This window comes from Paraburkholderia steynii (assembly GCF_900100565.1).
GTDB lineage: Bacteria > Pseudomonadota > Gammaproteobacteria > Burkholderiales > Burkholderiaceae > Paraburkholderia > Paraburkholderia terrae.
In genome coordinates this window covers 245751-302872 of sequence record NZ_FNDI01000003.1, presented here as the reverse complement: position 1 = coordinate 302872, position 57122 = coordinate 245751, and the positions used below count along the sequence as shown (strand labels likewise).

The window sequence follows — 57122 nt, the reverse complement described above, 5'->3', positions numbered from 1 at the left end:
ACGCTAAAGCGCGGCAATCCCTCTTGGGGATATACCACTCTGTAGGTAGTACACAATCGTCGCGACACCTCGCGCGGGGCATTGATCGTGCCGCGCCTCCCGGCGATCCTGTTGTCGGCCGCGACCTTCCCGGTAGCGCTGCGCCGCTCGACGTCGGCGCCGCACTATCAATCAACCTTCGTCAACAGAAAACATGGTAGGTCTCGCCATGACATCTACATCCGGTCTCAACAAGAAGTCGCCCGGAATATGTCCCGCCAGGATCGCGCGAATGCGCTTGCTTGCCCCCGTGATGACTCCCGATACCCACAAAGAGGGAGCCCCCTCTGGCAGATTGCAAGGCGCAGTTGACGGACCATACTAGAGACACGAATCGTCAAAACCTTGCAGCGGAGCCGCATCATGGAAAGCCGGAATTTCCTGACCCACCAGCAGATCTTCGACCGCGCTGTCGACCATCTTTTCGGCCAGGGCCGCGCAGCGCTGCTGCCACATGGAGGCGGTGCTTATCGCGGCTATTGCGGCGGGTGTCCCGTTGGCAGCTTCATCAAGCCACGCGATTACATGACCGCAATGGAAGGCGTGCCCGTCCGCTATATCGGCAAAGCGTCATCGGACGCGATACCCGCTTATATGGATGTCGGCATCGCGGCATTGAGAAGGGCGCTGCTTCGTGCCCATGTCAATGTCTACGATCCCGTGACGATCGAGTTGCTCAGCACCTTGCAGAACGTGCATGACGTGTTCGGCAAATGGGAATGGCGTGAGCGGCTTCAGTCGATCGCCCGACAGTTTGGTCTGTCGGCCGAACTGGTCAAGGCGGCGGCCTGATTGCCAGAGCTGGCGGAACACGGAAATCATGTACGGGCGAGTGAGGTGACGATCATGAACATGCAGCAACAGTCTTTACGCGAACTCGTCGAGAAATGGCTGGCGCCGACTTCGGCAACGCCCTTTCGAGTGACCCAGTTCAGCCGCACGCGCGATAGCAACAGGCGCTACGTCTGTGTCGAAGTGGCGCGGCCGGCGTGTTCCGTGGCCATCATGTTCTTTCGGCATGCCGATGGCGCGTGGCGCGTATTTCCGCCCCGCCGCGAGGGCCCGGCAATGGCCTGCCAGAAAGCCGCGTGACGCGCGCAGCGCTGCCGCGCTTGACCTATGATGAAACTGTCGGCCAGCCGTCTTCAGGCCGGTCCAGGTATGAGGAATAGGACGTGGAGCCTGTCAACACCGTATTGCTGATCGACGATCACGCGCTGTTCCGCAAGGGCGTCGCGCAACTGATCCAGATGAACCCGGCGTTTCGTGTTGTTGGCGAAGCGTCGTCAGGACGGGTGGGTGTTGACCTCGCGGTCCGGCTCAAGCCCGACGTCGTTCTGATCGACCTCAACATGCCGGAAATGAGCGGTATCGAGACGCTCGAGATGATGAAGCAGCACAACGTCGACGCACGCTTTCTGATGCTGACAGTGTCGGACAACGAACGCGACGTGGTGGCCGCACTACGCGCCGGCGCAAGCGGCTATCTGCTCAAGGACATGGAGCCGGAAGAACTGTGCATCAATTTGCAGAAGGCGCTGCAGGGAACGGCCGTGCTCAGCGAGGCGATCACGGGCAAGCTGTTTCATGCGCTGTCTGCCGGGCAGCCTCTCCCCGCTAACGAGTCGGGCCTTTCCGGGCGTGAGCAGGAGGTACTGGACTATCTGGTGGAAGGGCTATGCAACAAGGAGATTGCCCGAAAGCTCGATATCAGCGTCGGGACTGTCAAGGTTCACGTCAAACATCTGCTGCACAAACTCGATCTTCATTCCAGAGTCGAAGCCGTCGTGTGGCATCACGAGCGCCACGCGCGCCGCAATCCGCCGCGGGCGTGAGTCCTCTTCCTCGTCAGCCACTGATACTATTCGCACTGCGGAACCCCCGCGGCGCAGTCCTGCCGCGAATCCCGTTGCCGATAGCCGATAGTCAAGTGTAGAGCCGAGCGATGAAGAGCGAGATAAACGACGAACTGCCCAGCGGTCCCGTGGACGAGTTGGGCGATGGAAGGTCGATTGAGTCATTCCTGGGCAAGGTCGTCAAAGAGCACCGTACGAATCAGGGGCTGACGATTGCCGACCTGGCCGAGCAAAGCGGCCTGTCGCGAAGCATGGTGTCGAAGATCGAAAACGGGCAGGTGTCGACCAGCCTCGATTCGATCGTCAGCATTGCGCGCGCACTCGGCATTTCGATCTCCGCGATGTTCAAGAACTTCGAGCATCGCGAGGGCAATGCGCAGCATGTCAAATCCGGCAAGGGCATGGAGGTCGTGCGGCGCGGCACGACGAAGGGACATACCTATCATCTACTGGCCTATGACCAGGGGCCCGTCAAGCTGTTCGAGCCGTTTCTCATCACCATGGACGATGAAGCCGAGGTGTTCCCGACCTTCGAGCATCCCGGCACGGAGTTCATCTACATGCTGCAAGGCAAGATGGAATATCGCCATGGCAATCGCAGCTATCTGCTGCAGCCCGGCGACGCGCTGACCTTTCGCGGCTCCGTCGCGCATGGACCCGAGCGCTTGATCAAGCTGCCGATCCGTTTCATCACCGTGATCATGTACGGCCAGTCGCCCGACCTGGATACCTGAACGCCCGTCTGACCGGGCAAATCTCGCGATAGCTGCGCGCGCATCCATGCGCGCCGATTGCACTATCGATTCCCCGTCACTTCCATCGACATGCAGATACGTGCAGGGATAGTCGCGGCTATCGCCTGGGGACCAGGTGATACGCGCCTGGCGATACTCCTTGAGGTGTACGGGTGTTTCCTGACAGGAAAAAAAGTTTATTGTCATTGACACACAAGTTTCGGCTGGCTAATGTTGTCACCAATGGTTCCTCTTCGAATCAATGCACAACATGTCCTCCAATACACACCGCTTCACGCTGACTCTGTCCTGCCCCGATCGCATCGGGATTGTGTCTGCTGTAAGCACATTCCTTGCCGAGCATCGGGCGTGGATCATCGAGGCCACCCATCATGCCGACGAAATCGAGAAGCGCTTCTTCATGCGCCACGAGATCGTCGCGGAGTCGCTGCCCTTCGGCATCAACGGGTTCCGGGATCGCTTCGCCCACATCGCGAGAGAGTTTGCGATGGACTGGAAGATCTCTGACAACTCAGTCAAGAAGCGGGTCGTGATACTCGTGTCGAAGCTCGAGCACTGTCTCTACGACCTGCTCGCGCGCTGGAAAGCGGGCGAACTCGACATCGAGATTCCGTGCGTGATCTCGAACCACGACACATGGCGCAGCTTTGTCGAATGGCATGGCATTCCGTTCCATCACGTGCCCGTCACGCCTGACAACAAGGCGCAGGCTTATGACGAGGTGCAACGGCTGTTCGAGGATGCGCGCGCCGACACGATGGTGCTCGCGCGTTACATGCAGGTTCTTTCGCCGAAGCTTTGCGCGGCTTATCCGGGGCGAATCATCAACATCCACCATTCGTTCCTGCCGAGCTTCGTTGGCGCGAAGCCTTATCACCAGGCCTACGGGCGCGGCGTGAAGCTGACGGGCGCGACCTGCCACTACGTGACGGAAGAGCTCGACCAGGGGCCGATCATCGAGCAGGACGTGATTCGCATCCGCCACTCGGACCGGCCGGATGACCTCGTGCGCCTGGGCCGCGATATCGAGAAGGCCGTATTGGCGCGAGGCTTGCGTTATCACCTCGAGGATCGCGTGCTGATCCACGGTAACAAGACCATCGTGCTGCGGTAATCGCGTAGCCGTCTTCCATCGAACAGGTCGTTAAGCCGCCCCCAGCGGGGCTGGCCAAAGGAGCGTTTTATGCCATGGCGTCTCGTCCGCTTCGCTCTCTCAAAGAAACATCCCGAACCGAGGATGTTCACGAGACACGACACTTTGCGTCGTTCATATGACGTTGTGATCATCGGCGCAGGGGGCCACGGTCTCGCGTCGGCCTACTATCTCGCGAAAGAGCACGGCATCACGAATGTGGCCGTGCTGGAGAAGGGGTATATCGGAGGAGGTAATACCGGGCGTAACACCACGATCATCCGCTCGAACTATCTGACGCCCGAGGGCGTGCAGTTCTATGACGAGTCGGTGAAGCTGTGGCAGGACCTGTCGCAGGACTTCGATCTCAATCTGTTCTATTCGACGCGCGGTCACTACACGCTTGCCCATACCGATTCGGCGATGCGTACGATGCGCTGGCGCGCGGAAGTCAACAAGCACTACGGGGTGGACTCCGAGGTCGTGGGTCCGAACGAGGTGAAAAAGGCCGCGCCGATGATCGACATCTCGTGCGGCGGCGTCGCGCCCATCATGGGCGCGCTGTATCACGCGCCGGGCGCGGTCGCGCGGCACGATGCCGTTGCCTGGGGTTACGGGCGAGGCGCGGACCAGCGCGGCGTCGAAATCCATCAGCAGACGGAGGTGCTCGGCATCGACGTGGTGGGCGGCAAGGTCAAGGGCGTGAAGACCTCGCGCGGCTATATCTCGACGAACAAGGTGCTGTGCGCGGTGGCGGGCTCGACGCCCCGTGTCACAGACATGGTCGGCCTGCGCACGCCCATCTACATCCATCCGCTGCAAGCAATGGTGAGCGAGCCGCTCAAGCCCTGGCTCGATCCGATTCTCGTCTCGGGCAGTCTGCACGTCTACATCAGCCAGTCGGCGCGCGGCGAACTCGTGATGGGCGCTTCGCTCGATCCCTACGAACTGCATTCGACACGCTCGACGCTCGATTTCGTGGAAGGACTCACCTCGCACATGCTCGAGATGTTCCCGTTCCTGTCGCAAGCCAAGGTGATGCGCCAATGGGCGGGGATGGCCGACATGACACCCGACTTCGCGCCGATCATGGGCAAGACGCCTGTCGAAGGCTTCTACCTGGATTCGGGCTGGGGCACCTGGGGTTTCAAGGCCACGCCGGTGTGCGGCAAGACGATGTCCCACACGGTCGCGAACGACGCCACCCATCCGCTCATCGAGAGCTTCTCGCTCGACAGGTTCCGCCGCTTTTCGCTCACGGGCGAAAAGGGCGCGGCATCCGTTGGCCACTAAGCTGGAGAACGACGATGAAAATCATGACCTGTCCGGTAAATGGCGCGCGGCCGGTGTCGGAGTTCGCCTACTGGGGCGAGATTCGTCACGAGCCTGATCCGACCCAGGCGAGCGATGCTCAATGGGCTGACTATGTGTTTTGCCGCAACGGCGCACCGGGCGTGAAGCAGGAGTGGTGGTGCCATACGCCGAGCAATACATGGTTCATTGCCGAGCGCGACACCGCGAAAGATCTCGTGCTGCGCACGTGGCTTGCCGGCGAGGAGGCCTGAATGCGTCTGACTCCTCACCGCGGCGAATGGATCGAGCGCGATACACGCATCGATTTCTCGTATGAAGGCAAGCAGTACAGCGGCCTCATCGGCGACACGATCTCGAGCGCACTGTGGGACTCGGGCCTGCGCGTGCTCGGCCGCAGCTTCAAGTATCACCGCCCGCGTGGCGTCCTTTCGCTCGCCAATCACGATGTCAATGTGATGCTGCAGGACGGCGCGCGGCTGAACGTGCGCGCCGATGTGACGGCATTGACGCCGGGCGGCAACTGGTATTCGGTGAATACGTTCGGCGGCGTGGAAGGCGATCGTGCGCGCGTCGTCGGCAAGCTCGCGGCGTTTCTGCCTGTCGGCTTCTACTACAAGGCGTTTTATAGCAAGCGCTGGTTTCCGCGCTGGGAGCGCATGTTCCGCACGATGACGGGTCTCGGCAAGGTCGATTTCGACGCGCCGCATATCCGCACACCGAAGCGATATGGCTTTTGCGACGTGCTGGTGATCGGGGCGGGTCCATCCGGTTTGTCGGCGGCGCTCGCGGCGGCCGGGGAAGGCGCTGACGTCGTGATCGTCGATGAGAACGCGCGCATCGGCGGCAGCGGTGGCTATCAGCTGGGCGGCGACGAGAAGCGTTTCGACGAGATCCATGAACTGGCGAACGCCGTGCTCGGCCATCCGCGTATCCGCGTGATGACGGGTACGCTCGCGGCAGCCTACTACGCGGACCTGTGGGTGCCGCTCGTGAATGCGACGTGTATCACGAAGATGCGCGCGAAAGCCGTGATCGTCGCGAGTGGCGCGTTCGAGCAACCCGCCGTGTTTCGCAACAACGACCTGCCGGGCGTGATGCTGGCGTCGGCGGCGCAGCGCCTTGCCTATCGTTATGCCGTTGCGCCCGGCAAGCGGGCCGTCGTGCTCGCCGCCAATGCCGACGGCTACCGCGCGGCGCTCGACATGCTGGCGCGTGGCATCGAAGTCGTTGCCGTGGTGGATCTGCGCGCATCGCATGCAAGCGATGACCTCGAGCGCGATCTCAGGGCGAAGGGCGTCGATGTACTGACTTCGAGCTGTGTCGTCGAGGCCGTGCCGGATCGATCGGGCGAACGGCTGACGGGCGTGCGCGTCGGCGCGTTTTCGACGAACAACGGCCTGCGCTATTCGACGACAACGACCCGTCTGATCGAATGCGACACGCTGCTGATGAGCGTCGGCTGGTCGCCTGCCGCGAACCTGCTGTATCAGGCGGGCACGAAGATGCACTTCGATCACGATGTGCAGCAGTTCGTGCCGGAGCAATTGCCGCCCGGGGTGTTCGCATGCGGCCGCGTGAACGGCGTGTACACGCTCGATAGCAAGCTGCGTGACGGCGCGCGCGCAGGCGCGCAGGCGGCAGCGCATAGCGGCAACGGCGACGGCAAGGCAGGCGAAGCCGCGCAACTGCGTCTCCTGGAACGGGAATCGCCATCGCATCCCTGGCCGATCGTGGGCCACGCGTCCGGCAAGAACTTCGTCGACTTCGACGAAGACCTGCAACTGAAAGACTTCGAAAACGCGGTGCAGGAAGGCTTCGACAACATCGAACTGTTGAAGCGCTTCTCGACCAACGGCATGGGGCCGAGCCAGGGCAAGCATTCGAACATGAATGGCCTGCGCATCCTCGCGCGTCTGACGGGCAAGGAGCCCCAGGAGGTCGGCACGACGACGGCGCGGCCGTTCTTTCATCCCGTGCCGATGTCGCATCTCGCCGGGCGCGGCTTCAACCCGGAACGGCGCACGCCGCTGCACGCGCAGCACCAGTTGCTCGGCGCAGTGTGGATGCCGGCGGGCGTCTGGCAGCGCCCCGAGTACTACGCCGTCGCGGGCAAGGAGCGCGCGGTCTGCATCGAGGAAGAGGCGCTCGCCGTGCGCAACGGCGTGGGCATCATCGACGTGGGCACGCTCGGGAAGATCGAAGTGCGGGGGCCACAGGCCGCGGAGTTCCTCGAACGCGTGTACGTGTCGAAGTACGCGGGCCTGAAACCTGGCATGACCCGTTACGCCGTGATGTGCGATGAGTCCGGCGTGGTGATCGACGATGGCGTGATCGCGCGTCTCGCCGACGACCACTTCTACTTCACCACCACGACGTCGGGCGCGGCGGCCATCTATCGCGAGCTGTCGCGGCTCAACACGATCTGGCGGCTTGACTGCGGCATCGTCAACGTGACGGGCGCGTTCGCTGCGGTGAATCTCGCGGGGCCCGCATCGCGCGCCGTGCTCGGCAAGCTCGTCGATCTCGATCTGTCGCCGGCGGCCTTCCCGTACCTCGGCGTTCGCGCGACGGGCATTGCCCTCGATCAGAACCGCGTGCCTGCACGTCTGATGCGCGTGGGTTTCGTCGGCGAATGGGGATACGAAATCCATATTCCCGCCGAGTACGGCGCGGCGCTGTGGCGCACGCTGCTCGAAGCGGGACGTGAACACGGCATTCGTCCATTTGGCGTCGAAGCGCAGCGTCTGTTGCGGCTCGAGAAGGGGCACGTGATCGTGAGCCAGGACACCGATGGTCTGACGACACCGCGCGACGCCGGCATGGAATGGGCCGTGAAGATGGACAAGCCGTTCTTCGTCGGCAAACGCAGCCTGCAGATCATCGACAAGCTGCCTGCCAAACAGCGCCTTGTCGGCTTCGCGCTCGATGCAGGCGTGCGCGATGCCGGTCTGCGCGAGTGTCATCTCGTGATCGAACGCGGCGAGATAGCGGGCCGTGTCACGAGTGTCGCGTGGAGCGCGACGCTGCAAAAGACGATCGGCCTTGCGTTCGTGCGGCCCGACCAGGCCGAGCCCGGCACGCGCATCAGCTTCCGCGCGAGCGGCGGCCGGATGGTATCCGCGACGGTGGTGCCGACACCGTTCTATGACCCTGAGAGCGAGCGTCAAAAAGACGCCGTAACAACAAAGGCCGCCGCGCCGAAGAAGGAGACAGCATGAACGCACCACTTCGGATGAGCCCCGTATGCGACGCCTGGAAGACGGCAAGCGCGCAATGGAGCGTGCGGGAGAACATGCGCGTCGAGGAGCGAGTCGATGCCGCCGACAGCACGCGTGCCGCGACGCTCGGCATCGCCGATGTCTCCTTCCTGTTTCGCACCGGCTTCAAGGGGCAGGGCGTAGCGGCGTGGCTGCAGGCCCAGGACATCCCCGTGCCGGAGCAGCCCAACAGCTGGGCGCCCCTCGCGGGCGGCGGCGTCGTGTTGCGGCTCGGCGTCTCCGAATACCTGATCGAAGACGGACTGACGCAAGGTAGTTCGGCAAGGATGGCGCATCTCGATACGCCCATGCACGTGTACCCCGTGCTTCATCAGGATGCGGCGTTCGTGCTGTGCGGCAATGCCGTGAATGAACTGCTGCTGCAAACCTGCAATGTCAATTTTGGCGCGCTCGATCTGGCTGCCCGGCCAGTCGTGCTGACATCGATGGCGGGTGTCGCCGTCACCGTCATGCCAGGCGCCCGGGCAGGCAAGCCTTACTACCGGGTATGGGCCGACGGCACATACGGCCTGTATCTGTGGGAGACGCTGGCGGGTATCGCCGGCGAGCTGGGCGGCGGGCCAGTCGGGGTCGCCGCGATCACGGATATCGACCAGTCGGCAACCCCGTAGCGAGCAAGTAGTCGACGCGGGCGCGCATTCGGGCCGGCGTTTTCAGAAACCTGGATTTATCACGTTCAAGGACATTCAGATGACCCCCGAAGACGCCCGGAAATTTCTTGCAGCAAACGAGGTGAAATACATCCTCGCGCAGTTCGTCGACATCCACGGGGTCGCGAAGACCAAATCCGTGCCTGCGGCGCATCTCGACAGCATTCTCACGGCGGGTGCCGGTTTCGCGGGCTTCGCCGTGTGGGGGCTGGGTATCGATCCGCAAGGCCCCGACTTCATGGCCGTCGGCGACATCAATACCCTGCAACTCGTGCCCTGGCAACCGGGCTATGCGCGCGTCGTCTGCGACGGACATGTGAAGCGCGAGCCGTGGCCATTCGAAAGCCGTGTGACGCTGAAAAAGCAGATTCGCCGCCTCGAGGACCACGGCTGGATTCTGAACACCGGGCTCGAACCGGAGTTCTCGCTGCTGCGCAAGGGGGCAGACGGCACGATCGCGCCGTGCGACCACACCGATGCATTGCCGAAGCCGTGCTACGACTACAAGGGCCTTTCCCGCTCGCGCGAATTCCTGGAGCGTTTGACGGATGCGCTGATCAAGGCGGGTATCGACGTCTATCAGATCGATCACGAAGACGCGAACGGCCAGTTCGAGATCAACTACACGTACACCGAATGCCTGAAGTCCTGCGATCACTACGTCTTCTTCAAGATGGCGGCGGCGGAGATCGCGAATGAACTGGGCCTTGTCTGCTCGTTCATGCCGAAGCCTTTCGCGAACCGGCCCGGCAACGGCATGCACATGCACATGTCGATTTCCGACGGAAAGAAGAACCTGTTCGCCGACGATCACGACGAGCGCGGCCTCGGCCTCTCGAAGCTCGCCTACCACTGGACGGCGGGCATCCTGAAGCACGCCGCGGCGCTCACGGCGATCTGCGCGCCGACGGTGAATTCGTACAAGCGTCTCGTCGTAGGTCGATCGTTGACAGGCGCGACATGGGCACCCGCCTATGTGAGCTATGGCGACAACAACCGCTCGTCGATGGTGCGCATTCCGGGCGGACGGATCGAGCTGCGCCTGCCGGATGCCGCGTGCAACGCCTATCTCGCGACGGCTGCCGTGATCGCGGCGGGGCTCGATGGCGTCGAAAACCGTCTGGACCCGGGCGAACCCTGCAATGCCAACCTCTACGAGATGTCGCCGCGTGACCTCAAGGAAAACGGCATCAGCATCTTGCCGCAGAACCTCGAAGCCGCGTTGCATGCGCTGGAGCGCGACGAGGTGATGCTCGAAGCGCTGGGGCCGGCGGGCGGCGAGTTTCTCCGTCTCAAACACATGGAATGGATCGAGTACATGCGCCATGTGTCGGACTGGGAGCAGAAGACCTACCTGGAATTTTTCTGATCAAGAATCCTAAACAGCTTGTCGCTTGAATCTAAGCGCGAGGAGATAACGATGTGTGGAATTGTCGGACTACTCGTCAAGAAGCCCGAGTTGCGCGAGCGGCTCGGCGAATTGATGGTGCCCATGCTGCTGGGCATGACGGAGCGCGGGCCGGACTCGGCGGGCCTTGCGGTGTTCACGGAGCCTGTCGCCGACGGCGTGCGCAAGATCAGCCTTTACTCGGGCCTGACGGAAGAAGGCGCCGATTTCAACTGGCAGGGGCTGGTTCATGAACTGAACGCGCACCTCGGCGCCAAGGCATCCGTGCAGGTGAAGGACAATCACGCGGTGTTGAGCGTGGCCGTCGATCCCGAGACGGTCAAGCACTGGATCCGCGAAACGCACCCGGGGCTGCACGTGCTGTCGACGGGACGCATGATCGACCTGTACAAGGACACGGGCACGCCCGGCCAGGTCGCGGATCGTTACGCGTTTAGCGGGCTGACGGGCACGCACCTGGTGGGGCACACGCGGATGGCGACGGAATCCGCCGTGACCCCCGATCGCGCGCATCCCTTCACGGCGGGCGAGGACTTCTGTCTGGTACACAACGGCTCGCTGTCGAATCCGTTCGGCGTGAGACGCATGCTCGAACCGCACGGCATCCGCTTCGATACCGACAACGACACGGAAGCCGCCTGCCGTTTCCTCGAATACCGGTTGCGCGAAGGCGACGATCTCGAAGCGGCGTTGCAGAAGGGCTTCGAGCAACTCGACGGCTTCTTCACCTTTCTGATGGGCACGCCCGACAAGCTCGCTTTGATCCGCGATCCGTTCGCCTGCAAGCCGGCCGTGGTCGCCGAGACGGACGATTTCGTCGCGATTGCGTCCGAGTTCCGTTCGCTCGCGCATCTGCCCGACATCAAGCACGCCCGCGTTTTTGAACCGGCTCCCGAGGAGATGTACGTATGGACAGTGTGAACTTCGACCTGGCGTCCGCCTCGGTGACGGACGTGAATGGCTTCCTGCACCGCGAGGCCGCGAAAGCGGGCACGCGCCGAGTGCTGATCTCGAATCCCGATGGCGCGCACAACATCGCGGTGGGGCTCGATCTTCCCATCGAAATCGAGATCGACGGCCATGCAGGCTATTACGCCGCCGGCATGAACAAGGAAGCGAAAGTGACCATCTCGGGCAGCGCCAGCACGGGTGTGGCCGAGAACATGATGAGCGGCCGCGTACACGTGAAGGGCTTCGCTTCGAACGCGGCGGGCGCATCGGCGCACGGCGGGCTGCTCGTCATCGAGGGCGACGCGGGGCTGCGCTGCGGGATCTCGCTGAAGGGCGCGGACATCGTCGTGAAGGGATCGGTTGGCAGCTTTTCAGCGTTTATGGCCCAGGCGGGCCGGATCGTGATCTGCGGCGACGCCGGCGATGCGCTTGGCGACTCGCTGTACGAGGCGGTGATCTATGTGCGCGGCAAGGTCAAGTCGCTCGGTGCCGACGCGCGTGAAGAGCCGATGCAACCTGCCGATGTGGAAGCCGTCGCGCAACTGCTGCGCGCAGCGGGCCCCGCATTCGCGGAATTCGATCCCAAGGAATTCAGACGCGTCTCGTCGGCCCGCTCGTTGTATCACTGGAATGCCGACGCGAATCAGGAATATTGAACCGGGGACCCCGCCATGGAAATCAAGCCCGTACACATGAAACATATCGCCACCGAAGAGTCCTGGGGCTTCGACCGCAAGACGATCGACTATATCCAGAACGCCGCGGCACACGGACTGTATGAGATCCGTGGCCTTGGGGCGAAGCGGCGCGTGCCGCACTTCGACGATCTGCTGTTTCTCGGCGCATCGCTGTCGCGCTATCCGCTGGAAGGCTACCGCGAAAAGTGCGTGACCAAGACCGTGCTCGGCACGCGCTTCGCGAAGAAGCCGATCGAACTTGCCATCCCCATCACCGTCGCGGGCATGAGCTTCGGCGCGCTGTCGGCGAACGTGAAGGAATCGCTCGGCCGCGCCGCCACCGAACTCGGCACCTCGACGACGACAGGCGACGGCGGCATGACGCCAGAAGAACGGCAATCGTCGAAGACGCTCGTCTATCAGTGCCTGCCGTCGCGTTACGGCTTCAATCCCGACGACGTGCGCAAGGCTGATGCAATCGAGGTCGTGATCGGACAAGGCGCAAAACCGGGTGGCGGCGGCATGTTGCTCGGCCAGAAGATCTCGCCGCGCGTGGCCAAAATGCGCACGCTGCCGGAAGGGATCGACCAGCGTTCGGCATCGCGCCATCCGGACTGGACAGGCCCCGACGACCTGCAGATCAAGATTCTCGAATTGCGCGAGATGACAGACTGGCAAACCCCGATCTACGTCAAGGTCGGCGCGACCCGCACGTTCAATGACGTCAAGCTCGCGGTACATGCGGGCGCCGACGTGATCGTCGTCGATGGCATGCAGGGCGGCACGGCCGCGACGCAGACCTGCTTCATCGAGAACGTCGGCATCCCGACGCTCGCCGCGTTGCGCCAGGCCGTCGATGCGCTCGAAGACCTGAACATGAAGGGGCAGGTGCAGCTGATCATCTCGGGCGGCATCCGCAGCGGGGCCGACGTCGCGAAGGCGCTGGCGATGGGCGCCGATGCCGTGGCCATCGGCCAGGGCGTGCTGGTGTCGCTGGGCTGCAATAGCGGCTCGTATATCGAGAACGGCCAGCACGTGAGCGCGCTCGACGACTATGCGAGCCTGGGTACCGCGCCGGGCTTCTGTCACCATTGCCACACGGGCAAGTGCCCCGTCGGCATCACGACCCAGAACCCGGTGCTGCAGGAGCGTCTGAAGCCCGACGTCGGTGCGAAGCGTCTGAAGAACTATCTGAAGACGCTGAACATGGAGCTGACGACGATCGCGCGTGCTTGCGGCAAGCAGAACGTTCACCACCTGGAGCCGGAAGACCTCGTGGCGCTCACGGTCGAAGCCGCGGCGATGGCGCGTGTGCCGCTCGCCGGGACCAACTGGATTCCCGGCCTGAACGGCGCGCGATGACAGCGCAGATCATCGACGGTCGGCACCTTGCGCGACGGCTGCGCGCGCGCTTTCGCGAGCGCGTCGCGGCGCTGTCCGCGCGAGGTGTCGTGCCCGGTCTCGCCGTGGTGCTGGTCGGCGACAACCCCGCGTCGGAGCTGTACGTCGCGAACAAGGTGCGCGCCTGCGAGGATTGCGGCGTGCGCTCGTTCATGCACAGGTTTCACGCGGATTGCCGGGAAACGGAACTGCTCGATCGCATTGCCGCGCTCAACGTCGAGCGCAGCACGCACGGCATTCTGGTGCAGCTGCCATTGCCGCCGCAGATCAATGTGCGGCGCGTGCTGGAAAGCATCGTCGTCGACAAGGACGTCGATGGTTTTCATCTCTACAACGTGGGCGCGCTGGTGGTCGGCAATTCGATCTTTCCGCCATGTACGCCCTATGGCGTCCAGCTTTTGCTGGAGACGACGGGCATCGACGTGGCGGGGAAGAACGTCGTGGTGGTCGGCGCGAGCAATATCGTCGGCAAACCGATGGCGTTGATGCTGCTGCAGAAGGAAGCCACCGTCACCGTGTGTCACGTGAAAACGCGCGACCTGGCGCAACACACCATTCACGCCGACATTCTGGTTGTCGCCGCAGGCAAGCCGGGTCTCATCAAGGCGGAGATGGTGAAGGAAGGCGCGATCGTGATCGACGTCGGGATCAATCGCACGGCTGATGGGCGCATTGTCGGCGATGTCGATTTCGAGCCCGTGCGCGAGCGGGCATCATGGATTACGCCCGTGCCGGGCGGCGTGGGACCGATGACGGTCACGATGCTGATCGAGAACACGTTGCGATCCGCCGAGCGGTTTGCGGATGGGGAAGCGTTTCATCCGCCTCAGCCTTTCTGGCAGGTGCCGGCAGGGTAGGGCAAAAAAATTACGGCGTTGACGATTGCAGGAGACCTCTAATGGCTGACGATACACGCAACGCACTCGAGACGGCCGCGCGGCTCGCGCTCGCATTTCACGACTCGCGCGCGTCGCGCCCAACGGGTCCGACCGCGAGCTTCGGCGAGTTGAGCGCGGCGTTCGGCGGCCCGACGCCGGAACAAGGCGAGCCCGCCGATGCCGTGATCGCGCGGCTCTCGGCCATTGCCGAGCCGGGTTTGCTCGGCACGGCGGGGCCGCGCTTTTTCGGCTGGGTCGCGGGCGGCTCGCACCCCGCCGCCGTCGCGGCGGACTGGCTCACGAGCATCTGGGGACAAAATGCCGCGACTTGGCACGGTGCGCCTGCGGCTGCCGTCGCCGAACAGGTGGTGGCAGGCTGGTTCCTCGATTTGCTGGACCTGCCGCGCGACTGCTCAGTCGGCTTCACCACGGGCGCGACGATGAGCAATTTCGTTTGCCTCGCGGCGGCCCGCGACGCCGTGCTGCGGCAGGCGGGCTGGGACGTCGAGGCCGACGGTCTGTGCGGTGCGCCGCCTATCTCCGTGTACGTCGGCGAAGGCGTGCATGCGGGCGTGCTGGCCGCGCTGCGCTATCTGGGCATCGGCGAACGGCGCGTCATCCGGATCGCCGCCGACGAGTCGGGCCGCATGCAGGTCGCCGCGTTGCGGGAGGCGCTCGCGCAACATTCGGGACCGCTCATCGTGATCGCCCAGGCGGGACACATGATGACCGGCGCGTTCGATCCCGTCGGCGAGATCGCCGCGTGTACGCATGAGCATGGTGGCTGGGTTCACGTCGATGCAGCGTTCGGCCTGTGGGTCAGAGCAAGCGCACAGTACAGGGACCTTGCAGCCGGCATCGAAGACGCGGACTCATGGGCGGCCGACGCGCACAAGTGGCTGCAAGCGCCCTATGAAACCGGCTGCGCGTTCGTGCGCGATGCCGCCGCTCACCGTCGCGCGATGTCGATCCAGGCGAGCTATCTGCCACAAGCAGACGACGGCGTTCGCGACCCTGTGCATTACACGCCGGAGCTTTCGCGCCGCGCACGCGGCTTTGCGCTCTGGGCGCTCGTGCGCTCGCTCGGCAGGCAGGGTATCGCGGCGATGGTCGAACGCCATTGCGCGCTGGCGCGGCGCATGGCGCGCCGCCTCGCGCTGGGTCCCGGTGTTGCGCTGCTCAACGAGGTCGCGTTGAACCAGGTGATCGTGCGCTTCGGTTCGGCCTACGACGTCTCGCTCGCCGACGAACTGACGCTGCGCGCGATCGAACGTATCCGGGCGCAGGGCATCTGCGACGTGCGCGCGGCGCGCTGGCAAGGGCGCGCGGTGATGCGCCTGTCGGTCATCTCGTGGGCCACGACGGAGCACGACGCGGATCGTGCCGCCGATGCGATTCTGTCGGCATGGGATCAGGTGCATGGCGACTACCTGTGTCAGGAACGCGAAGCGATGGCACTGGCGTTCGGATAAGCATTGCTCAAGCGCTGTACTTTTGCGGGCGGTCCGTCAACTTCGACGGGCCGCCCGCTTTTCGCATTTACCGCTTGTTGCCGCCGCCGATCGCATCTGCCGTTGCGAGCAGCGCCTCGGCCATGCGGATGCTCGCCGCGTCGATCAGCCGGCCATCCAGCGAGACAGCCCCTTTGCCTTCCTTCGCGGCCTGCGCCATCGCCTCCATGATGCGGCGCGCCTTGGTCACTTCCGCATCGGCGGGCGTGAACACGCGGTTGGCGAGTTCGATCTGCGACGGATGGATCGCCCATTTACCCTCATAGCCCAGCACGGCAGCGCGGCGCGCGGCGGCATCGTAGCCATCGGGGTCGCTGAAATCGCCGAACGGCCCGTCGATGGGACGCAGTCCATAGGCGCGGCAAGCGACCATCATCCGCGTTTGCGCGGCGTGCCACTGATCACCCCAGTAGTAATCGCGCTCGCCGCGCTCATTCTTGTCCGTGAGCACGCCGTAGTCGCGATTCACGCCGCCGATCACCGTTGTGCGTGCGCGCGTCGAAGCCGCATAGTCCGCGACGCCGAACGACATGGCTTCGAGACGGCGGCTCGACTGCGCGATGGCCTCGACATTCGCCATGCCGAGCGCGGTTTCGATCAGCACTTCGAAGCCGATCCGGCGGGTGCGCTGGCGGGCTGCCTCGATCTGCGTGACGAGCATGTCGACGGCGTACACGTCCGCGGCCACACCGACCTTCGGAATCAGGATCATGTCGAGACGCGGACACGCTTCGACGATATCGACGACATCGCGATACATGTAGTGCGTATCGAGTCCGTTGATACGGACCATCATCGTCTTGCCGCCCCAATCGATATCGTTGAGCCCTTCGATGATGTTCTTGCGCGCCTGCTCCTTGTCGTCCGGGGCGACGGCGTCTTCGCAGTCGAGGAAGATGATGTCCGCGGCCGAGCGCGCGGCCTTTTCGAACATCGCGGGATTCGAGCCGGGCACGGCCAGCTCGGAACGGTGCAACCGCGCTTTGGCCTGCTCGATGACAGTGAAACTCATACGGGTTCTCCTGAAGTCATTTCATTGAAGGCATGACGGCAACGGGCGCCTAGCCCGTCGCGCCAAAGCCCGATGCGATGCAGTTGATGGACAGCAGCAGCGGCACCTGATACGCGCGCCGCTGCCGTTCCGTCTGTGCCGAACGGTAGAGACGAAGCAGTTCGATTTGCTGGCGGCTAACGAGATCGATAGCGGGCAAGCGGCGCTGCAGACGCGCATGGAACTTCGGAAAGCGCGTGCCCAGTCCGGACGAGCCCGTGAGCGTTTGCACCATCTTCACCGTGAGCCGGAATTCGGCTTCGATCTGCCCGAAGATCGTGTCGCGGGTCGCTTCATCGGGTACGAGGCCCGCATACTCGCGCGCAATGTCGAGATTGACCTGGGCCAGCGTCTTTTCGACCTCGTCGATGACGAGCCGGAACAGCCGCGATTCGTCGAACATCCGCCGCAGCAGGTCGATCCCACGTTCCTGCCGCACCGAAAGGAAGCCTTCGATCGCGCTGCCCACGCCGTACCAGCCCGTCAGCGCGTGCCGGTTCTGCGACCATGCGAACACCCAGGGAATCGCGCGCAGATCCTGCAAGCTCGTTGCGCCGAAGCGGCGGGCAGGGCGCGAGCCCATGTTGAGCATCGACAGTTCTTCGAGCGGGCTGGCCGCCTGGAAATACGCGAGCATGCCCGGCTGCTCGATGAACTTCGCATACGCGGCCCGCGACGCGCCCGAGAGCGCTTCCATGGCTTCATCGAATTCGCCCTTCGGCAGCAAGGCCTCTTCGCGCTCCGACTTCAGCGTATGTTCGAGCACGCTCGACGCAAGCAACTCGACGTGATACTGCGCCGTGCCGCGATTCGCGTATTTGAACGACACCACTTCGCCCTGTTCCGTCACGCGAAAACGCCCTTTGACCGAACCGGCGGGCAACGCGGCGACGGCGCGGCCAGCCGGTATGCCGCCTCGGCTTACCGACCCGCCGCGTCCGTGGAAGAACGCGATCGCGACGCCCAGTTCGTCGCCGAGCCGCTTGATCTTCGTCTGCGCCTTCGACAATTCCCAGTTGCTCGCGAAAAATCCGCCGTCCTTGTTCGAATCCGAATAGCCGATCATGATTTCCTGCACGCCGCCCTGTGCGCGAATGCTGCGGCGGACCATCGGCACGGCCAGCAGTTCGCGCAGGATTTCGGGCGCGCGGCGCAAGTCGTCGATGGTTTCGAGCAGGGGCACGACGGGCAACGTGCAGCTTTCCGTCCCGGCTGCGTCGGAAAAGAGACCGGCTTCCTTGGCAAGCAGATAGACCCCGAGCACGTCGCTGGCCCGATGCGTCATGCTCAGAATGAACGCGCCGAATGCATTGCGATCCACCTGCTGGCGCATCTCGCGCGCCGTGCGGAAAATCTGCAGCGTTTGCGCCTCGTCGAATGGGAGCGAATCGAAGCGGCGTTCCCGCTCCTGCTCGCTGTCCGACGGTTGAGCCAGTTCGCTGAGCAGCCACGCTTTCCATTCGGGCGAATCGCTGGCGGGCGGCTCGCCGGTTGTGCCACAGGTCGCGCGCCACAACGCGCGCAGCGCCTGCTCGATCACCGTCGTGTTCTGACGCAGGTCGAGCTGAACGGTGCTGAAGCGAAACGTCTCCACTTCTTGCCGCAACGGCCGTACGAGCATGTGCGCCAGTTGCGCGCTGCCCGTCGCAAAGAGCGTCTGCTCGATCACCAGCAGGTCGGCGGCAAGCTCGTCGGCGCTCGTGTAGCCGCCTTGAACGGGCGCGCCGTCGGCGGGCCGGCTGGCGTTGGCAAGCGACCCGTCGAGCCGGCGCAAGATGCACGTCAGGTATTGACGGAACAGTTCGCCCGGATTGCGCGATGCGATCGACGTAGCTTCGCCGCTGCGCATCAGTGCCCGCGCCAGCGCTTCATGGAAACTGTCCGGAACAGGCAATGCTTCGGACGTGATACTCAGCATCTGCGTCAGTTCGACAAGACGCAGCCGGTAGCGCTTCAGGCACGCAAGCCGGTTCTCATACAGCGTGGCGCGCGTGACGCTGTCGTCGACGAATGGATTGCCGTCGCGGTCTCCGCCTATCCATGAACCGAACTGGAAAAAGCGCGGCATGTCGAAGCGCTCGCCTGGATAGTGACGCGCGAGCGCGCTCTCCAGCTTGTCGAACAGCAGCGGTACGGCTTCGAACAGCGTCTCGCCGAAAAAGTGCAGTCCCCACGCGACTTCCTGCGCGACCGTGGGTTTTTCGAGCCGCAGCTCGCCGCTCATCCACAACAGCTCGATATCGTTCCTGAGCGCAAGGATCAGCGTGTAGCGTTCGCGCGGTGTCCAGCGCGGCGATTCGAGTTCCATCAGACGCCGGTAGATGCGTCGATGGATTTCGAGCACCGTGACGCGCTTGGCTTCCGTGGGGTGGGCCGTCAGCACGGGGCGCACTTTCATCTGGCTCAGCGCGTCGCGCACTTCGGCGGCAGGAATGCCCGCCTCGGCCGCTTCGGCGATCACCCGCGCAAACGAATCGGGTAGCCTGTCGTAGCCGCCTTCGATCTCGATCTCCCGGCGGCGGCGCATCGCGGTACTCTGCTCGGCGATGCTGAGCAGCTGGAACCACATGCCTTGCGCCTGCAGCATGCGTCTCAGGATGACACGCGCGGTGCGATCGTCCATCCGCTCGCGCATCAGTTCCGTCATCGATTCATGCGCCGACTCGCCCATCAGCGTGCGTTCGACTTCCGGCTGGCGGCCGCGCGCAATGTCGCGCAACAGTTCCGACAGCAACTCGATAACCGCGTATTCATAATCTTCCGCGCTGAGCGCGGGCAGGGCAGCCGACGCGATCGCGAGCTCGTGCAGCCGGTCGACGTCGGCGTGCCTGCTCGCGGGGAAGGGGCGCACAACCTCGACGCGCGGCGGGTCGGGTTGTGTTTCTGGGCCATAGCCCCAATCAGGCAACGCGGCGCGTGACATGTTCTTCGAGCACAGAGGCAACCGTGGAACCCAGCTCGGACGCGCTGGGCGCCACCGAGAGGCCGTAGGACATCATGATTTCCGCCTTCTCCGCCGCGCTGTCGCCCGCTGCCGAGATAATCGCGCCCGCGTGTCCCATGCGCCGTCCCTTGGGCGCCGTCAGACCGGCCACATAGCCGACGACGGGCTTCGTCATATGCTCGCTGACCCACTTCGCCGCTTCGGCTTCCTGCGGGCCGCCAATCTCGCCGATCATCACGACAGCCTCGGTCTCGGGGTCCTGCTCGAACAGTTTCAGATGATCGAGGAACGAACTGCCGTTGATGGGGTCGCCGCCGATGCCCACGCTCGTCGTGACGCCGAGGCCGAGCGCATTGAGCTGCGCGGCGGCTTCATAGCCGAGCGTGCCCGAGCGCGACACGATGCCGATATTGCCGCGCCGGTAGATGTTGCCCGGCATGATGCCGAGCATCGCGCGCCCGGCGCTGATGATGCCCGCGCAGTTCGGGCCGACCACCATCGTGCGGGTTTCCTTCGGATAACGCAGCAGATAGCGTTTGACGCGCATCATGTCCTGCGCCGGGATGCCGTCGGTAATCACGCAGACGAGTTGCAGGCCGGCGTCGGCGGCTTCCATGATGGCGTCGGCACAGTAGGGCGGCGGCACGAACACGAGGCTCGCGGTGGCGCCTGTTTCGCGCACGGCGTCTTTCACGGTGTCGAACACGGGGCGTTCGAGATGAAGCTGTCCACCCTTGCCCGGCGTGACGCCGCCGACCACGTTGGTGCCGTATTCGATCATCTCTTTCGCATGGAACGACGCCTTGTCGCCCGTGAAGCCCTGCACGATGACGCGGGTGTTTTCGTCGATCAGGATACTCATGTCTGTTCTCCTTATCTGGGGTTGCCGGCCTGGCGCGCGCGGTGCGCCTTGGAAGCCTCGACGGCCTTTTGCGCCGCTTCCAGCAGCGATTGCGCCGCGATGATGGGCAAGCCGCTTTCCTTGATGATGCGTCGTCCTTCTTCGACGTTGGTACCCGCCAGACGCACGACGAGGGGCACCCTCAGGCCGCGGGCCGCCTGTACGACGCCTTCGGCAACCCAGTCGCAGCGATTGATGCCGGCAAAAATGTTGACGAGCACGGCCGAAACATTCTGATCCGACAGCACGAGGCGAAACGCGGCCGCCACGCGCTCGGGCGATGCGCCGCCGCCGACGTCGAGGAAGTTCGCGGGCTCGCCGCCTGCGTACTTGATCGTGTCCATGGTGGCCATCGCGAGGCCGGCGCCGTTGATGATGCAGCCGATATCCCCGTCGAGCCCCACGTAGTTCAGCCCGAACTGCGCGGCTTCCGCTTCGCGCGGATCTTCCTGCGCCGCGTCGCGCATCTCGGACACGTGCGGGTGGCGAAACAGGCCGTTGTCGTCGAACGAAATCTTGGCGTCGAGGGCGATCACGCGGTCGTCATCGGTGACGACGAGGGGATTGATCTCGACCATCGTCGCGTCGAGGTCGCGAAACGCGCGATACGCGCCCATGATCGCGTTGACGGCGCGGCTCACCTGCTTGATGTTCAAGCCGAGGCCGAAGGCGATCTCGCGCGCCTGGAAGGGCTGCAAGCCGACGGCTGGCTCGACCACCGTCTGAAGCACGGCGCCCGGGTTGGTGCGCACCACTTCTTCGATATCCATGCCGCCCTGTGCGGAAGCGATCACGCGCACGCGTTCCGCCTTGCGGTCGAGCACGATGCCGAGATAGATCTCGCGCTCGAATTTCTCGGCGACCTCCACGTACACGCGCTCGACGACCTTGCCTTCCGGTCCCGTCTGGATCGTCACGAGCTGCTTGCCGAACAGCGCGGTCGCCGCCTCGTGTACATCGTGGTAGGTCTCGCACAGCTTGATGCCGCCCGCCTTGCCGCGCGCGCCCGAATGAATCTGCGCCTTGACGGCCCAGTGCCAGCCGCCGAGTTCCGTGGCGCAGTAGACGGCCTGATCCGGCGTGTAGGCGACCGCGCCGCGCTGGATCGGCACGCCGAAGCCAGACAGCAGGTCTTTGGCCTGATACTCGTGAATGTCCATGTCGATGTCTCCGTTTGATTGCGTGGTTTGCGAACCGTCAGGTCACGAGATTGCGCGGGACGCCGCGCGCGAATGCCTCGATGTTCTCGATCAGCTGGTCGGCTAGCGACTGCATGGCGTCGTCGGACGCCCATGCAACGTGAGGTGTCAGGATGAAGTTGGGCAGATCGAGCTCGAGCAGCGGATTGCCCGCGACGGGCGGCTCCTGGCTCAGCACGTCGAAGCCTGCCCCGGCGATCAGTCCTTCCTTGAGTGCCGTGGCGAGCGAGGCTTCGCACACCAGCCCGCCACGCGCCGTGTTGATCAGCAGGCAGTTGCGCTTCATGCTGCGCAACTCGTCGAGCCCGATCAGGTTGCGCGTGGCAGGCGTGAGCGGCGCGTGCAGCGAGATCACGTCGGACGCGCGCAGCACCGTGTCGAGTTCGGCGTATTCGAGGCCCGGCACCCGCGCGCGCTGCGCGTCGTGAGCGGCGAACACCGGGCGCATGCCGAAGCCGCGCGCAATCTGCGCCGTGCCCTGGCCCAGCGCGCCGCCGCCGATGATGCCAAGCGTCGAGCCATGCAGATCGCGGATCTGATGATCGAAGAAGCAGAACTGCTTGGTTTGCTGCCAGCGTCCGCTCAGCACGTCGTTGCGGTAAGCGAGCAGATTGCGCCGCAACGCGAGGATCAGCGCGAACGTGTGCTCGGGCACCGCGTGGGACGCATAGCCGCGAATGTTGGCGACGGCGATGCCACGCTCGCGGCAGTACGCCGTATCGACGACGTCATAGCCCGTCGCCGCCACGGCAATCATCTTGATCGACGGGTGCTTGTCGAGCATGTCGGCTCGCAGCGGCACCTTGTTGGTGATCGCGATGGTGGCGCCTTCGAGCCGCCGCGTGACCTCCTGTTCAGAGGTCGACGCGTACTGGACCCAGTGGTGGTCGAAGGTTGGGCGCCGGACATCGGCATTCAGCGTGGAACGGTCGAGAAAAACGATTTCGTGTCGCATGGTGTCGTGCGTTCCGTAGTGTGGGCGGGAAGGATGCGACCGCCGCGCCTGCTTCAGGCAGGCGCGTTCAGGCGGTCGCGCTCATTCAGCCGGGCTCATGCCGCCGTGTTCATGCGTTGGCGGCGCGCCGTGCGACGGGCTCTGCCACCCGCTGCGGCGCGGCATGCGTCGTGGCCTGCGCGCCCGGCGTGTGCGTGCGCCAGTACTGTCCGGCTGCGCCTACGCCGCTGCCTGGCCGCACGTCGATACCGGCATCGAGCATGGCCATTTCGGCGCCTGCAATCGCGCTCACCAGCATCAGTTCGTTCAGGTCGCCGAGGTGGCCGATGCGGAACACCTTGCCCGCGACCTTCGAGAGTCCCGCGCCGAGCGCGAGGTTGTAGCGGCGATAGGCGGTGTCGATGACCTGCGCGGCGTTGAATCCTTCCGGCACGACGATCGCGGACACCGTATCGGAGTGCCACTTCGGCGCCTTCGCACACACTTCGAGTCCCCAGCCTTCCGTGATGGCGGCGCGCACGCCGGAAGCCAGGTAGTGATGCCGCGCGAACACGTTGTCGAGCCCTTCCTGGAACAGCAGATCGAGCGCGGCGCGCAGCCCGTACAGCAGCGAAAGCGCAGGCGTGTACGGGAAATAGCCGGTGGCGTTGGTGCGCACCATGTCGGCGAGATCGAAGTAGCAGCGGCGCGATTTCGCGTGGCCGATCGTCTTCAGCGCCTTCTGGCTCACGCACAGGATGCCGAGGCCCGCCGGCAGCATCAAACCTTTCTGCGAGCCCGTCACGGCCAGATCGACGCCCCATTCGTCCATGCGGAAATCGATGCAGCCAATCGAGCTCACGCCGTCGACGAACAGCAAGGCCGGGTGGCCCGCCGCGTCCATTGCGCGGCGCAGTGCGCCGATATCGCTCGTCACGCCCGTCGCCGTTTCGTTGTGGCAGGCCAGAATGCCCTTGATGGTGTGCTGACGGTCGGCCTTCAGGATCTCGCCGATCCGCTCGACAGGCACGCCTTCGCCCCAATCGACGTCGAGAATTTCCACATCGAAGCCCAGGCGCTGCGCCATGTCGGCCCACAGATGGCTGAACTGGCCAAAGCGCGGCACCAGGACCCGGTCACCCGGCGACAACGTGTTGGTGAGTGCCGCTTCCCATGCGCCCGTACCCGACGACGGAAAGATAAAGGGCTGGCCTTCGGCCGTCCGGTAGATCTTCTTCAGATCGGAGAGCAGGCCATGTGTGAGTTCGGGGAATTTCGTCGAACGATGGTCTTCCATCGACACCACCATCGCGCGTTGCACGGCGTCGGGAACATTGGTGGGACCGGGGACGGCGAGAATGTTGCGTCCAGGGATGCGCGTGGCAGAAGTATTCGACATGGTTTGTCTCCTTGGTGATGATCGTGATCAGTCGTTTGGATGATGTCGTTCGGGTGGTTCAGTGCGCCGCGTGACCGGCGGCCGTGCTGTCGTCCCGCGTCGCGGGCGCGTTGTGGCGCAGTGCGTCGGGCGCGTCGCGATACACAGGAAACTTCGCGGTCAGCGCGAGCACGGCGTCCGCTGTGCGGCGGATCACGAGATCGTTGGCCGGTGCCTCGAGCACATCCGCCATCAGGTGCGCAAGCTGTTGCGCTTCCGCTTCGCGCAGGCCACGTGTCGTGATGGCGGGCGAGCCGATACGCACGCCGCTCGTGACAAAGGGCTTTTGCGGATCGTTCGGAATCGCGTTCTTGTTGACCGTGATGAAGGCGCGGCCAAGCGCGGCTTCCGCCTCTTTGCCCGTGACGTTTTTCGCGCGCAGATCGACGAGGAAAACGTGTGAGTCCGTGCGGCCCGACACGATCCGCAAACCGCGTTGCTGGAGCGTCTGCGCCATCGTCCGTGCGTTGACGAGCACCTGTTGCTGGTACTGGCGGAACTCGTCGGTCATCGCTTCGCGCAGCGCAGCCGCCTTGCCCGCGATCACATGCATCAGCGGGCCGCCCTGGATGCCGGGGAAGATCGTCGAGTCGATTGCTTTGGCAGCCTGCGCGCCCGCGAGAATCATGCCGCCGCGTGGACCGCGCAGCGTCTTGTGGGTGGTCGTCGTGACGTAATCGGCGATGCCAACGGGGCTCGGGTAAAGCCCCGCCGCGACGAGGCCCGCATAGTGCGCCATGTCGACGAGCAACGACGCGCCCACGCTATCGGCGATCGCACGAAAACGCTGCCAGTCGATCACGAGCGAGTAGGCGGAAGCACCCGCGACGATCATGCGCGGCTTGTGAGCCTGCGCGAGTTGCTGGACCTGCTCGTAGTCGATTTCTTCCGTATCGGGATTGAGACCGTACGACACGGCATTGAACAGCTTGCCGCTCACGTTCACGGACGCGCCATGCGTGAGGTGTCCGCCGTGAGCGAGCGACATGCCGAGAATCGTGTCGCCCGGCTTGAGCACGGACAGATACACCGCCTGATTGGCCTGCGATCCCGAATGCGGCTGCACGTTGGCATACTCGGCATGGAACAACTGCTTCGCGCGATCGATGGCGAGCTGCTCGACGACGTCGACGTGTTCGCAGCCGCCGTAGTAGCGGCGGCCCGGATAGCCCTCAGCGTATTTGTTGGTCAGCTGCGATCCCTGCGCTTCCAGCACAGCCGGCGACGCATAGTTTTCGGATGCGATCAGCTCGATGTGATCCTGTTGACGCTGCGTTTCCGCCGAGATGGCCTGCCGCAATTCCGGGTCGGTGACGGCAATCGTGTTTTTGTAGCTGAACATGTATGAACCTCTCTTTAATGAACCAGACAGGCTGGACGTCGCTGCCCGTCCCCTCCGTATCCCCTTCGCATTCCTGTTGAAACGATGGTAGTGGCGTGCCGCCGAAAACACTCATTCGCGTTACTTATCCGACCCATAACCTCGCGTGTGAGCCTTGCCAGCCGGACCTCGCGCCTCGCGGAGTACCTCTTCTTGGGCATTGCGGACGCTTCCTCCGCTGGTACAGTTGAGGCGTGAAATCAAGGCGTTTTTGCCGCGTGTGTGGGAGGGTAGGGAGCGAGATGCTGCACCTGACATTGCGCCAGCTGAAGGTGTTCGAGGCGAGTGCGCGTCATCTGAGTTTTTCGCGCGCAGCGGAGGAACTTCATCTGACGCAGCCCGGCGTGTCGTCGCAACTGAAGCAGCTCGAAACGGGCATCGGCATGCCGCTGTTCGAACAGGTCGGACGGCGCGTCTTCCTGACAGCGGCGGGCAAGGAGCTGTACAGCCATACGCGGCTGTTGCAGCAGCAGTTGTCGCTGCTTGAAGCGTCGCTCGATCAGCTGCGCGACATGAAGCAGGGAAAACTGAAGGTGTCGGTGGTGAGCGGGATGACCAACCCGCTCGCGCTTCAGTTGATCGCGAAGTTCACGCGGGCTTTTCCAGGCGTAAACGTGAGTCTCTCCGTCGGTAACAGAGAGTGTGTGCTGAACGAACTGGCGAACAACGAGACCGATCTCGCGATCATGGGAATGCCACCCGAAGGGCAAGGTCTCGCTGCCGTGCGCGTGGCGAAGAATCCCCTCGTGATGATCGCGCCGCCCGATCACTCGCTCGTGCGCGAGCGCCGCATTGCCCTGGGCGCGCTAGAGCGGGAAACGTTTCTGGTGCGCGAGTCCGGCTCCGGCACGCGCCGCGCGATGGAGCGCTTCTTTGCCGAGCACCGCACCAGCTTTCGGCCAGGCATGGAAGTGAGCAGCAACGAGGCTGTGAAATGGGCCGTGCAGGCGGGCATGGGGCTGTCAGTCGTGCCCCTCGCGACGATCATGGCCGAACTCGAAACCCTTCGGCTCAAGGTGCTCGACGTCGAGCACTTTCCGATCGTCCGGTATCTGTATCTGGTGCATCGCGAGAGCAAACAGCTTTCGGCTGCCGCGTCGGCGTTCAGGGACAGCCTGATCAGCGGGGCCCATGAGGCAGGTGAGCGGGTGTCGGGCGAATGATGAGCGCGCTTGCGTGACGGTTGGCTTTTAGCACTTACCCAGCCAGCAGTATTTCGCCCTTGCCTTGCACCGATACATCGCCGCGTAGCCGCCGTGGAGGTTGCGCACGCGACAACATGGCAAACGCGCCGCCCTCTCGCGCGAGCGTCGGCACCAGCAGCCGCCAGAATACGTCGATATCGCTGGCGTTTTCCGCGAAGCGTTGCGTCGCGGGCCACGCGGAATCGAGCAGCAGCAGCGAGCCGCGCCGCATCCCATACGCGGGGTGTTCGCCGACAGGGCCTGCCACGGCGATCGTCCCCGCGACCATGCGCGACGCCACGAACGCGCCCGCTGACCCGAACACGACAGTCGTGCCGCGACGCATGCGATCACCCAGGCGCGCGCCCGCATCGCCGTGAATCACGAGCGTGCCCCCGCGCATGCCGTCCATGTCGCCCGGCAACGCGGCGCCTGCGAAATCCCCGGCATTGCCGCGAATCTCGACGCGGCCGCCCGATAGCTCACAGGCTGCGAAGCTCCCGCAGTGACCTTCGACGACGATCGTCCCCGCGCTCATCTGCGCGCCGAGATAATCCCCCGCATCGCCATCGATGAAGAGATGGCCCGCGTCCATGCGCGAGCCAAGCCGGTCGAAGCGTTGCATATCGCCCTCGAACCTGAGTTGAGGCAGGTCGGGTGTTGCTTCCCCAGCGATCTCCACGGCGAACAGATCGCCCACGTTGATCGGCTCGCTACCGTGCCAAAGCGCCATTTTTCCGATTTCGACGGCGCTCAGTTGCGCGAGTCGCGCGGGCAAGAGGTCGCGCGCGTCGATGCGCAGGCTGGGCGCGTGCTTCAGACGTAACGTGATGCGCTTCATCGGTTCTCCGGCGCGTCGCACAATTGATGCAGATGAAAGTGAAACGGCCCGAGCTTGCCGCCATAGTTGCCCGCTGAGATCCGCACCAGTCCCTTTTCCACGCCAGCGTCCGCGCCCGTCGCCGCCGCGATGCCGACACGCATGGCCTCGGCCACATCCGTATCGCTCAATCCGTCGATGACGATTTCGAGCACGCTCTGGACATCGCCCGTCAGTTCGGTGCGCAGCGCGAGTTCGCTGAGGCCAGGACAGAACGCATCGTTGGTCGAGGCAGGCAGCGCCGAATATTTCGAACCGACCTTCGAGCCCGAGCGCACGACGCCGCCCGGAAACGGCAGGATCACGTTCGGCACAGTGCGCATCGCGTCAACGGCCGTCTGCGCTGCAATGAGCGCCGCGTCGGTGTCGCGCGCAAGGAAGAGCAGGTTGCCGCCGCCCACGCCTTTGACGACGGCCGTCGTTTCCTCTGCGACGAATTCGCCGTCCATCACGGGCACACGCCAATAGCGCTTGCCGTCGATCATCTTCGAGATCTGCCAGCCGTCACCGAAGAAGCGCAGATTCTTGCCGAGCGCGATAGGCTCGCCATTCGCGATGCCGCCGAAAACGGCCGTCGTCGGGCATGTCAGCACGCACTGTCCGACGCGGCGCTCGACCTGTTTCGCGAGTTCCTTGCCGGACATCGAAAACAGCAACAGGGCGACGCCTGGCCGTCCGTCGGGTGTCTCGTCGGGTGACAGTTCGCGCTCAATGCCCGCTTCACAGCCGCACGCGATCACCGACGTCGCAAAGCCGGTCGCCGCGAGGGCCGCGTTGCGCGCCCAGGTAGCGTTGCGCGCCGTCACGATCAGGCGCGTTGCCTTCATCGGAAACGCTTCGGCAAACGTGTCGTCGATCGCGACGCCGCGCACGATGCGCGGTGCCGCCGGACGTTCGGCAACGTGCGCCGCGCTCGAAGTGATATCGCTCATGACGGGGACTCCGCACGCTGTTGGCGATGCACGCCGCACGCGGCAGGCAGCAGACGGCCACCGTTGCCGCACAGGCACAGTTCATCGCGGCTGATGAGCGCGCGCCGCATGTTGGTCGCAAGATAGGCGTCGCCGTACTCCTCGACCACCTTTTCGATCGAGCGGTCGAATTCGGGCTCGACGTAGTGCGTGCCGCCCACTGGCGTCGCGACGATGCGGCCGTCGCGCGCAACCAGTTCACCGTCCTTGAACACGTAGACGGGCGCGCGGAACATCGCTTCGCGGTCGGCATGCTCGCGATACACGGCGATATCGGCGGCCGCGCCCGCATCGAGCCGGCCACGATCTTTCAGCCCAAGCAGCCGGGCGGGCGCGGCGCGGGTCAGGATGGCGATCTCGTTGAGGTCGAGTTCGCGTTTCAGGCTGGCAAGCGGCGACTGAGCGGCAACATCGGGATGAAGCTTCGCCAGTTGTTCGTCGCGGAACGACTTGTCCATCAGCAGGCGGATCAGATGCGGATAGCTCGTGAACGGGCCGCCGTTCGGATGATCGGTCGTGAGTGTGATCTGCCAGGGGTTGTTCACCAGCAGGAAAAGCTCCAGGCCGATCGTCCACTGCAGCGCGTTGACGTAGCTGGTTTCACGGTAGCGAAACGGCACCACACCGCAGCCCGCATCGCATTCGATATCGCCCGCGATCCATTTGCGCGGCGACGCGAAGGCGGCCTGCTTGACCTGCTTCATGATGTCGCCCGACGCCGTGACTGTCTGACCGAACATGATCTGGCCTACGTCGATCGAGATGTTCGGGTTCGCGTTGACGGCCTCCGCGATCCGGTGCGCCGCCGACGAAAACTTCCGGGGACCGTCGTTGCCGTAGCTGTGAAACTGAATATGCGTGAGATGGCCGGGCAGACCTTCGAGCGCATCGATGGTGGCGAGCGTCGAATCGATATTGCCCGGCACGCCCAGATTGCTTGCGTGAATATGCAGCGGGTGCGGCACGCCGAGATCGGTGAGCGCGCGAGAGAGCACATGCAGCACGTCGCGAGGCGTGATGCCGTAGTGCGTATGGTGCTCGTCGACATCGAGACTGCGCTGGTTGAACTTGAATGCCGAAATGCCGCCGGGATTGACGACTTTCACGCCGAGCGCGCGGGTCGCGTGAATCGACCATCCGACGTAGTCGCGCAGGCGTTCGTAGTCGGTCTGCCCGGCCAGCATGCGCAAGAACAGTTCGTCGTTGCCGAGCATCACGTAGGCGCCGTGATCGATGATCGGCGTGTCGCCCATTTCGAGGTGCGTGTGGCGCGCGTTCGATGCGATCATCGCCGGCTCGAATGCCGCCGTGTAACCCATCTCGGCGTATCGGTAGCCCGTCGCGAGCGTACCCGGCGTGCAGTCGCCGCATGAGGCGAGTTCGAGTGGATTGTCGGAAGCGCGGCGGCCGCGATGATCCTCCGGCATCAGCAGGCGCGCGAGATTGACTTTGCCGCCGCCGATATGCGAATGCATGTCGATGCCACCCGCCATGATGACCATGCCCGAGGCATCGTATTCGCAATCGACGGATTCCTGTTCGGGCAGATCGACGATCCGGCCGTCACGCACGCAGATGTCGCCGATCTGCCCGGCGATGCGTGAGGCGGGGTCGTACACGCGGCCGCCGCGCAATCGGAACGTGCTCATCGGGCGGGCTCCTTTGCGGTTGATAGTGCGTGTGAATGCGGTGCCGCCAGCGCATGCGCGATCTGCGTGGCTACATGCGCGACGGTGGGCAAGCTGTCCTCATACACGGGCACGAGCGGCAGCACGACGCCGCCGTCCGTGCGGAACAGATGACCGGCGGAACCGATGCCGGGCGTCGAGACGGGCATGAAGAGCGTCGGCCCGTGACGATCGGTGGACGATGCCGCGAGGCCGGGATGGCCCAGCACGATCGTCGGCATGTCGGATTGTGGCGGCGGCAGGTCGGGGCCGAAGCTTGCGACCCAGACGAGAGCATCGACGGCATGGTCGTCGAGTAACCGCTGTGTGTCATAGCGATGCGGATCGTGTTCGAGACCGGCTCGATGCACGCCCGTGCGCAGCGGCAGACCGGACATCCACGTGAGCGTCTGGTTGACGGTCGCGGCGCCGTCGTCTCCGCCGAGCGCGAGGCAGCCTGCGCGTGTCTTCAGGTTGATCGACTTGGCCAGACGGTCCAGCCCCTCGACTAGCAGCGTCGCATGGCTGCCAGGCAAATCGGCCGCACACCAGACGAGCGTGACGTAACGCGCCGCGAGCATATGCACGGCGAGCGACTCGAGTGCAGGCGCATTGCCTGGCATCGGCTGGTCTTTCAGAAGCGAATCGATCCGCGCGTTCAGCAGCGCAATGGTCTCGTACAGATCGCCTTGCAACGGGATGGCGCGTTGAGAGACCGTGCCGGGCTGCGCCATAGATTCGAGGTTCGCGTCGATCTCGCTGCCGACGAAGATCACGTCGCGCCGTGCCGGGCCTGTTGCATCGGCCGGCTTAGCGCCGACCGCGCAACGTTTGAAGAACGCCGGGTATCTCGCCGTGGGCGTCGACGCGAAACAGACAATCAGGTCCGAGCGCGCGCGCACTTCGGAAAGCGTGGTCGTGAATGCGCCGCGGTCCTGCATCGCCGTCAGGCCGTGCATCAACGAGCGGCCGTGGGCGTGATCGATGATAGCGGCGCTCGCGTTGGCCAGGCGATACAGCGCTCGCGTGCCCGCCACATCGGTGGCCATGCCCGCGAATAACGGTTGCTTCGCTTGCGCGAGCCATTGGGCCGCGAGGCCGATGGCATCGTCGAATGCGATCGGCTTGCCGTCGTGCATCGGCTGTGCGTGTGCGGGACGCGCGCTGAACTGCGCGAGTGCCCGCGTCGCACGTGGGCAATCGGTGCCCGTCAGGGTCAACGTCTCGCCCGCCGTGATCGAAAGACGATCGCATAACAGCGGGCAGAACGGACACGTCCAGGACGTAGGTGAACTGATAGAGGTCATGTCCGGCTATCAGCAACTCATATGCCATCCGTTGTGGTTCTGCGAAGCGCCTTCGCCTTACCGGACAAACGCGAATGGCGCGGCATGCACGCGTGGCGCGCATTCGATGTGTTTTGCGCCGCGCGCGATGCAGACTGTCACGCGTCGTTCGTTCGCGCATGGCTCGATACCGTGGACACCATTGCTCGCGCACAGCGCATCGACGGATGGCATGGAACATGAATACGGCAGATGGGAAGCGCAATCACCTGCACGGGAAGCGAGCGATGAAAAACATCCTGCTATACGAATATCTCAGCGCCGATGGCTGCGTGGACGAATGGATCGCGCCGGAACTGCGGATGCAGGGCAGGGCGATGCGCGATGCCGTCGCACGTGATCTCGCGCGGTCAGGCCATATCGCACTGACCTGCGTCGCGGGTCATGACGAAGTCCATGACGCAGCGGCTACGTCGCGCGCAATCGAATGGTGTTCCGCGCCGTTTGCGATTTCGCCGACGCGCTTCATCGCAGCCGAAGCGCGCCGTCACGACGCCGTATGGGTGATCGCGCCGGAGACGGGCGGCGTGCTGAGCGCGCTATGCGAAGCCGTCGGACCCGACCGATGGATCGGCTGCAACGCCGCGGCCGTGCGCATCGCGAGCAGCAAACGCCGCACGGCGCGGTATCTCGCTCTGGCTGGTATCGCCACGCCGCGTGCATGGTCGGTGGACGCGCCGCTCGATCCCGCGTGCAACGCGAGCGCCTGGGTCGTGAAGCCCGACGACGGCGCGGGCGCCGTCGATACACGCGTCTTTCACGACTACCGGATGGCGGAATACGTGTTCCTGCGTCGCGCCGCCGCGCAAGAGCGCGTGACGCTGGAAGAATGGATCACCGGCGATGCGTTCAGTCTCTCGCTGCTTTGCACGCGAGGCCACGCGGAGCTACTCAGCATCAACCGGCAACACATCGGCGTGCGTGACGGCCAACTCGCCTATGAAGGCCTGACGGCGAACGCGATTCCTCTGTCGAGCGAAATGGCGGGGGCGTGCCGCTCGCTGGCTGCGCGCGTGGCTCGCGCGCTTCCGGGCCTGGCTGGTTTCGTGGGCATCGATTTCGTGTGGCATCCGGAACGCGGCCCCGTCGTCATCGAAGTCAACCCGCGCGTGACGTGCGCCTATGCGGCACTGGCCGGCTCGGTGGAAGCCAATATCGCGGCAAGCATCGTCGCGCAACACTTCGATCTGGACGACGACTTCAACCGGAGGCGCTATGCCGCGTGATCTCGTGATCGGTTGGGACATCGGCGGCGCACATGTGAAGGCAGCGCGCATCGAGGCCGGGCGCGTATCCGATGTGATGCAATGGGTCTGCCCGCTCTGGCAGGGCATGGTCCACCTCGACGCCGTATTCGATGAAGCGGCGCAGCGTTGGCCCGATCACGGTGACGCGGAGCATGCCGTGACGATGAGCGGCGAGATGGCGGACATCTTCGCTAACCGCGAGGCGGGCGTCGCCGCGCTCGCGGGCAGACTGGCGAGCCGCTTCGGGCGAGACGCTTCGTTCTATGCCGGCCGGTCAGGATGGCAGCCGCACGAAGCCGTCCTCGAATACTGGGCCGACGTCGCGTCCGCGAACTGGCATGCGACGGCGGCGCTGATTGCTTCGCGTGTCCCCGCCGCCGTGCTCGTCGACATCGGCAGCACGACCACGGATTTCATTGCGATCCGCGAAGGCGTGCTCGCCTCGCGCGGGATGGACGACGCAGGGCGGCTCAAATCCGGCGAGCTTGTTTATCAGGGTGTCGTGCGTACGCCGCTGTGCGCGCTCTCGCAGCGCATCCGCTTTCGCGGCGAACCGCACAACGTGATGAACGAACTGTTTGCCACGACGGCCGACGTCTACCGTCTGACGCGTGAACTCGACCCACTGCACGACCAGCATCCCACGGCCGACGGCGGCGCGAAGGATCGCATGGCAAGCTGCCAGCGTCTTGCTCGCATGATCGGGCGCGATGCGCGCGATGCATCGATGGCCGACTGGGAGAGCTTCGCTCGCGAATGGCGCAAGGCACAGCTTGCGCATCTGTCGACGAATCTCGCCCAGGTGCTCGGGCGCGTCGGGTTGGGGCACGATGTGGTGCTGGTGTCGGCGGGCTGCGGTGCGTTCCTCGCGGATGAACTGGCGGCGCAGTTCGGGCGCGATGTGATCGCCTTCTCGTCGCTAACGAAAGCGGACGAAACGGCTGCCGGCTGGGCGCAGGTCTGTGCGCCAGCCGTCGCTGTCGCCCTTCTGCGCGCCGACGAAGCGCACATGGCCGACGCAACGGTCTGAACAACTACCATCTCCGCACACGGAGCGCCTATGTGGGTGGTGAAAATTGGCGGCAGTCTGAGCCGTGACCCGTTGCTCAAAGAATGGCTGCAGCACCTGAGCGAATTCGGCGGTGGGCGGGTCGTGATCGTGCCGGGCGGCGGCGAGTTCGCCGACCAGGCACGCGAGCATCAGGCCGTCTGGCGTTTCGACGATGTCGCCGCGCACAACATGGCCGTGCTCGGGATGGCGCAATACGCGCTGATGATGCAGGGCCTGTGCCGTCGTCTCGTGATCGCCGCGACGGATGCGCAGATTCGCGAGGCGTTGCGCGCTGGCCGCGTCGCCGTGTGGGCGCCGCTCGACCTGCTGTTTCAGGAACCCAACCGGCTGACCACCTGGGATGTCAGCTCGGACAGTCTCGCCGCATGGCTCGCCAACCGGCTGAACGCCGAACGGCTAGTGATCGTGAAGTCGTGTGAGGTCGAACCCGCGCGCACGAGCGAAGCCTATGCGGCGCAGGGCATCATCGACCGCTCGTTCGCCGGCTTCACGCGCGACGCGCCGTATCCCGTCGACATCGTGAACCGGAACGACGGGTCGCGCGTGCGCGACCGCCTGCTTCACGCGACAGCCGACTGAGCCCGTACCTCGAAGCCGGTATCGTTGGCCGCGCGCGCGGAGCCCAGGAGTTGCGCGCGCAGATCGCGCACGCGCGCCGCATTGAGCCGGCCGGTGCGCGACCCGTCGCATAGCGCCGTCCGGAAACCGGCGATGTCGGGACCGAGCGCGCGGATCAACGGCACGTGCTTGCTGAGCAGCGCGCCCGCCAGCCCCGCCATCACGTTGTGGACGCGCGCGATCTGCACCATGCTGTCGAGCACGGCCAGCGGGACGCATTGAAACAGATCGCCGCGTCGCTTGCTGGCCGTATCCACCATCACGCCCGCAAAACGCAGTTCGCATGCCTGTTCGACGATCCGCAGATCGAGGCCGTTGTCCACCAGCAGCACGGGGACCATATTCCAGTGCAGGCTTCGCATATACGTGAGGCTTCGGAGCGCGAGATCGAACGAAGCGCTATCGGCGGGTATGCCTGCTTTCACATAATCGACGCCGCAGCGTCCGACTTGCGATGCGCGATATTCGAGCGATGCGTGGTCACCCGGACGCAGATCGCCAACGGCGGCGCTGATGGGCAGACCGGGATGCTCGGCACGCAGGGACTGCACGACGTGCGCGATCCGCGGCGCTGCGACGGCGCCGAGCGCGCCCGCGCCAGGCTCCTTCAGATCGATCAGATCCGCGCCGGCCTGAGCGGCGTCGCGCGCCTCGTCGAGGTCGCGCACACTGGCGAGCATACGAATCATAGGGCCTCCTCTGAAAAGACTTGCGCGGTCGCAGCCGACCGCGCGTAAAAGACGTCGACCGCTTCCATCAGCCACTGCCAGGCCTGCTGTTCGCTCGGGCCAGCCGTCTTGTCGATGGCGATGGAGAGGTATGCGATTTCCGATTCCACTTTCTCGCGCGGCAGCATGGAGAGCCGGCTGACGAGCACCGCGCCTTCGATGACAGCGCCCTGCGCGCGGTTGAAACCGGTGAACGGCGCGTCCGTACACATGGCGACGCGTTCCATGACCAGCGTGGGGCGTTGCGGATCGCCGCCGACCGAGACCAGACGCAGTTCGGCGTGCGCGAGCGTGGCGGCGAGGCGCACGCACGGCACGTGATGGACGGGAAGCGTCGGCCATGTGCGGCGGCCCGTGACGCAGCCGGCAAACACGCGTACGTCGGTCGTGAAGTTGACGACGGCACAGCCCGTCGAAATGATGTTGTCGAATGTCGCGGATGGCAGAAACGGCATCAGGATGAACGTGTCGCCTTCGTGGCGCACGCCCATCGGCGCGCAATGCGGCTCGCCGCCCGGCGATAGGGTCGTGACTATGGTTTCGTGGATCATCGTCAGGCTTCCTTTCTGCGTGTCGTGCCGGGCGCGCATTGCGCGAGCAGATCGCTCGCTCCGCGCTCGCTCGCGCATCCCCATTCCAGCGGCTGATCCTGGCTATAGCGTTTTCCAAGCCGCCAGGCGAGTTCGGCGCGCGCGAGTTCGACACCCATGTAGAACGCGTGCGCGCCATCTGCTTCCAGATGAAGATGTGGCCACAGGGCGAACGCATCCGTGTCGAGATGGTGGCCGTCGCGGTTGTACACGTGTACGCCGTGAGTCGATACCTGCACGCGGAAGTTCGGGTCGCGGATCGCCGCTGCCGTCGCCGCGATTTCTTCGGGCGTATCGGGAAAAGGGCGCCTGGCGTGTACCGTCATCAACTGGTCGGTGAGGCCTTTGGGCAGCGTCTGGAGTTCGCGGGCCGCGTACATCATGCGTCGGGCGACGTCGGCTTCGCGTATCGCGCAGCGCGCATGGCCGCTCACTTGCGTGGTGAGAATGCCCGCGATGTTCAATTCGACACCGATGCCGAGCAGGATCGCGTGGATGCCGCTGGTGTCGGCTTCCGTGAGTTCCGTGACGTTGCCCGTGCCCATCAGCAGCGGCGCGTCGGGATAGCGATCGCGCAGCCGCTGATAGCGTGTGAGCGATTTCAAAAGCCCGAAGGGCAGCGGGTCGAGGATCGGGTCGGCGAGAAAGGGCCGGCCCTGTTGCATCATCATGTCGATGGCGTCGTACAACGATGCTTCGTCGCCGGGCTTGCGCGGAATCAGCACGGGCGTCGAGCCGACTTCGTTGAGAACCCAGAGCGTGTCGGCTGTCAGGCTAAGCAGATAGTCCGCGCCCGCGCGGCCGCCGCGCACCAGTTCCTTCACATCCATCGAGTCCACGCTGACCTGGAGCCCTTGTGCCTTCAGGGCATGGACGGCATCGGCGAGATGCGGGAACGGCGTGGCCGGCAGACAGCCGAGGTCGATCACGTCGGCGCCGTCGGCCCGTAGCTGCGCCGCGCGCGCGCAGATTGCATCGACGCCGAGACGGGGCGCATCGACGATCTCCGCGAAGATCGCGATATCGTGTTTCGACAGGTCCACGGGGCGTGCCGTGCAATCGAACCATGCGGGGAGATCCTTCAGCTCTTCGGGGCCGCGCTGCACGGGGATGCCGTAGTGTGCGGACAGCGCGTCGAGATCGCCGCGGCATCGTCCGGGGACGATCACGCGGTCGGCCGCAAGCGGGGCAGCGACCCGGCGGCGGATCATATCCGCTGTCATGAGCGCCGCCACCTGAAGTCCGATCTCGCGAATCTCCCAGCTGAATGGCGCGGGCGCGAGACTGCGTAATACGCGCTCCAGTCCGGGTTGCGCAAGGCGGCCGGTGAGGAAGACGATGTGTTCCATCAGGCGCTCGCGCAGCACGAGTCGGGTGCGCCCGTCGGGATGCGAATGTCGGCGATGCGTGCGTCGAGCGCGGCGCGCAGTTCCTCCAGCGAGCACACAACGTGGCAATGATCGATCTGCCTCAAGCGCGCTACGTTGTCGAGTTCGATATTGCGTGGCCGCAGTTCTACCCAGTCGAGCGGACTCTTCGTGACGACAACAGGCTGGGTATCGCATGCGAACACGATGCCCGGGATGCCCAGCTTGCCCGCCTGCGCGAACATGTTGGTCGGCAGCGTATCGGAGATGCCGAACGCGCATTTGGCGACGGTGTTGCTGGTGGCGGGCGCGACGACGACCGTGTGATAGCGCGTCTCGTCGTACAGCATCCCGACGGGCACGGCGCTCGCGCTGTTGTCGCGGAATACCCGGAAGCGCTGCTTGAGTTGCGCGAGGTCGATCTGGTACAGCGGCAGTACCTCTTGCGCCGCGCGCGACAGGAACAGATCGACGTGCGGCAGAAGCGTGGCCGCAATCTCCAGCGATTCGACCAGCCCGTGACCGGAGCCCGTCAACGCCCACGCAAAACGGGCTGGGGCGGTGTCGATGTCGTAGGGCAAGGAGCGCGTGTGGGTCATGGTCGGTCCGGCAGCCAGGTTGTTCAGTTTGCGATACATAGTGCGACCCCTCGTCATCAACCTCTTGCCGCGTGACGTGCTGTCTTGCCGGCCGGGACTCGCGCCTGATGCGGCGGCGTGGCCTGCTTGCGCGATGCGCGTGGGTTCCTGCGAGGGCGTTCGTGTCAATTGCTTGCGACATTCGTGCCTGGGCCGCTTCTTGCATGAGAACACGCGACGGACCGTCTATGAGGAACCCAAAATGAACGTGATCGACAGGAATGTGATTGAGCGGCCGCATCTCGCTTCATCCGAGATGGACCTCATCTTTATCGAAGGCTTTGAGGGTGAGACGGTGATCGGCATCGACCCCGACGAACTGCACGACCGGCAACCCGTGCGCATCGATCTGTGGGCAGGCGTGCCGCACAGTCACGCCTGCGACACGGACCGGATCGGCGATACGATCGACTACAGCAAAGTCCACGCTGCGTTGGAGTCGCTGCTCGCCGCGCACAAGATGCAATTGCTGGAAGCGCTGGCGGAGTCGGTTGCGCAGATGCTGCTCGTCGATTTTGGCGCGCACTGGGTGCGCGTGTCGCTTGCGAAGCCGAACAAGTTCGCGAACGTGAAAGCGGTGGGCGTGACGATCGAACGGACCGTGCGGTGGCCGTGAGCACTGCATGCGCTGGCTGCGCGTGCCCGCATCTACATGCAGCTTTCGGCTGGCGTGCAGGTAACGCGCAGTAGTGACGGGTCGAGGCATGCAGCCGCAAACAGCGTCGCGACCGTGAGATCCGCGGTCGTGCCCGGATTGATACCGCCGCGTTTCAGCGCGTTGTCCCATGCTGCGAGTTCGACGGGGTCCAACTCGGCCTGAGCATGCCACACGCGGGCATCGTCGCTGACCTGCCGCGCAAGCGCGATCCCATGCTTGCGCGCGATATGCGAGTCGGGCCAGTGCGATAGAAAGCCAAGCCAGGTTCTGAGCACCGCTCGCAACAGACTCGGTTGATCGACGGGGCCAACGTCCAATGCTGCGCGAAACTGCGTGAGCCCAAATCCAAGCACATCGACAAAACCGTTCGCGTATTGCCGCGCGATACTGTCGCGGTCGCTTGCGAGCGCCATCGCGCTGAGCAGATCGACCGTCGGTTCGGTGCCGACGTTCTGGCTGGGCGCGTCGCCGAGACCGCCCGGATTGGCGAGCGCAATCGCGCGATAGGCGGCGCGTGCGTCGGCGATATCCAGACGGGAGAGGGTAGCTTGTAGCGCGAGGCGGGCATCGTGCGCGGTGGGTGTTGCGTGCGTCGGTTGCGTCGCTTCGAACGCGTGCGCGAGCGGCGCGCACAGCAACACGATACCCAGGTTGGTATTGCACCCGGCGGCGCTCATCGAAAGACTCACCGCGCGTTCGATCCGCTCACCCACCGAAGTGCCTCGACCCGTCAACGCAGCACGAGCCGCCTGTGCGCTGGCAATGAAAAGGTCGGCCGTCATCCGGTGGCCGGGCGCACCGAAGCTGACGTTGCCGGGCTTCGCGCAGGCGACGTCGAGCGTACACGCCCACACGAACGCTTGCTCGATCAGATGCGGGCGGGCCTCGAGCATCACGCGACTTCCTTGACGTGGCTTGCTCGATCCGCAAGCGCCATCCGGCGGTTCAACAGATCGTCGACGATACAGCCCGCGATATCGAACGGCGTCACCGTTTGCAGCCCGCGCCACGCCGCGACGCCATTGACTTCGATGACGGTCGCGCCGTATGGATTGTCGTCACACGGAATCAGGTCGACGCCTGCATAGTCGAGTCCGAGCGCGGCGCTGGCGCGTTCTGCGAGTGTCGCGAGCGGTTCGTGGAGTTCGGCCGCTTCGCAGTGCGCGCCTTGTGCGACGTTATGCACCCAATGCTCACTGACCCGGCGCATGGCGGTCACGGCCTTGCCGCCGATCACCATCACGCGCCAGTCGTAGCCGGGTGTGCTGATGGGCTTCACCAGACGCTGCAAATACGCGAGCTGCCCATACGCTTTCAGTGCAGGCAGCGGTTCGCAACCCTCGCCGGTCGCGCCGATCCGTGCAATGCCTTTGCCTTGCGAGCCGAATAGCGGCTTTATCACGAGATCATGACCTGTGGCGCTTTCGCGCATCAACACGCGTTGTGCGACTGGAGCGGATTCGGTGACCCAGGTGGGTGGCGTCGGAATACCCGCCCGATGCAGCAGAAACGTGGTCATCGATTTGTCGACACTGCGTTCGATCGCGCGCGCGTCGTTGTAGACGGGCACGCCGAGTTCCCGCAGCGCGTGCAGGATGCCGAGCCGCACGGTGACCTGTTCGAATGTTCCGCCCGCGATGCCACGCACGATGACGGCATCGGGCAGTCCGCGCCCATAGCCCGGAATCACGAGTCCGTGCGGTGCGTGCGTGGTGTCGAAGCGGCAATCGGCAAGATCGATGCAGCGGCCGGTCGCGCCGCGTGTACGCAGTGCGCGCTTGAGGCGCGACGTATGCCAGCCGGTTTCGTCCGTCATGATCGCGACGGCGAGCGCGGTGCCTGTCATCTCAGACCTCTTCGAGCCAGAGCGGACGCAGAAGATCGAAACGCGTTGTGCCCGCGTGGAAGGTGCGCCCCGTGGCGAGATTGCTCACCCAGACTTCGGCGGGCGCGAAGAGTGCGGGATCGATCTTGTAGAAATCGTATTCGTACTCCTTGAATACATCTGCAAACGGGCGGCCAAAGTCTTTCGACGCCGACGAGGGCAGCGCTCGCGCAAGTTCGCGGGCCGCTTCGTCATTGCCCGTCACGGTGAGATGGACACGGCCTCCGTACAGGATGGCATCGTTGGTGCGGCCCATGGCCTCGACAGGGTCCTCGGCGGGCGACGGCAACGGCGCGCTGGCGGAACCTTCGCAAATGTCGTTGAGCTCGAAACCCAGTTCATGCGCCTTGTGCAGCGCGACTTCGAGCGCGCGCGCGACCACTTGCGTGGTGCCCGCGCGGCTTGCTGTCGGCGTGAGAATCAGCGTGAGATTGCGCGGCTGCAGCTTGCAGTCGCGCAGGATCTTCTCGATGACGACTGCGGGTGGCGCGCGGTCCACTTCGAGCACGAGACAGCCCGTCGCCACGACGTCGCGATAAGCCAGCTCATCGAACAGCGCTTCCTTGCAGGCGAGCGCGCGCGCCGGTCCTGAGCCGAGCGCAAAGAATTTCTTGCCGCCCGTTTCTTCTTTGCTGGCCGCGAGACTCCAGCCCGCGTACTGCGAGGCTAGACAAGCCAGCACGGGTTGCGCGCTGGCGATGTCGACGAAGGTCGGCCATTCGTCCGACGCGTTGCGTGACGCGGCGGCTCGCAGCGCGACACGGCCCAGACCACCCATGCATATTTCGCCGATCGCGATGCCGGCGGCGACGCTGCCGGGCGTATCGATACCGGCATCGATGATCGTGACGCCGTGTGCGTCGCGCTGAACCGCGATGCCCAGTTCAGCTTGCCGCTCCAGCAAACTGGCGATCAAAGGCCGCACCAATGTGTTGACGCTCAGAGTAGAAGACGACGCAGCCGCCGATGTCGAAACATCAGCGAGAGAGGAGGAGGTCTGCATGGCCAGGTTTCCTGGTGGTGTCGATGGAGGCAATGGTTGCCGCACGGGCGGCGAGTTCGGCGCGCACTGTGGCCGTCTGGGTGCCGTGCGCACAGACAGCCGATACGCTGCACAACGGCGCGCCTGCCGCGATGAAACTGCCCGTGACTGGGATGTCGTGGCACCAGCCGAGATTCAGCGCGCGCTGGACGAATTCGGGCGACACCGTGCGGTCGCGATCGGCGAAGACGATCTGTTCCCCGCATAGCGATTCCGTCTGCGCGGCGGCGCTCGACATGTCGGCGTCGAGTGATGCGCCTGCGCACGCACGCACATGCAGCGATAGCAGCGAACGATTAGAGCCGCGCTCATAGAGGGACATCGTAGCCGAAGGTCTCGCGTTGACTTCGAGCACGAAGCAACGCTCGCCATCGACAATGAAGTCGAGGCTGTTGAGCCCCTTGAGCCGCGTGCGCGAGACGATCGCATTCACGGCGGCCGCGATTTGCTGGCGAACGGCATCCGGCACGTCGACAGGCCCGATGGCGCCGCCATAAACGAACGGCTGCCCGCCATGCGGGACGATCAGTTGTTCGTTGAATCCGATGATCGTGGCCTTGCGCGTATCGGCAATGAAAAGCGCTGACATCGAACGGCCAGGCTGATGACGCTGAAAATACCGGCCACCGCGCGATGCGCCGGTGGCATGCCTTTGCGCGGCATGGCGAATATGCATGCCGCCCGTTCCATTGGCATCCTTTTCAAGCCATCCCGCCGGGTCGACAGGCGCTTGCAACTGTGTCTCGGGATGAGGTATCCCTGCATCGTCCAGCAGCGCAAAGAATCGCACTGGGTCGCGCACGGCATCATACGATTCACGCGTATTGCCGATCATCGCAAGTGCGATGCGCCTGTCGTCGAGCAGATCGCGATGCGCTTCGAAACCCGCACCTGCGATCCAGCCAATCACATTCGGCGTTCGACTTGCGGCGTCGAGCGCTTCGCGTGTGCGCTGCGGATCGATCGACAACGACGCCGGGTCGCCGATGGGATGCCACATGCCCGACGCGCGCCGCGTGTCGGTGTCGCCGAACAGATCCAGCACGATCACGCGCCAGCCCGCGCGCCGCGCCGATTCGGCCAGCATGCGGGCGCAGAGCGCGGCAGCCACGACGACAGGGGGCGACATGATGTCGTCAGGCCGTGGCGAGCGACGAGCGCTCGGTGACCACGCGGCGGGCCATGTCGAGCGCGTCGTCGAAGCCCAGATAGACCTTCTCTTTCGCGGCGAGCATCTGCATGAAGAGCCGCTGCTGCACTTCGTATTTGACGTTGCCGATCGCGAGTGCGCCGATGCCGAGCGCGTCGTGCTGACCGACACGCTTGCCGTTGTCCATGACGCCGACGCCTGCGATCCCTGCGGGCGGCACGGCGTTCACATCGGCGGCCACGAGCAGGCGGGCCGCGCGGTTTACCTGCTGCGCGCTCATCACTTCGACACCGGCGGCAGCCGTGGCGAATACGACGTCGACGGAACTTAAGGTCGCGCCGATGGCTTCTGCGCTGCTCGCGTCGGCGCCTTCGAGTTGCGCGCCAAAGCGCGCGCCGGCACGCTCGCATGCTTCGCGCGCGGCATCGAGCCCGCGGCTGCTGGCCAGCGCAACGCGCGCGCCTGCCTGCGCGGCGAGCACGCCGGCAATAAGCCCCACGGGTCCCGTTCCGCCGAAGACGAGAATGCGCTTGCCGTCGAGTCCCGTGTCGAAGGTACTGCGCAATTGCCACTCGACACTCGCGACGAGCGCCGCCGCCGTCGTGAACGATCCGCTCGGGTCGGCGAACACGGAGACTTCGAACGGCGGCACCATGGCCTCGCGCGACAGGCGCAGCATGTCCACGGCCAGCATCACATCGCGTCCGCCGATAAAGATGCCCGTATGCGCGACCCCTTTGGGGCCGCGCGAAAAAATGGCATCCTGGGTCAGCGGTCCGATCATCCTGGCATCGACGTCGGTGTACGGCACGACGACCTGGTATCCGGCATCGACGGCCATGTTCACATCGAACGGGCTCATCTGCCGGCCGGGCGTGAACATGTGGAGAATGTGTTTGCGTTCCATGTTTCCTCGTCAAACAGGTGGATCAATCCCGGGCCGACGCCCAGGTGACGGTGGCCCCCGAGTTGAGTCCGCTGACTATCTCGACTCGCAGCCCGGGGTCGATCGCCGCCGCCTCGCGCGCGGAGCGCAAGGCGTGTTCGGCTTCTTCCTGCGATTCCATGATGGCGAAGCCCGTCGGTCCCCACGAACTCTGACCCACGCCCGCGCAGTAGCGCGCGCCGATCCAGTCGAGTACGCGCCCGACTGCGGGGCTCGTATAAATACCGCCTTGCGACTTGGCGAAGTATCGGCCGATGCCGTCCTGCAGCGCGCTCACGCCTTGCGCGAACGGCGCGAACTCGCGTTCCGCGACGGCGGGCAGTATCTGCATCAACGTCAGGTGACAGGCATGCGCAGCGAGCGCCTGGGGAAACGGCGGCAAGGCGGCGAGCGCCTGGTGTTCGGCCGGCCCCGAGAGCCCTGTGCGCGATTCGTCGAACACGAGCATCACGCGCCACGAAGACGGGAAGTCGAATCGCGAGAGGACGGGCGGCAGCACGCCCGGCCCGCGCGGACCGCCATCGACGATCAGGCCGCCGCGTTCGAACCCGGCGATACCCACGCCCGAGCGCGCACCGCGCGCGAGCGCGGGCGCCAGTTGTGTTGCGCTCAGGTCGAGCCCATACAGGCGAGCAAACGCGTGCCCGACCGTGAGCGCGAGCTGCGTGCCGGAGCCGAGGCCCGCATGCGCGGGCAACGTACGCCGCAGCCGCACGTCGATGGGCGCATCGTTGCCCGTCAGGTTGCGCAGCGTCTCGATGTGGGCGCGTACGCGCGGCAGTTCATCGCGAGCGCCAGGCTCGGCGGTGTAGTGATCGTCGTCGTCGACGGAGAGCCGTGCGTCGAGCGTCGTGCTGATGCCGCCGATCACGAGCCCCAGACTGCCGAAGCGTCGCCCCAACGACGCACCCGGATCGAGAAACCCCAGATGCAGCCGGCCGGGCGCATTCACGGTGACGATGCTGGTGTGCTTTGCAGTCGATTCAGCCATCGCATGTCGGCTCATATGCGCGTTCCCCAATCCCTTGACGGGTGATTGTTCCGGGGCCTTCAACGCAAGCGTTATGCCATGTGCGCGGCTATCGACTTCAAGCGCCTGTGCGCTGTGCGCGCACGCAGCGTGAATTTCCAGCAGGTCGCCAGGCGGGCAGCGAGTTGCACTGTCGAACCTTGTGCAGAATCGGTGACACTTTGCTTCATGTCTGCGCGAAGGGACTCGCGGCGTGGGCGCGGGGTGTGAGGTCAGCGAACTGTCCTTCCAGGTACGCGCCCGTCTTCTCGATCAGGAAGCGCCGGAATGCGACGCAGGCGGGCGACATCTGCTTCGCGTTCATATGCACCACGTGCCAGACGCGATCGATGGGCGTGCCGTTCACCTGCAGGATCGACACCTCGCGCGCCAGCAGTTCGAGCCGCAGCGTGTGCAGCGGCAAGACGCTTACGCCCATGCCCGCGACCACGGCCTGCTTGACGGTTTCATGGCTGTCGAGCGCGAGCCTTCGAGCGGGCGTGAACAGATGCTGCTGGAACATTTCCATCGCGACGGCTGCCGTGTCGGACCCTGGCTCACGCATCAGGAAGGTGTCATGGCGCAATTCGTGCAAGTCGAAGCGCGATGCATCGACGAACGGATGCGTCGTACAGGCGGCGATCACGTGCGGGTTGTAGGCGAGCGGTTCGCAGTGCGCGTCGAGTTCGGCGGGTGGGCGTCCCATCACGGCGAGATCGATCGCGTTGTCTTGCAACTGGCGCAGCAGCGCATCGCGGTTGCCAATCGAAAAGCGGATATCGACTTTCGGATAACGCTCCGCATAGCGCGAGATTTGCCGAGGCATGAAATAGCGGGCGGTGCTGACTAGGCCAATGGAAATGGTGCCGCCATCCGCCGACGAGAGCGAGCGCATCGCATCTTCGGCGTCCTTGATGTCGCCGAGAATCCGCTTCGCATGGTGCGACAGCGTGGCGCCCGCTTCCGTGAGCGTGAGCCGCCGGCCGATGCGTTCGAACAGCGGCAGCCCGATGGCCTCTTCGAGCTGTTTGATCTGCATCGAGACGGCGGGCTGCGTCAGGTGCAGGTCTTCGGCGGCCCGGGCGAAGTTCTCGTACTGGGATGCCGCCGAGAAGATCTGCAACTGGCGCAGCGTGAGGTTGCGGAGCAGGTTAAGCATGATCAGGACTCCATGCCGCAGCAGATAAGCATCGCTTACAGCGCAAATAAAAATTACTGAATTTCTCTTGAAGGTCCACTGGCTTACCGTGTTTGCCAGAGGGTCATCGCAAGCAACCGACGATCGAGGAGTCACGATGAATGCACGAATTGCACCAGGCTTCCCGTTCAATCAACGCGACACGAGGCAACCGTGAACCCTGCACAAGTAACACTGTCGAGTTTCCTCGCCGACCATCTTGCTTCCCGTCGCGCGGCAGCACCGGGCGGCTTGCATGCCACTGACGCCGCCGGACTGTGTACCGTGATCGAGGCGATCGCGCAGGCGGTAGAAGCCATCGCGGCGCGCATTGCGCAGGGCGCGATTGGCGCGGCGCAGACGCTCTTGCACGGACCCACGGCTTCGATTCACGACGCGTTGAGCGTTGCCGCAAACGATGTGATGACGTCGATGTGCGAGCGCAGCGCGGAGATCGCGGGCATGGTTTCGCCGTTCATGCAGTCAGTGCGCGCAACGTCGGCGGGCCGGTACGTGCTGTTCGCCGATCCTCTCGACGGCGCCGCCAATGCCGATTCGAACGCGGCGCTCGGCAGCATTTTCTCGATACGGCACGCGGGCGCCTGCACGGCCGACGGCGGATGTGTGATCACGGGCACGAAGCAGCTTGCTGCCGGCTACGCGCTCTATGGACCGGCGACGCTGCTCGTGATCACGGTCGGGCGCGGCACGCATGGCTTCACGCTGTGCCGCGAACGCGGCGAATTCGTGCTGACGCACGAGGCGATCCGCATGCCCGAACACGGAGTCGAACTGGCGATCAACGGCGGCAACGAGCGTTTCTGGGAGCCACCCGTGCAGCGCTATGTGAGCGAGTGCAGGGACGGCAGCGCGGGCGTACGCCAGCGCGACATCGACACGCGCTGGATTGCGTCGCTGGTCGCCGATACGCATCGCACGCTGCTGCGCGGCGGCCTGTGTCTTTATCCGCGCGCAAGCCGCTGCGCGCCGCGCGCCTCGCGTCAGCCGCTGCTGTATCAGGCGCAGGCGCTGGCGTGGCTGGTCGAGCAGGCGGGGGGATGCGCCAGCACCGGGCGCGTGCGGGTGCTCGACGTCGCGGCCGATACGCATGGCTGTACGCCGATGTTTCTCGGCACGCAGCGCGAAGTCGAGCGGATCGAGCGTTACCACCGCGAGCACGAGCGAGGCGAGGACGCGCCGTTCACGTCGCCGCTCTTCAACGAGCGCTCGTTGTTTCGTCCCGAGGCGCGCGTGTAACGCGTGCGGGTTCATGCGCGAAGCACTGCAAGATGGAGTGAGAGCATGTCGATCAAACATCCGATTGTCGCGGTAACGGGTTCGAGCGGGGCAGGGACGACGACCGTGATGAACAGCTTTCAGCACATCTTCCGGCGCGAGAAACTCAATGCGCAGATTGTCGAAGGCGATGCGTTCCATCGCTTTGACCGTGCCGCGATGCGCGTCGCGATGAAAGAGGCGGAGGAAACCCGCCGCCAGTTCAGTCACTTCGGCCCGGAAGCGAACCTGCTGGAGGAACTCGCGGCGTTGTTTTGCGAGTACGCGGCAACGGGACGCGGACGGGTGCGCAAGTATCTGCACGACGAGGCGGAAGCGGCGGAATACGATCTCGAACCCGGCATGTTCGGGCCGTGGACAGACATCGAGCCGCCTACCGATCTGCTTTTCTACGAGGGACTGCACGGCGGTTTCGTCGGCCGCGGCATCGATGTGGCGCAGCACGCCGATCTGCTGGTGGGCGTCGTCCCCATCATCAACCTCGAATGGATTCAGAAGCTGCATCGGGACAAGACACTGCGCGGCTATTCGCAGGAAGCCGTGATGGACACGATCTTGCGCCGGATGCCGGACTACGCTCACCATATCTGTCCTCAGTTCAGCCGTACGCATGTCAACTTTCAGCGCGTGCCGACGGTGGACACGTCAAACCCCTTTACCGCCCGCGACATTCCGAGCGCCGACGAGAGTTTTGTCGTCATCCGCTTTACCAACCCGAAGGGAATCGACTTTCCCTATCTGCTGACGATGCTGCACGACTCCTTCATGAGCCGGCCCAATGTCATCGTCGTGCCGGGCGGCAAGATGGGGCTCGCGATGCAACTGATCTTCACGCCCATGATCCTGCAGATGATCGACCGCCAGAAGCGGGCGGCCTGAACGCTCTGCCGGAAAGTACACCCTAGCTGTCAACAGGAGACATACACATGCAAGTCATGCCGCGCAATCTGCCGATCGATGCCGTGCTGTTCGATCTAGACGGCACGCTGTTGCATACCTCGCCGGACATCGGCAATGCGCTCAACCGGGCGCTGACCGAAAACGGTTTTCCCTTGCTCGCGCCCGGCGTTGCGCAGACCTTGATTGGCGGCGGCTCCGCGATACTGATCGACCGCGCGTTGACGCTGTTGGGTGTGGAGGCGCGCGCTTCGACGCTCGATCTCGTTCTGCGCCGCTACGAGACGTGCTACCACCAGCTCTGCCGCCATGAAGATCAACTGACGCAACTGTATCCCGGCATCGAATCGACGCTCGACAGCTTGCGCGGCATGGGCCTCAAGCTCGGCGTAGTCACCAACAAGGAGTCGCGCTTCGTCGAGCCGCTGATGTGGCGCTTTGGCTTGCACGCATGGTTCGACATGATCGTCGACGGCGATGCGCGCTTGCCGCACAAGCCCGACCCCGATCCGCTTCTGCATGCCTGCGAGGCGTTGGGTGTCGATCCGGCGCATACGCTCTTTGTCGGCGATTGCGTGACGGATGCGCTTGCGGCGCAGGCGGCAGGCATGCCGATGGTGTGTGTGAGCTATGGATACAGCAGCGACCACCCGGTAAGCGAATTGCCGTGCATGCGCGTGATCGACACGATCGCCGAATTGACGGAGCTGATAGGCGGGCCGCGCAAATGGCACGGCTCAACGCGTATCGATCACGGCATCGCCGGGCAAGAGATGCCTGCAAGCCAGCTGAATTGAGTGAAAGAGAGGCGCGTCACGTCTTGATGTGTACGCGCCTCATTTTGCGGTACAGCGTATTGCGTGTGATGCCGAGCGCGATCGCCACCTGGCTCACGTTCCAGCGATGCTTGTCCAGCAGCGCGAGCAGTGCTTCGCGTTCGGCCAGCAGGATCGCATTGAGCGGCGCGGCGATATTTGTTTCGCCTTCTGCATCGGCGTCGTCGTCGGCTTCTTGCGGCACGGATGCTGTACTTGCAGCTGGCTGGCGATTCAGGTTCTTTTCCCTCTGTACGAGCCAGGCGGGCAGATGGGCCGTGGTGAGTTCATCGCCATCGCAAAGAGCGACCGCCGTGCGCAGCACGTTGCGAAGCTGGCGGATATTCCCGGGCCAGTCGCTATCGAGCAGAATCTGGCGCACGTCCGCTGAAATCCGCAGGGCAGGGGTGTTCTCTTTTTCGAGCAGATGGCGGATCAACGCAAGCTTGTCCTTGCGCGCGCGCAGCGGAGGCAGTTCGAGCATCACGCCGTTCAGGCGGTAGTACAGGTCCTCGCGAAACTGACCGCTTTCAACCAGTTCCGCCAGATCACGGTGGCTTGCGCTCACGAGCTGAAAGTCCACCTTGACGACGGTTTCGGAACCGAGTGGCGTGACTTCGCGTTCTTCCAGCACCCGCAACAGGCGCGCCTGCAACGCGAGCGGCATGTCGCCGATCTCGTCGAGAAAGAGCGTGCCGCCATCGGCTTGCAGAATCTTGCCGCGTCGCCCTTCGCGTTGCGCGCCCGTGAAGGCGCCGGCGCGGTAGCCGAACAGTTCGCTCTCGATCAGATGTTCCGGCAACGAAGCACAGTTGACGGCGACAAACGGACCGCTGTTGCGCTCGCTTGCCGCATGCAGCGCATTGGCGAACACTTCCTTGCCGCTGCCCGTCTCGCCGTGAACCAGCACGGAAATGCCGCGATCGATCACGCGTGCGCCCAGATCGAACTGGCTGGCAATCTGCGCGTCGCCGAATTCGACACGCGATGCGCCTGTGGGCCGGGTGATGCGCGTTGGCCGTCGGGCGAGTGCGGGCGTCGCGGGTTGATCGGACGCCGTGTCATCGAACGAAGCGGCGACAGGGGGTGGCGAGATCGCGTCGCGCGCGGCGCGATCGCGGGGTTCTTGCGCGACGACAAAAAAGCGGCTCGACCCATGCGTGCGATAGATCGCGACGGGATAAAACGAACTGCGTGTACTGCGCGCCACGATCTCATTCAGCGATGCATTGAAGATTTCGGTGACGGATTGGCCTGCGATCTCATCGAGCGTCACGAAACCCAGTTGCACGAGTGCGCTGCGATTGGCGCCGAGTATCGTGCCATCTTCATCGACCGTGAGCTTGCCCGCGTGCAGCGTGCCGACGAACTCAGGGCGGCTGTGAAACTGGATCCGGTAGGCCTGCGTATGACGTGCATCGAGCAAGCGATTTTCGATCATCTGCCGGGACATGCCGACCAGCACCAGCGAATGTTGCTGCAATAGCGGTGAGCGGCTCGTGACGTCGAGCACGCCCGCGATCGTGCCACGTTCGTCGAATACGGGCGCGGCCGCGCAAGTCAGCGTGGTGTAGCGCCGGTAGAAGTGTTCGTGCTGGCGCACGGCGATGCTTTTGCCTTCGGCGAGACAGGTGCCCATGCCGTTGGTGCCGGCTGCCCGTTCGTTCCATATGGCGCCCGCGCACAAGCCCCAGTCTTCGACTTCGCCTGCGAATTCGGGCGACGACGCGAGATGCAGGATGACGCCATCGGCGTCCGTCATCACGACGGCGAGTTCGGGATCGCCGAGCTGCTGATAGAGCGTCGCCATTTCGAGCTTCGCGCAGTCGACCAGTTCGGCGCTCTGCTCGCGGCGCAGCGCAAGTTCCGCGCTCGTCATCACGGGTGGCGCTACGCACACGTCAGGATCGAGTCCATAGTCTTCGATGCAACGCGTCCATGAGCGGACCACGGGCGCGCTCGGAGCGAATCCGTCACGAACACGCTCGCGCATGATGGCTTCGACCTGGTGACCCTTTTCCGCGAGCGGCTGGCATGACGACATGGTGGACATCTCCGGGAAAAACGAGGGCGGTCATGCATGCGGACATGCTCGCCACATTGAAGCCCATTATTGGCAATCCAATTCGGCGTGACAATCAGCCTTGATGGACTACCTCCCGGGGAGTAGAGGTAAACGAGAGTGGGGCCGCGACATGGCAGGCGAACGCGCAGCACTTCGCTGCCGCGTGCGTGGCGAACGCGGCCGAAGCGGTCAAACGAAGGGAAAGCAGGGCGGCGCGAAGGCGCCCCGCTGTATCAGTGGTGCGAACGCGAGCCGTGCTCCTGCTGCCACAGGACGGCTTCAAGACGCGAGTGAAGATCGAGCTTGCGCAACACGTGCTTGACGTGAACCTTCACGGTCCCCACGCTGATATCGAGCTTGCGCGCGATGGCCTTGTTGCACAGGCCCGCCACCAGATGGTCGAACACTTCGACCTCGCGTGCCGTCAGATCGTTCTGCGCCGCGGGAATACGCTGGCCGCCCGAGAGCGCATGAACGAGACTGCCCGTGACGGACTCGCTGAGGACGGCCGTACCCTTGAGCGCCTTTTGCAGCGATATGCACAGGTCTTCGGGGTCCATGTCCTTCAACAGATAGCCGTGCGCGCCCGCGCGCAACGCGGCCACCACGTCGCGCTCATTGTCGGACACCGTCAGCATGATGAAACGCGCGTCCACGCCCGCTTCGCGCATGCCTTCCAGCGTTTCGATACCGTTCATGCGCGGCATGTTCAGGTCGATCAGGACCACGTCCGGCTTGAGCCGGACGGCCATCTCGATGCCATCGTGGCCCGAAGTCGCTTCGCCCGCGACCTCGAACGCCGGGTTCATCTGGATCAGTTGCGCGACGCCCTTGCGAAACAACGCGTGGTCGTCGATGAGAAGTACTGTGTGAGGGACCATCTGCTCTTCCTGGGCTCATGGCTGCATAAACTGCGCGGTGTGGCGCAGTGCGATGTCTTGAACGTGCGAGCGGTGGCTTATTGTTTTTGTTGCCAGTTTGTTGCGAGCTTGAGTTTAACAACTTAAACCAATTGAAAAATAATTATGTACCCGGAATGCAGGCACATTCCGGGTTTTCCATAGTGCGGGCCTAGAAGTGTCCGCGCAGTTCTTCTGCAATATCGAAGATGTCACCCACGATGCCGTACTTCGCAATCGAGAAGATCGACGCCTCCGGGTCGGTGTTGACGGCGATGATGTTCTCGACGTGTTTCATGCCCGCCATGTGCTGCACGGAGCCGGAGATGCCCAGCGCGAGGTAGAGCTTGCAGTTCGCCGCCGTCTTGCCGGACTGGCCGACCTGATGAGCCTTGGGCAGCCAGCCGGAGTCGGCGATGGGACGCGAGCAGCCGAGCGTCGCGCCCAGTGAACTCGCCAGCTCGCGGAACTGTTCGACATGGGTTTCTTCGCCGATGCCACGGCCAATCGACGTGATGAATTCCGCGCCGGCAATATCCACGTCGCTGCTCGCGACGGGCTCTTCGAACGAAATGTGATGGCTGCGTGGCGTGACGGCGGGTGCGTCGAACTGGCTGACTTCGGGCGTCGCCGCGCTGTCGGGGGCCTTGAAGGCGCCCGGCCGGATGGTCACGACTACCGTGGCACGGCCAGGAAACTCGATCTCCATGTTGACCTTTTGCCCATAGCCGGAGCGCGTGGCGATCCAGCTTTCACCGTCGCGCGCCAGACCGAACGCGTCGGTGGTGAAGCCGTAGTTCCCTTTGACCGCGAGGGGCGCCGCGTAACCCAGCGTATCGATCGTATGGGGCAGCAGCACGAGCGACGGCTTGCGTGCCTCGATCAGTGCGTGCGCAACAGCCTGATAGGTATCAGGGTCGAAGGCATCGTTCGCGGTCTGCACGGTGACGATCTCGTCGACACCCGCGAGCTTGAGCGCGTCGACGAACGTGGCGGGCGTCGCACCCAGCACGGCGACCGTCACGCGTTCGCCGCCCGCTTCTCGCGCAGCGACGGCTGCGCCGATCACTTCGACGCTCACAGGGCGCAAGTGCCCCTGACGATGTTCAGCAATAACCAGAATGCCGCTCATTACGCTTCCCCCCGAAATTCCTTGATGATGCCCGCGAGGCGGGCGGCCTGTTCGGCTGGCGTGCCCTCGATCATCTGCGCGCGGCCGAGTTCGGGCACATACACGCGTCTGATGCGCGAGAGCGAGCCTTGCTTGCCCGTTTCGTCGGCGGGCAAGCCGAGCGCGTCCGGCGCAATGGTTTCGATCGGCCGCGACGCCGCCTGTTTGATGCCGCGCAGCGACGCGTAGCGCGGCGTATTGATACCCAGTTGCAGCGTCAGGACGGCAGGGCATTGCACGGTGACATTCGCGTACGCACCGCCTTCGAGCTCGCGACGCGCGCTCGCCGTACCCGCGCCGGGCGTGTACTCCAGACCCGCCACGACAGCCGCGTGCGGCCAGTCGAGCAGGCCGGCGAGCGCCATGCCCGTAGCGCCATAGGCGTGGTCGGAGGCCTGCACGCCGGCGAAGATCATGTCAGGGGCTTCGCGGCGCGCAAGCGCAGCGAGCGCGCGGGCAATGCCGATCGGGTCCGCTTCTTCCAGTTCGTCGCTCCAGACGCGGATCGCGCGATCCGCGCCCTTGGCCAGACACTTGCGCAGTTCTTCATCGGCCCGGTCGGGACCGACGGTGACGACCACGACCTCGATGGCGTCGCTATTGCCGCTCTCCTTCAGACGCAGTGCTTCTTCGAGCGCGTAGTGATCCCATTCGTTGAGGTCGAAAACATGAAAGTCTGCTTCGACATCGCGGTCGTCGTCGCGCAGCTCGAAATCTTCATCGAGTGACGCGACCTGCTTGATGGTGACGAGTATCTTCATCCTGCCTCCTCCACTGATGTGGTCAGTTGATGTGTGCGTGTGTCAGATGTGTCGGCTGCGTCAGCGGGCGCGCTGTGCTGACGCTGGCGATCGAGTGCTGCGGCGAGTGAGCCGGCGAGATGGCCGAACATGCGCGCGCGGGCCTCCGTATCAGGTTCGAAGCGCATGCGCCAGCGGTCCGCTTCGGTCAGGCTGGGATGCATGAACACGAGCACGCGGTGCAGCGGATACGATTCGTCGCGCAACGGCAGCAACACACGCCGATGCGTATGACGATTCAGGATGACGGCCCGCCGCACATCGGGCGACGCATGTTCGGCAAGACGCGAGAGCGTCGCCTGTGGCGTGCCGCGATGACGTGCAACGCCCGCCAGCACGTCGATATCGGTGTCCTGTATCAGCCGGTGCAGCACGGCACCCGGCAACTCGTCGCGCAGCGCGACGCCCGCGCGTACCCACGCGACCTCGTCGTTCGCGAGCAGCGAGAGCAGCGGCGCTGGGCACAAGGCGTGACGCGTCACCGAGCGGCGCACGTCCGCTTCGCGATCACGCGCGAGCCGGTCGAGCCAGATACGCGGGCATGCGCGATTGCGCGCGAGACCGCTGCGCACCCACACGTCGCCGTCTTCGGCAAGCCAATCCACAACCTTGAGCGGCAGGTCGTCACGCACGGCGACGGCACGGCGGACCAGCGTGTCGGCATCGAAGCACAGCAGAACGAGTGCGCCTGCGGGTGTGGCGGGATTGGTGGCGGCGGCGCGCCGCACGGCGGGGTCGTCGTCGCGCGCAAGCGCAGTCAGGATTTCGCCCGTGGTCCGCACGTTCAACGCGAGACTGCGCCGCTCGGGACTGGACGCGGGGATGCTGCGCAACAGCTCGAGCGGGCACGCGGCGTGGCGCAGTACCTGAGCGCGCACTGCGCTTTCGCGCGTACTCCGCCACAGCTGATGCAGCGTGTGCGCATCCGTCGCGAAGTGAATGGCGAGCAGCCGTTGCAGCGGTTCAATGCCCCGACCGGCCAGTTGCGCGAGCAGATCGGTTTGCACGCCCACGTTCTCGCACAACGAGCGCAAGGTCTCGATGCTGTCGGCACTCGCGGCGAGCGTCGCAAGCAGCGCGGGCGGCGCCAGCGGATGCCGCGCGATCAGTTGCGCGACGCGTTGCACGGTACGTCGATAGTCGGTTTCGCCCTCGGCGCGATTCATGACGAACGCGGCGGCGAGCGTTTGCAGTGCCTCGGCAGGCGTCGCAGCGTTGCGGGCAAGGCGCGTCGCGAGCGTGACATCCGCATCTGTTGCGGCGAGCGTGGCAAGCCGCGCGAGCGCCACGGAAGGCGCGTGTGGGAACGCCGCGAGCGCAAGCCGGTCGCTGCGCGAGCCGAACATGCGGGCTTCGAGCCGCTTGCGATCCGCGCTTGTCGCGTGCGGGTAAAGCATTGCGGACGTGAATACATCGGAGGCGTCGAGCGCGAGCCGCACCAGTTCCCGCCAGTGGCGACGCAGCCGCGCACCCTCGCGCGCCGCGTTCGCGGCGCAGGGTTCTGCTTCGGCAGGGCGGGGAAAGATCGTCATGGCGGTTATCGCGCGGCGCTCATCAGACGTCGGCCGTCACGCGGACATCGTCCGCAGGCGGGGCATTGCCGTCGACTTCCGTCAGACTCTCGGCAATCAGCTCGATCAGCTCGCGCACGATGAAGCGTCCTTCGTAGCCGCTCGTCTTGAGTGCGTCCTCGAACATCGTGAGGTCTTTCGGGCAGCACACGACGAATACCTCCAACCCTTCGATAGCCGCCGCTTCCTTCATGCGGTTCTGTGAAGGCTTTTCCTGGCCGACGGGATCGTTCATCCAGATACGTCCGCCGCCTGCGCCACAGCAGAACGAGTTGTCGCGCGAGCGGCCCATTTCGACCAGTTCGCAACCGAGTGCTTCGATGATCTGGCGCGGCGCGTCATAACCCTTGTTGAAGCGGCCAAGATGGCACGGATCATGGAAGGTCACGCGATAATCCAGCTTGCGCTTCGGGCGTATCGTGCCCTCGGCCAGCATGCGGGCCACCACACTCGTGTAATGCTCGATTTCGAAGTTTCCGCCGAAGTCCGGGTACTCGTTGCGGATCGTGTTGTACGAGTGCGGGTCCGTCGTGATGATGCGGCCGAATTGCGAAGTGCCGAGCGTCGCGATGTTCTGCGCGGCGAGCAATTCGTAAAGGCCTTCTTCGCCGACGCGCCGTACGTCGTTGCCCGCATTCGATTCGCCTTCGAACAGCAGGCCGAAATCCACGCCTGAGTCGTGCAGCAGCGTCGCGAACGCCTGGGTGACGCGCTGGTTGCGTGGATCGAACGAAGCGTAGTCACCGACGAACCACAGCAGATCGACGGGTTCCTTGCGTGCGTCCTTGATCGTGAACGGCAGGGTCTTGGTCCACGCGGCGCGCTTGCGCTTCGATTCGTTGAACGAGTTGCCGTTCTTGTGGATCGCCTGCAGCGTCTTTTGCACCTGCGGCTCCATTTCACCGTCTTCAACCAGCTTGCGGCGCAGTTGCACGATGATGGGCACGTGCTCGACGGCAACGGGGCAGATCTCGACGCACGCCATGCAGGTCCGGCACGACCAGATCGTTTCCATGAACACCTGGCCGATATCCTTGCCATGCACGTCGAGCTTTACTTCTTCAGGCAGGGTGTTTTTCTCCAGCGCATCGTTGGCGAATTCGCGCAGCGACAGGATCACGTCGCGCGGCGACAACGGCGCACCCACTGCGCGAGCGGGGCAGGCTTCATGACAGCGGCCGCATTTGGTGCAGGCATCGAGATTGAGCAGATGCTTCCACGTGAAGTCGGTGATGGTCTTGTAGCCGGCGCGCTCCGCGTCCGGTTCGACTTTCGGCAGGCGTTGCGCGGCGAGAGGATCGCGCATCAGAAGCGAGCCGCTTGCGGTGAAAATGTGCTTGACCTTCGTGTACGGAATCAGCGCGATGAACGTCAGCGCGAGCGCGCCGTGGAACCACCACAGGCCCGTGCGCAGCACATAGGCGGCCGAAGCGCTGAGTCCTGCGCCGTGCATGATTTCGGCGAGCAAAGCTGCGACGGGCGACCACCAGCGCGTCTCCCACACGATGGCGCGGTCCTGCAGCCACACCAGCCGCAACGCGCTTAGCACGAAGCCCGTGATGCCGATCAGCACGAGCGACCACAGGAACGCCCAGTCTTCGCGGCGATATCCGCTGCGGTCATAGTCGGGATCACCGGGCTGCCGGTCGGGGCGCGCGTAGTTAAGTTTCGGTGGCTTGATCCAGCCGCGCCGCACCATCATGTAGATCAGGCCGCCAACCAGCGACAGGCCGGC

Annotated in this window: 51 protein-coding genes (1 of these 51 only partly in view); 23 read left to right on the top strand and 28 right to left on the bottom strand. The window is 64.4% G+C overall.

The genetic code is table 11. From position 1 onward, the window contains the following. The first annotated feature begins 402 nt into the window (after positions 1-402). The 15 genes from BLT65_RS07785 to BLT65_RS07715 all read left to right on the top strand — a co-directional run bounded on the left by BLT65_RS07785 (position 403) and on the right by BLT65_RS07715 (position 15811). Positions 403-831: a hypothetical protein gene (locus BLT65_RS07785; protein WP_091776656.1), complete on the top strand. Its 429-nt coding sequence runs from the start codon at positions 403-405 to the stop codon at positions 829-831. A gap of 54 nt (positions 832-885) precedes the next feature. Beyond that, on the top strand, positions 886-1131 hold the full coding sequence (locus BLT65_RS07780) for a hypothetical protein (protein WP_042306557.1): 246 nt from the start codon (positions 886-888) through the stop codon (positions 1129-1131). An 83-nt stretch (positions 1132-1214) separates the two neighbouring features. After that, the gene (gene narL / locus BLT65_RS07775) at positions 1215-1874 is read left to right on the top strand and encodes a two-component system response regulator NarL (protein WP_042306519.1); all 660 of its coding nucleotides are present in this window, start codon (positions 1215-1217) and stop codon (positions 1872-1874) included. A gap of 110 nt (positions 1875-1984) precedes the next feature. Continuing rightward, positions 1985-2629, top strand: coding sequence for a helix-turn-helix domain-containing protein (locus BLT65_RS07770; RefSeq protein WP_042306518.1), 645 nt, complete (start codon positions 1985-1987; stop codon positions 2627-2629). A gap of 262 nt (positions 2630-2891) precedes the next feature. Then, complete coding sequence (purU, locus tag BLT65_RS07765; protein ID WP_007585790.1) at positions 2892-3764, top strand: formyltetrahydrofolate deformylase; 873 nt, start codon at positions 2892-2894, stop codon at positions 3762-3764. A 123-nt stretch (positions 3765-3887) separates the two neighbouring features. Then, positions 3888-5075, top strand: coding sequence for an FAD-dependent oxidoreductase (locus tag BLT65_RS07760; protein ID WP_229514783.1), 1188 nt, complete (start codon positions 3888-3890; stop codon positions 5073-5075). A gap of 14 nt (positions 5076-5089) precedes the next feature. Beyond that, on the top strand, positions 5090-5347 hold the full coding sequence (locus BLT65_RS07755) for a sarcosine oxidase subunit delta (protein ID WP_007585788.1): 258 nt from the start codon (positions 5090-5092) through the stop codon (positions 5345-5347). After that, the gene (locus BLT65_RS07750) at positions 5348-8314 is read left to right on the top strand and encodes a glycine cleavage T C-terminal barrel domain-containing protein (RefSeq protein WP_091776654.1); all 2967 of its coding nucleotides are present in this window, start codon (positions 5348-5350) and stop codon (positions 8312-8314) included. After that, on the top strand, positions 8311-8985 hold the full coding sequence (locus BLT65_RS47845; RefSeq protein WP_091776652.1) for a hypothetical protein: 675 nt from the start codon (positions 8311-8313) through the stop codon (positions 8983-8985). The genes BLT65_RS07750 and BLT65_RS47845 overlap by 4 nt, the downstream gene beginning before the upstream one ends. 79 nt (positions 8986-9064) lie before the next feature. Continuing rightward, positions 9065-10393, top strand: coding sequence for a type III glutamate--ammonia ligase (gene glnT / locus BLT65_RS07740; RefSeq protein ID WP_042306513.1), 1329 nt, complete (start codon positions 9065-9067; stop codon positions 10391-10393). Positions 10394-10444: 51 nt separating this feature from the next. After that, positions 10445-11353 (top strand): class II glutamine amidotransferase domain-containing protein, encoded by a 909-nt coding sequence (locus tag BLT65_RS07735; RefSeq protein WP_035994940.1) that lies wholly within the window; start codon positions 10445-10447, stop codon positions 11351-11353. After that, a complete protein-coding gene (locus BLT65_RS07730) occupies positions 11341-12039 on the top strand; it encodes a GltB/FmdC/FwdC-like GXGXG domain-containing protein (protein ID WP_007585778.1) in 699 nt (232 codons plus the stop codon). The genes BLT65_RS07735 and BLT65_RS07730 overlap by 13 nt, the downstream gene beginning before the upstream one ends. Before the next feature lie 15 nt (positions 12040-12054). Beyond that, complete coding sequence (locus tag BLT65_RS07725; RefSeq protein WP_007585777.1) at positions 12055-13422, top strand: FMN-binding glutamate synthase family protein; 1368 nt, start codon at positions 12055-12057, stop codon at positions 13420-13422. Further along, a complete protein-coding gene (folD, locus tag BLT65_RS07720; RefSeq protein WP_091776650.1) occupies positions 13419-14318 on the top strand; it encodes a bifunctional methylenetetrahydrofolate dehydrogenase/methenyltetrahydrofolate cyclohydrolase FolD in 900 nt (299 codons plus the stop codon). The genes BLT65_RS07725 and folD overlap by 4 nt, the downstream gene beginning before the upstream one ends. 41 nt (positions 14319-14359) lie before the next feature. Further along, complete coding sequence (locus tag BLT65_RS07715; protein ID WP_091776648.1) at positions 14360-15811, top strand: pyridoxal phosphate-dependent decarboxylase family protein; 1452 nt, start codon at positions 14360-14362, stop codon at positions 15809-15811. Positions 15812-15878: 67 nt separating this feature from the next. Here BLT65_RS07715 and BLT65_RS07710 read toward each other — a convergent pair whose 3' ends face one another. The 7 genes from BLT65_RS07710 to glyA all read right to left on the bottom strand — a co-directional run bounded on the left by BLT65_RS07710 (position 15879) and on the right by glyA (position 25659). Further along, positions 15879-16862 carry an HpcH/HpaI aldolase/citrate lyase family protein gene (locus tag BLT65_RS07710; RefSeq protein ID WP_091776646.1) on the bottom strand — a complete coding sequence of 328 codons (984 nt, stop codon included), beginning with the start codon at positions 16860-16862 and terminating at the stop codon, positions 15879-15881. 49 nt (positions 16863-16911) lie between these two features. Further along, entirely contained in the window at positions 16912-19824 is a 2913-nt protein-coding gene (locus tag BLT65_RS07705) for a phosphoenolpyruvate carboxylase (RefSeq protein WP_091776644.1), read from the bottom strand. Then, positions 19802-20707: a succinate--CoA ligase subunit alpha gene (gene sucD / locus BLT65_RS07700; protein WP_042306507.1), complete on the bottom strand. Its 906-nt coding sequence runs from the start codon at positions 20705-20707 to the stop codon at positions 19802-19804. The genes BLT65_RS07705 and sucD overlap by 23 nt, the downstream gene beginning before the upstream one ends. Positions 20708-20718: 11 nt before the next feature. Continuing rightward, a complete protein-coding gene (locus BLT65_RS07695) occupies positions 20719-21906 on the bottom strand; it encodes a malate--CoA ligase subunit beta (protein ID WP_007585771.1) in 1188 nt (395 codons plus the stop codon). Positions 21907-21943: 37 nt separating this feature from the next. Then, entirely contained in the window at positions 21944-22900 is a 957-nt protein-coding gene (locus BLT65_RS07690) for a D-2-hydroxyacid dehydrogenase (protein ID WP_091776642.1), read from the bottom strand. A 109-nt stretch (positions 22901-23009) separates the two neighbouring features. Next, a complete protein-coding gene (locus tag BLT65_RS07685) occupies positions 23010-24278 on the bottom strand; it encodes an aminotransferase class V-fold PLP-dependent enzyme (RefSeq protein WP_091776640.1) in 1269 nt (422 codons plus the stop codon). Positions 24279-24336: 58 nt separating this feature from the next. After that, the gene (gene glyA, locus BLT65_RS07680) at positions 24337-25659 is read right to left on the bottom strand and encodes a serine hydroxymethyltransferase (protein WP_091776638.1); all 1323 of its coding nucleotides are present in this window, start codon (positions 25657-25659) and stop codon (positions 24337-24339) included. 281 nt (positions 25660-25940) lie between these two features. Between glyA and BLT65_RS07675 the strand changes: the two genes are divergently transcribed. Then, complete coding sequence (locus BLT65_RS07675; protein ID WP_079500218.1) at positions 25941-26861, top strand: LysR family transcriptional regulator; 921 nt, start codon at positions 25941-25943, stop codon at positions 26859-26861. A 34-nt stretch (positions 26862-26895) separates the two neighbouring features. Here BLT65_RS07675 and BLT65_RS07670 read toward each other — a convergent pair whose 3' ends face one another. From BLT65_RS07670 to BLT65_RS07655, 4 genes are read right to left on the bottom strand one after another with little or no spacing between them, the layout of a single operon-like run. Beyond that, on the bottom strand, positions 26896-27723 hold the full coding sequence (locus BLT65_RS07670) for a formylmethanofuran dehydrogenase subunit C (RefSeq protein WP_091776636.1): 828 nt from the start codon (positions 27721-27723) through the stop codon (positions 26896-26898). Next, positions 27720-28694, bottom strand: a complete 975-nt coding sequence (fhcD, locus tag BLT65_RS07665; protein ID WP_091776634.1) for a formylmethanofuran--tetrahydromethanopterin N-formyltransferase — start codon at positions 28692-28694, stop codon at positions 27720-27722. The genes BLT65_RS07670 and fhcD overlap by 4 nt, the downstream gene beginning before the upstream one ends. Continuing rightward, positions 28691-30382, bottom strand: a complete 1692-nt coding sequence (locus BLT65_RS07660; protein WP_091776632.1) for a formylmethanofuran dehydrogenase subunit A — start codon at positions 30380-30382, stop codon at positions 28691-28693. The genes fhcD and BLT65_RS07660 overlap by 4 nt, the downstream gene beginning before the upstream one ends. Next, the gene (locus BLT65_RS07655; protein ID WP_091776630.1) at positions 30379-31707 is read right to left on the bottom strand and encodes a molybdopterin-binding domain-containing protein; all 1329 of its coding nucleotides are present in this window, start codon (positions 31705-31707) and stop codon (positions 30379-30381) included. Before BLT65_RS07655 ends, BLT65_RS07660 begins: the two co-directional genes overlap by 4 nt. 266 nt (positions 31708-31973) lie before the next feature. Here BLT65_RS07655 and BLT65_RS07645 point away from each other — a divergent pair, with 266 nt between their 5' ends. From BLT65_RS07645 to BLT65_RS07635, 3 genes are read left to right on the top strand one after another with little or no spacing between them, the layout of a single operon-like run. Then, complete coding sequence (locus BLT65_RS07645; RefSeq protein WP_244186451.1) at positions 31974-32972, top strand: ATP-grasp domain-containing protein; 999 nt, start codon at positions 31974-31976, stop codon at positions 32970-32972. Beyond that, the gene (locus BLT65_RS07640; protein WP_091776624.1) at positions 32962-34023 is read left to right on the top strand and encodes a hydantoinase/oxoprolinase family protein; all 1062 of its coding nucleotides are present in this window, start codon (positions 32962-32964) and stop codon (positions 34021-34023) included. Before BLT65_RS07645 ends, BLT65_RS07640 begins: the two co-directional genes overlap by 11 nt. 30 nt (positions 34024-34053) lie before the next feature. After that, positions 34054-34644, top strand: coding sequence for an amino acid kinase family protein (locus BLT65_RS07635; protein ID WP_091776622.1), 591 nt, complete (start codon positions 34054-34056; stop codon positions 34642-34644). Here BLT65_RS07635 and BLT65_RS07630 read toward each other — a convergent pair. Genes BLT65_RS07630 through BLT65_RS07615 form a run of 4 tightly spaced genes read right to left on the bottom strand, consistent with a single transcriptional unit; the run spans position 34626 to position 37967 of the window. Continuing rightward, positions 34626-35372, bottom strand: a complete 747-nt coding sequence (locus BLT65_RS07630) for a (5-formylfuran-3-yl)methyl phosphate synthase (RefSeq protein ID WP_091776620.1) — start codon at positions 35370-35372, stop codon at positions 34626-34628. The genes BLT65_RS07635 and BLT65_RS07630 overlap by 19 nt on opposite strands. Then, positions 35369-35962 (bottom strand): DUF447 domain-containing protein, encoded by a 594-nt coding sequence (locus BLT65_RS07625; protein WP_091776618.1) that lies wholly within the window; start codon positions 35960-35962, stop codon positions 35369-35371. Before BLT65_RS07625 ends, BLT65_RS07630 begins: the two co-directional genes overlap by 4 nt. Positions 35963-35964: 2 nt before the next feature. Further along, positions 35965-37350 (bottom strand): DUF6513 domain-containing protein, encoded by a 1386-nt coding sequence (locus BLT65_RS07620; RefSeq protein WP_091776964.1) that lies wholly within the window; start codon positions 37348-37350, stop codon positions 35965-35967. After that, on the bottom strand, positions 37350-37967 hold the full coding sequence (locus BLT65_RS07615; RefSeq protein WP_208545751.1) for a flavoprotein: 618 nt from the start codon (positions 37965-37967) through the stop codon (positions 37350-37352). The genes BLT65_RS07620 and BLT65_RS07615 overlap by 1 nt, the downstream gene beginning before the upstream one ends. 241 nt (positions 37968-38208) lie before the next feature. Here BLT65_RS07615 and BLT65_RS07610 point away from each other — a divergent pair, with 241 nt between their 5' ends. Then, positions 38209-38622: a dihydroneopterin aldolase gene (locus BLT65_RS07610; RefSeq protein WP_007585746.1), complete on the top strand. Its 414-nt coding sequence runs from the start codon at positions 38209-38211 to the stop codon at positions 38620-38622. Positions 38623-38654: 32 nt separating this feature from the next. Here the strand turns inward: BLT65_RS07610 and BLT65_RS07605 are convergent, their stop codons facing one another. The 7 genes from BLT65_RS07605 to BLT65_RS07575 all read right to left on the bottom strand — a co-directional run bounded on the left by BLT65_RS07605 (position 38655) and on the right by BLT65_RS07575 (position 45855). Continuing rightward, entirely contained in the window at positions 38655-39557 is a 903-nt protein-coding gene (locus tag BLT65_RS07605) for a triphosphoribosyl-dephospho-CoA synthase (RefSeq protein ID WP_091776614.1), read from the bottom strand. Further along, complete coding sequence (locus BLT65_RS07600; protein WP_091776612.1) at positions 39557-40510, bottom strand: ATP-grasp domain-containing protein; 954 nt, start codon at positions 40508-40510, stop codon at positions 39557-39559. Before BLT65_RS07600 ends, BLT65_RS07605 begins: the two co-directional genes overlap by 1 nt. Position 40511: 1 nt before the next feature. Next, positions 40512-41552, bottom strand: a complete 1041-nt coding sequence (gene mch / locus BLT65_RS07595) for a methenyltetrahydromethanopterin cyclohydrolase (RefSeq protein WP_091776610.1) — start codon at positions 41550-41552, stop codon at positions 40512-40514. Then, a complete protein-coding gene (locus tag BLT65_RS07590; RefSeq protein ID WP_091776608.1) occupies positions 41527-42720 on the bottom strand; it encodes an ATP-grasp domain-containing protein in 1194 nt (397 codons plus the stop codon). Before BLT65_RS07590 ends, mch begins: the two co-directional genes overlap by 26 nt. 7 nt (positions 42721-42727) lie before the next feature. Further along, the gene (locus tag BLT65_RS07585; protein ID WP_091776606.1) at positions 42728-43648 is read right to left on the bottom strand and encodes an NAD(P)-dependent methylenetetrahydromethanopterin dehydrogenase; all 921 of its coding nucleotides are present in this window, start codon (positions 43646-43648) and stop codon (positions 42728-42730) included. Between the two features lie 22 nt (positions 43649-43670). Beyond that, the gene (locus BLT65_RS07580; protein ID WP_091776604.1) at positions 43671-44678 is read right to left on the bottom strand and encodes a beta-ribofuranosylaminobenzene 5'-phosphate synthase family protein; all 1008 of its coding nucleotides are present in this window, start codon (positions 44676-44678) and stop codon (positions 43671-43673) included. A 205-nt stretch (positions 44679-44883) separates the two neighbouring features. Beyond that, a complete protein-coding gene (locus tag BLT65_RS07575) occupies positions 44884-45855 on the bottom strand; it encodes a LysR substrate-binding domain-containing protein (protein WP_091776602.1) in 972 nt (323 codons plus the stop codon). Positions 45856-46047: 192 nt separating this feature from the next. On the opposite strand from BLT65_RS07575, the gene BLT65_RS07570 reads away from it, so the two are divergent. The 3 genes from BLT65_RS07570 to gph are packed head-to-tail and all read left to right on the top strand — an operon-like array spanning position 46048 to position 48863. After that, positions 46048-47130: a class 1 fructose-bisphosphatase gene (locus BLT65_RS07570; RefSeq protein WP_091776600.1), complete on the top strand. Its 1083-nt coding sequence runs from the start codon at positions 46048-46050 to the stop codon at positions 47128-47130. Positions 47131-47175: 45 nt separating this feature from the next. Beyond that, complete coding sequence (locus BLT65_RS07565; protein WP_091776597.1) at positions 47176-48048, top strand: phosphoribulokinase; 873 nt, start codon at positions 47176-47178, stop codon at positions 48046-48048. 47 nt (positions 48049-48095) lie between these two features. Further along, entirely contained in the window at positions 48096-48863 is a 768-nt protein-coding gene (gene gph, locus BLT65_RS07560) for a phosphoglycolate phosphatase (protein ID WP_091776595.1), read from the top strand. Positions 48864-48879: 16 nt separating this feature from the next. On the opposite strand, the gene BLT65_RS07555 is transcribed toward gph, so the two are convergent. The 6 genes from BLT65_RS07555 to BLT65_RS07530 form a co-directional block, all read right to left on the bottom strand. Continuing rightward, a complete protein-coding gene (locus tag BLT65_RS07555; protein ID WP_091776593.1) occupies positions 48880-50925 on the bottom strand; it encodes a sigma-54-dependent Fis family transcriptional regulator in 2046 nt (681 codons plus the stop codon). Positions 50926-51179: 254 nt separating this feature from the next. Beyond that, complete coding sequence (gene narL / locus BLT65_RS07550) at positions 51180-51827, bottom strand: two-component system response regulator NarL (RefSeq protein WP_042306482.1); 648 nt, start codon at positions 51825-51827, stop codon at positions 51180-51182. A 190-nt stretch (positions 51828-52017) separates the two neighbouring features. Then, on the bottom strand, positions 52018-52977 hold the full coding sequence (locus BLT65_RS07545) for an electron transfer flavoprotein subunit alpha/FixB family protein (protein WP_091776591.1): 960 nt from the start codon (positions 52975-52977) through the stop codon (positions 52018-52020). After that, positions 52977-53777, bottom strand: a complete 801-nt coding sequence (locus BLT65_RS07540) for an electron transfer flavoprotein subunit beta/FixA family protein (RefSeq protein ID WP_042306480.1) — start codon at positions 53775-53777, stop codon at positions 52977-52979. The genes BLT65_RS07545 and BLT65_RS07540 overlap by 1 nt, the downstream gene beginning before the upstream one ends. Next, positions 53774-55348: a hypothetical protein gene (locus BLT65_RS07535; RefSeq protein ID WP_091776589.1), complete on the bottom strand. Its 1575-nt coding sequence runs from the start codon at positions 55346-55348 to the stop codon at positions 53774-53776. Before BLT65_RS07535 ends, BLT65_RS07540 begins: the two co-directional genes overlap by 4 nt. Before the next feature lie 22 nt (positions 55349-55370). After that, positions 55371-57122: the 3' portion of a heterodisulfide reductase-related iron-sulfur binding cluster gene (locus BLT65_RS07530; protein WP_091776587.1), read on the bottom strand. 411 nt of this gene lie beyond the right edge of the window; the window shows 1752 of its 2163 coding nt (coding positions 412-2163); its start codon lies off the right edge, out of view — the gene reads right to left on this strand; it ends in the stop codon at positions 55371-55373.

Bases quoted from the DNA above. Each gene is read 5' to 3' on its own strand.
- BLT65_RS07785 (WP_091776656.1), top strand. From the start codon at position 403: ATGGAAAGCCGGAATTTCCTGACCCACCAGCAGATCTTCGACCGCGCT.
- BLT65_RS07780 (WP_042306557.1), top strand. From the start codon at position 886: ATGAACATGCAGCAACAGTCTTTACGCGAACTCGTCGAGAAATGGCTG.
- BLT65_RS07770 (WP_042306518.1), top strand. From the start codon at position 1,985: ATGAAGAGCGAGATAAACGACGAACTGCCCAGCGGTCCCGTGGACGAG.
- purU (WP_007585790.1), top strand. From the start codon at position 2,892: ATGCACAACATGTCCTCCAATACACACCGCTTCACGCTGACTCTGTCC.
- BLT65_RS07760 (WP_229514783.1), top strand. From the start codon at position 3,888: ATGTTCACGAGACACGACACTTTGCGTCGTTCATATGACGTTGTGATC.
- BLT65_RS07755 (WP_007585788.1), top strand. From the start codon at position 5,090: ATGAAAATCATGACCTGTCCGGTAAATGGCGCGCGGCCGGTGTCGGAG.
- BLT65_RS07750 (WP_091776654.1), top strand. From the start codon at position 5,348: ATGCGTCTGACTCCTCACCGCGGCGAATGGATCGAGCGCGATACACGC.
- BLT65_RS47845 (WP_091776652.1), top strand. From the start codon at position 8,311: ATGAACGCACCACTTCGGATGAGCCCCGTATGCGACGCCTGGAAGACG.
- glnT (WP_042306513.1), top strand. From the start codon at position 9,065: ATGACCCCCGAAGACGCCCGGAAATTTCTTGCAGCAAACGAGGTGAAA.
- BLT65_RS07735 (WP_035994940.1), top strand. From the start codon at position 10,445: ATGTGTGGAATTGTCGGACTACTCGTCAAGAAGCCCGAGTTGCGCGAG.
- BLT65_RS07730 (WP_007585778.1), top strand. From the start codon at position 11,341: ATGGACAGTGTGAACTTCGACCTGGCGTCCGCCTCGGTGACGGACGTG.
- BLT65_RS07725 (WP_007585777.1), top strand. From the start codon at position 12,055: ATGGAAATCAAGCCCGTACACATGAAACATATCGCCACCGAAGAGTCC.
- folD (WP_091776650.1), top strand. From the start codon at position 13,419: ATGACAGCGCAGATCATCGACGGTCGGCACCTTGCGCGACGGCTGCGC.
- BLT65_RS07715 (WP_091776648.1), top strand. From the start codon at position 14,360: ATGGCTGACGATACACGCAACGCACTCGAGACGGCCGCGCGGCTCGCG.
- BLT65_RS07710 (WP_091776646.1), bottom strand. From the start codon at position 16,862: ATGAGTTTCACTGTCATCGAGCAGGCCAAAGCGCGGTTGCACCGTTCC.
- BLT65_RS07705 (WP_091776644.1), bottom strand. From the start codon at position 19,824: ATGTCACGCGCCGCGTTGCCTGATTGGGGCTATGGCCCAGAAACACAA.
- sucD (WP_042306507.1), bottom strand. From the start codon at position 20,707: ATGAGTATCCTGATCGACGAAAACACCCGCGTCATCGTGCAGGGCTTC.
- BLT65_RS07695 (WP_007585771.1), bottom strand. From the start codon at position 21,906: ATGGACATTCACGAGTATCAGGCCAAAGACCTGCTGTCTGGCTTCGGC.
- BLT65_RS07690 (WP_091776642.1), bottom strand. From the start codon at position 22,900: ATGCGACACGAAATCGTTTTTCTCGACCGTTCCACGCTGAATGCCGAT.
- BLT65_RS07685 (WP_091776640.1), bottom strand. From the start codon at position 24,278: ATGTCGAATACTTCTGCCACGCGCATCCCTGGACGCAACATTCTCGCC.
- glyA (WP_091776638.1), bottom strand. From the start codon at position 25,659: ATGTTCAGCTACAAAAACACGATTGCCGTCACCGACCCGGAATTGCGG.
- BLT65_RS07675 (WP_079500218.1), top strand. From the start codon at position 25,941: ATGCTGCACCTGACATTGCGCCAGCTGAAGGTGTTCGAGGCGAGTGCG.
- BLT65_RS07670 (WP_091776636.1), bottom strand. From the start codon at position 27,723: ATGAAGCGCATCACGTTACGTCTGAAGCACGCGCCCAGCCTGCGCATC.
- fhcD (WP_091776634.1), bottom strand. From the start codon at position 28,694: ATGAGCGATATCACTTCGAGCGCGGCGCACGTTGCCGAACGTCCGGCG.
- BLT65_RS07660 (WP_091776632.1), bottom strand. From the start codon at position 30,382: ATGAGCACGTTCCGATTGCGCGGCGGCCGCGTGTACGACCCCGCCTCA.
- BLT65_RS07655 (WP_091776630.1), bottom strand. From the start codon at position 31,707: ATGACCTCTATCAGTTCACCTACGTCCTGGACGTGTCCGTTCTGCCCG.
- BLT65_RS07645 (WP_244186451.1), top strand. From the start codon at position 31,974: ATGAAAAACATCCTGCTATACGAATATCTCAGCGCCGATGGCTGCGTG.
- BLT65_RS07640 (WP_091776624.1), top strand. From the start codon at position 32,962: ATGCCGCGTGATCTCGTGATCGGTTGGGACATCGGCGGCGCACATGTG.
- BLT65_RS07635 (WP_091776622.1), top strand. From the start codon at position 34,054: ATGTGGGTGGTGAAAATTGGCGGCAGTCTGAGCCGTGACCCGTTGCTC.
- BLT65_RS07630 (WP_091776620.1), bottom strand. From the start codon at position 35,372: ATGATTCGTATGCTCGCCAGTGTGCGCGACCTCGACGAGGCGCGCGAC.
- BLT65_RS07625 (WP_091776618.1), bottom strand. From the start codon at position 35,962: ATGATCCACGAAACCATAGTCACGACCCTATCGCCGGGCGGCGAGCCG.
- BLT65_RS07620 (WP_091776964.1), bottom strand. From the start codon at position 37,350: ATGGAACACATCGTCTTCCTCACCGGCCGCCTTGCGCAACCCGGACTG.
- BLT65_RS07615 (WP_208545751.1), bottom strand. From the start codon at position 37,967: ATGACCCACACGCGCTCCTTGCCCTACGACATCGACACCGCCCCAGCC.
- BLT65_RS07610 (WP_007585746.1), top strand. From the start codon at position 38,209: ATGAACGTGATCGACAGGAATGTGATTGAGCGGCCGCATCTCGCTTCA.
- BLT65_RS07605 (WP_091776614.1), bottom strand. From the start codon at position 39,557: ATGCTCGAGGCCCGCCCGCATCTGATCGAGCAAGCGTTCGTGTGGGCG.
- BLT65_RS07600 (WP_091776612.1), bottom strand. From the start codon at position 40,510: ATGACAGGCACCGCGCTCGCCGTCGCGATCATGACGGACGAAACCGGC.
- mch (WP_091776610.1), bottom strand. From the start codon at position 41,552: ATGCAGACCTCCTCCTCTCTCGCTGATGTTTCGACATCGGCGGCTGCG.
- BLT65_RS07590 (WP_091776608.1), bottom strand. From the start codon at position 42,720: ATGTCGCCCCCTGTCGTCGTGGCTGCCGCGCTCTGCGCCCGCATGCTG.
- BLT65_RS07585 (WP_091776606.1), bottom strand. From the start codon at position 43,648: ATGGAACGCAAACACATTCTCCACATGTTCACGCCCGGCCGGCAGATG.
- BLT65_RS07580 (WP_091776604.1), bottom strand. From the start codon at position 44,678: ATGGCTGAATCGACTGCAAAGCACACCAGCATCGTCACCGTGAATGCG.
- BLT65_RS07575 (WP_091776602.1), bottom strand. From the start codon at position 45,855: ATGCTTAACCTGCTCCGCAACCTCACGCTGCGCCAGTTGCAGATCTTC.
- BLT65_RS07565 (WP_091776597.1), top strand. From the start codon at position 47,176: ATGTCGATCAAACATCCGATTGTCGCGGTAACGGGTTCGAGCGGGGCA.
- gph (WP_091776595.1), top strand. From the start codon at position 48,096: ATGCAAGTCATGCCGCGCAATCTGCCGATCGATGCCGTGCTGTTCGAT.
- BLT65_RS07555 (WP_091776593.1), bottom strand. From the start codon at position 50,925: ATGTCGTCATGCCAGCCGCTCGCGGAAAAGGGTCACCAGGTCGAAGCC.
- narL (WP_042306482.1), bottom strand. From the start codon at position 51,827: ATGGTCCCTCACACAGTACTTCTCATCGACGACCACGCGTTGTTTCGC.
- BLT65_RS07545 (WP_091776591.1), bottom strand. From the start codon at position 52,977: ATGAGCGGCATTCTGGTTATTGCTGAACATCGTCAGGGGCACTTGCGC.
- BLT65_RS07540 (WP_042306480.1), bottom strand. From the start codon at position 53,777: ATGAAGATACTCGTCACCATCAAGCAGGTCGCGTCACTCGATGAAGAT.
- BLT65_RS07535 (WP_091776589.1), bottom strand. From the start codon at position 55,348: ATGACGATCTTTCCCCGCCCTGCCGAAGCAGAACCCTGCGCCGCGAAC.